We start from the raw sequence: 57,671 nt of genomic DNA, 5'->3' as shown, positions 1-57,671 counted from the left end.
TTGCTATTTCCGGTGCCTCTCCCTTTGAATCTAATGGGTTCAACCTCAAGTTGCTCGTCGCTGCCCTACTCGTAATAACCGCATGCAGATGGCTAGTTATTCGTGCTACGGTTGGGTAGGAGAACAGATCCGAGATCGTGGTTAGACTTGGAAACACTTCATCGATAGACTGATGCACTCTTGTAATGAGTATCGAATCTCCTCCAATTTCGAAGAAATTCGCGTGTACATCCAGCTCCTCGTATCCAAGCACCCGCTTCCAAGCCCGTATTACGACTCCCTCAATTTCACTGTATGTGCTGGGTACTTCATTCCGTCTGTCTGTATCTGCTGCTATATTCCGATTGCCTGAGGCAAGTCTTGAAGATTTCTTCCCACCGTCTGAAAAGCTCGCCAGCAGTCGTTCTTGTTGAACCTGCTCAGATTGACGGAAGGGCAGCCGATCGCCTAATGCGAACAATCCACTTTGGTGATTCCAATAGCCTACAATTGCTTGCCGGATCGATACGTGTGCAGACATAGAGTCGAGCACATTTTCGGTTTCTCTCTCCCCATTTACGACCGATGACTGAAGCAGCTCTTGAAAAGCTCGCACTCCTTGCTCCGCTGACATGAGACAGAACATTTCCTTGGATTCATCTGCATCTGCATCGTCATCCTCAGTCACGCCAATCTGCTTCCACGCAGGCCAGTTAATAGTCAACGTTCTCAAGCCCAGTCGATTGCGGAAAACTGAATATGCATCCAAATATGCATTCCCGGCCGTATACGGACCAGAGCCAATTCCTCCAACCAGCGTTATCGCTGATGAGAATAAGACGAAGAAGTCCGGCTTATCTGCCCTTGTTAAGTGGTCCAATAACCAGGTACCGGTTGTCTTAGCGGCAACAATCGCTCTCAGCTCCGTCGAATGTAATTGGCTAATAACGTTCCCCTCTGCTATACCAGCGGCATGCACCACCCCTGCGATTCTGCCATATCGCTGCCGCAGCTCTGTTATAGCCATACGTACTTGCACTTCATCTGCCGTATCCGCACGAATCAATTCAACCTGCGCACCCATTGCTTCCATTTCACGAATCGCTCGTATCGCTCGTATGCTCCATCGTTCTTTATCTTCACGCTCGATAGTAGACCACTGCTCCCGCGGAGGCAGCAGCGTCCTTCCCAGCAGAGCAAGATGAATGGTCCCCTTCGCTTCTGTGGCAAGATGTGCGGCAATAAGCAAGCCAATGCTGCCGAGCCCCCCCGTAATGACATATACGCCATCAGCATCGACATGCACAGGTTGACCGACAACATGCCGTTCATCCACATGAAGCACATCCACTCGTTCTACATAACGCTGTCCATTGCGATACGCTGTCCAGAATTCACTAGATTCCACCCCAAGCTCTGACCCTATAACATCCGTTGCATCTGTTCCCTCATCCAGATCGATCCAGCGCAGGCGGATATGAGGATTCTCCCAGCCAATCGCCTTGCTGAGCCCGATCATAGCCGATTGCTCTGGCTGTACCCGCGCTTGATCTGCTACAACTTCGTCGGCATATTGCGACACAACTATCATGTCTAGCGGCTCGTTGCTTGATCGACGTGTTAGAGCATGTGCTAGACGATAAAATCTATACATCGTCTGATCCAGCACTCGCTCATGCGCTTCCGCCTCTGCATGGTTTACTTGTGCGTGCTTGTCTATATAGCACAGGTCTACAATATGAGTAAGCGAGACATCTGCCAAATCTAGCAGAAGCTGCTCATAATCTTTCACCTCATCACGAATGACGTAACTGCGCGCATCCCTCCGCTCATACTGCTTGCCCATTACAACTTGGATGACGGATGCGTCCGCACCTTCCCAGCGACGGACTAACGATGCTGCTGTTTGATCATCATTGTGGAGCAATATGATGTTAGTCTGCTTCCCTATTGTTTGGCTGCTATTGCTTAAGGACTCAGGACGCCAAATACGATGATGATAGAAACTACTTGAATGCTCCTCATGCGTATTCTCATTTTCATACTGATGTCCATTCCTATGGCTCAGCTGCTCGTTCACAGCATCTGCTCTATCACCATTCACCTTACGAACTGGAGAAGTCTCGTCCAAGCTGCTAACGTCCAACTTAACCCAACAACGATAAGGATCAAATGGATACGTAGGGAAGCTAATCCGCTTTCTACGCTCTTTCCTGTACAACTGCTCCCAATTGTAGTTGGCCCCCTGCACATAAAGCTTGCCTAATTCACCGCAGAGCTCTCGATCATCTTTATCAGACTGGACAAATGTAGCTGCGATCGATGCGGTGTTGGAATGAATCGCTGTCCATTGCGAGCTATTACGATCTGCTCGTTCGATATAATCGGCATATAAGTAACCGCTAGGCTCAGCTTCCCGTTCATTCATAAGGGCTGCAAAGCCGAGCTTGTTAAACCGTATAAGCTCCTCCAACACTTCCGCAGCACTGTTTGCCGCAATAGCAAGCCGATAGCGGTAATGACCTCTTCCCGTACTTAGCGAGAAGCAAAGATCACCCAAGTTGACCGAAGGATTTTGCTCGATAAATTGGATACTTGACTCCACATAAGCTTTCAAGGCCGACTCCGACTGTGCAGACAGTAGAAACAAATGATAGTGAGGTTTATCTGGTTTCACCACATGCTTACCTTCTGGAGCCTCTTCCAAAATAACGTGGCAGTTCGTCCCGCTTATACCGAAGGAACTCACTCCGCATCTGCGCGGCGTAGGAGAACTCTCCCATTCCACCAACCTGTCATTCACATATACCGGAGAATTTGCAAAATCAATCACTCGGTTCGGCCTGTCAAAATGCAGCGTCGGATAGATTCGCTTGTGCTTAAGAGACATCACCGCCTTTAGCAAACCCGCAATACCGGCTGTATTATCTAAATGACCGATGTTGCTTTTGAGCGCTCCTATCGCACAGAACTGGCGTTTATGTGTAAATCGCCGGAACGCTCGCTCAAGCCCTTTATGTTCGATTGGATCTCCGAGCTTCGTTCCTGTTCCATGTGTCTCGATGTACCCAATCGTCTCTGGGTCAATACCTGCTCGTTTCCATGCATCAACGATGACAGCCTCTTGCGCTTCTGCATTCGGAGCGGTAATACCAGCAGAACCGCCGCCGTCTTGGCTCATCGCGCTCGACTTGATAACAGCGTAGATATGATCTCGAGCTTCCCTCGCTTGATCGAGCGGCTTTATCATTATCGCTACGACGCCTTCTCCTGTTCCGGTACCATCAGCATCATCATCGAATGTCCGCGCACGTGAGGTCGATGATTCGATTCCGACCTCATACTCCCGCACGGGTATCAAATGAAGTTGAATGCCGCCTACGATAGCTGCGTCGCACTCCCCGTTGCGAATCGCCTGACAAGCCAAGTGGACAGCGACTAGAGAGGAGGAGCATGTTGTATCCACAAGCAAGCTTGGGCCCCTTAAATCCATCAAATAAGATAATCGACTAGCGATGATCGGTCTTACATTTCCAGTCATGGACAGCGATACAGCTTCTGGCTCTACTTGGCGAATTAGCTTCAAATAGTCCGCATCAGATCCATAGCCAACGTATACACCTGTCCGGCTGCCCGCAAGCTTCCCACCACTATAGCCAGCATCTTCAATGGCTTTCCACGCCGTTTGTAGAAACAGCCGTTGATTCGGATCGAGCAAGCTTGCTTCCTTCGGAGACAACTTGAAAAACGGGTAATCAAACTTGTCGATATCCGCTAGGTAGGCAGCCTCGCCATAGGCGACTTCCTCTGGATTCATACCCATTCGCTTGAAATATAAGTCCGTGTCCTGCTTACGCGACTGAGGAATCGGCCTGACACAATCCCTTCCCATTTCTAAATTGCTTGCGAATTGATCCACGGTATCCGCAAGCGGCAGCTTCAATGCAATTCCGATAATGGCGATATCCTGATTGGCATTCGAAGTCTGATCAAAGGCAACGTCATCTTCAGGTACAGCAACAGACTTACGGTTCAACTTGATTGATTGAAAATCCACCTTGATCACCTCCATACATCATCAAGCATTCACCACAGTCAACAAGGCTCCAACGCATGCAAATGCTCCGAATCAGCAAGCATGCTGGAAAATAACGATGTTGTCCCCGTCTGCTTCAAAATATCAACCAATCGTTCTCGCTGCTCCTGTTCGGGTACTCTCTTGGTTATAAACATCTGCTTCAGCAGCTCTAACGCTTCTCTCATCTGAGCTTCAGTTGGCGGAGCACCTGTTTCATCTAATTGCTCTTGCAATCGCTGTACTTGTTTGTACGGTGCCACAAAGCCCTGTTCATACTCTTCCAAATCCCAATTGCGGTTTTTTGTGCATACCGCGGCTGCCAGACATCTGGTCACGACATTATTGGCCGCTAGTCGACGAGCTTGCTCCAACTGCTCTGGTGCCAGTTCCTGCCGAAGCAGATCAAGCTCCGCTGCTTTTTCGTAGGGATAGCACACAATCGACTTGGCATCTGATTTCATAAATTGTGTCAACACCCGCTTCGCCCCAAGTTCAACCGCTATGGACACCCCGCCATCGCACAATTCCTGCATCGTTTGATCCCAGCGCACAGGAGCCGTAAGCTGCTGCGTTAGTAAGCTTGTGATCTGCGCTGGCGATTCGTAGGGCTTGCCTGTAACGTTCGCGACAACGGGCCATTCGAACGAACCATATGTGCAAGCAGCAAGTTCCTCTCTAAACTTTGCAGCAGCCGAGTGCATCAACGGACTATGAAAGGGAGCACTCACTTTTAGAAACGAGATGCGGGCTCCATCAGATTCCAATGTACGAGCTGCTTCCTCAACGGCTAGACGATGCCCCGAAATGACCAACTGTTCCGACGAATTGTAATTAGAAACGACGACCATTCGTTCATCCGAATTTGACGCCTGCACACACACTGCTTCTATGCGCTCCCGACTGCTGCCAATAACGGCACACATCGCACCAGCCTCTTCAGCAGCAGCTTCCTGCATCAATTGCCCTCGGCGCCTGACCAGCCTCAACGCATCAGGATATGATATGACTCCTGCACAAGTTAGAGCCGAGAACTCGCCCAAGCTATGACCTGCTGCATAAGCAGGCACTACACCAATTTCCTCCATGTACACACGATACGCAGCGACACTTACCGTAAGCAGTGCAGGCTGCGCATACTCCGTTCGAGTTAACTCCTCGGCGCTTCCTGCCGCGATTATTTGCTGCAGATCGAACCCCAATACCTCATTCGCTTCTGCAAATACGGATCTTGCTGTTGCCGAGCGCTCAAGCAGTTCTTTGCCCATTCCGACATATTGCGAGCCTTGACCTGGAAATAGAAGCGCAAGCTTTCTCATTCACGTACTCCTTTCACGACATCACGCATCACGACATTACACGACTCGCCGCCAATTGGCGCAGCAGATCAACATAGCCGTTGGCCAGCATCTGAATGGCTTCTTTTTTCATCCGCTTGTCGTTAAATTTGATCGATATAGTCAGTTGCTCTTCATCCTGATCCTCTATCCCCCAAGCAACATCGTAAGACTCTAGCAAGATCGAATCGATCGCGATGTCCTGCTGACGGTAGATGAGCGGCAATATTTCGTCCTCCGCCTTCTTCAACTGCTCGGGTACAATTCGATGAATCGCATAATGACCTACCGCACCGCTAACTTGTGCTTGGTGTACATAGTGAAACAGTTCTTCAAACCCGCTAATTTCCCCCATGTCGATCGACAAGGAGATTACCTGCTCCCCACCATCTTGCAAGCATTGAATGGAGGCATGAGGCAGCTCATTCCACTCACTGAACAGGTACAGCACCATTCCCGAAAGTACATCAAACGGTGACACCTGCGCACCCTCGGCTATCGCAATGACTTGCTCGCGGAGATTGGATTGAAGGTGGAAGCGAACGATTCCTATCCCAGTGCCATGCCATTGTCGATGGAAAAAATCTGCTGGCAGCTGTTGATAGTCGATGCGTAATGCATCATCGTCACGCTCACTCCCCGATTGCCTTTCGTCTATCCATTTCGCTAATCTAGCAACCGTCGAATATGTGAACAAGTCTACGATCGCGATCCCCCATGCGTACTCTTTCTCCAGCTTGGCATGCAGTTGCATAAGCAAGATGGAGTTGCCGCCTAGGTCAAAGAAATGATCATGCAGCCCGACATGCTCCAGCTTCAGTACTTCTTGCCATACGCGACGAATGTTCTGTTCTGTCTCACTAGCATCATGATCCGTCATCGAATCACCTTCATGCTCATTAGGCAATCGAATGGAAACTTGCAATAGAGCCTTTCGATCTAGCTTGTTGTTCGATGTCGTTGGGATGTTCTCAATATGATAGAAAGAAGCAGGAATCATATAGGCTGGCAAACTTAGTGCCAATGCCTCTCGCAGCTCATTAGCAGTAATCGTCTCATTCGTCTTCACATAAGCAGCCAGTGACATCATGCCATGTTCATCTTGATGTGCAAGTACAACTGCCCCGTCAACCGCTGTATGGGTCAGCAGACGGTGCTCGATATCACCTAGCTCCACACGATAACCACGAATTTTCACTTGATGATCATTTCTGCCTACATACTGCAAGCTTCCATCTGACAGCCACATCCCCACATCACCGGTTCGATACATACGCTCATCCGCGTAGAATGGATCTACAGCATAGTAGCGAGCGGTCAGTTCAGCTCTGTTCAAGTAGCCGCGAGCGACACCCGCTCCAGCAATACATATTTCCCCGGGCACACCAATCGGCACAGGGTGCCCGTAACGATCAAGCACATACACACGGTAATTGAGTATCGGTTTGCCTATCGGAATGCTGCCACGGGCTGAATCAGCAGCCGAACACTGATGATATGCCGCGCATACCGTTGCTTCTGTAGGACCATACGTATTGTACACATTCGCTCTACCTAATAAAGACGAAATATATTCGGGCTTCAAGACGTCTCCACCACTAATAAAGATTCTGACGCTATCCATGCCTTCCCGCGTATTTAGCTCATTCAGCATTAATGGAGACACCGAAACGATCGTAATCTGATAAATATCGATCAGTTGAATCAGCTTAGGAATGTCGATAACATCCATCTTGTTAGCTAACACAACATGACCGCCTGCGAGCAATACCGGATACGCTTCCTCGACAAATTGATCAAAGGAAAACGAAGCTTGCAGCAAACATATGTCGTTCTCGGTCAATTGAAACTCGTGTTGAAAGGCATCCACATAAGCGAGCAAATTGCGGTGCTCGACAACGACCCCTTTCGGTGTACCAGTCGTACCCGATGTGTAGAGAATGTAAGCCGCATCATCCGACTTGTTTCTAGGAGGGAGATTGCTCTCTTCATTTCTCTGCCGCATCGATTGCTGAGCACGATCATCGCTATGTCCATGTACATTCACAATCGTTCCAGCAAATGAAATTGATTCCGGCAGCCGATCTTCTATAGCGATTAGCTTCGTTGCTTGGCAATCCTCCAACATCTGATTGATCCGACCTGGTGCGTATTCATAGTCGATAGGGACATAGGCAGCCCCCGTCTTTAGCACAGCCAATACGGCAACAATGAGCTGCTCTGAACGTTCAAGCCAGATGGCAATAGGTTCATCGACACGTACACCAAGATCGCTCAGTCGGTGTGCAAGGCGGTTCGCGGCCACATTTATTTCGGCAAATGTATAGCCGCGTTCCCCGCATCTAATGGCGATGCGATCAGGGAATTGTTCCACTGTACGCTCAAACCGAACCTGCAAAGTGTCAGCCTCTTCATGCTCAGTGTTACTTGCAGGCGCTGGCTTGCGATTGAACGTATACAGCTGCTGTTCTCGCTCTTGTCCATTCAAGAGTCCAATCTCGCTTATAAGCAGCTCACTATTCTCACAAATCTGCTCTACGATTCGCTTATAGTGACCAGCTAGCCGCTCTACCATAGCCGCTGAGAAGGAGCTCGCATCATAAGCAAACTCCAACTCTATGTCCCCAGTACCAAGCAGTTGCACACCAATTGTCATCCCGTAGTGCGTCGACTCTTCCATGGCGTAATGCTCGATTTGCAAAGCGCCCGTTTGCCCGATACTCGTATCTAGCGGATAATTTTCAATAACCATAATCGTGTTAAACAATGGCTCGAAATGATCCGCACCACTATAGGCATGAATATCGACTAGCGGTGTTAGCTCCACATCTACTCTTCGTCTTACTTGTTCATCGACCGCTTTAACGACTTGGCAGGCCAGCTCATCGGACTGCCAGCGCATCCGAAGTGGAATCGTATTTATAAACAGCCCAATCATCTCTTCCACACCAGCCAGTTCCGGGGGTCTGCCCGACACCGTTGTACCAAACAGCACATCTTCCGTCTGACAGTATCGTCCGAGCAGTACGCCCCAAGTCGTGTACAAAAGAGCGGCTAATGTCACTTTATGCTGCTGTGTATATCGATTCATTTGTTGTACGGTGTTTACAGAGACACCTAACTTATAGCGGGAACCGCTATCGCCAGTCCCGTCCCTATCATCTCGATCGAATAGCAGTTCTGACGGTTCTACTAATCGAGTCCGCTCTTGCCAATCAGCCAACTCTTGCTCCCAATATTGCCGTTGTACCCCTTTGTCTTGACGCTGTTGCAGCTGTACATAGTGCTTAAACGGGGTTTTGATAGATTCGCTGTTGAGCGGTATATCCGTTCCGTCACAGAGCGCTTGATAAGCTTGCATAAACGCTTTGAGCAATATTCCGTTGCTCCAGCCATCGAATAAAATATGATGCCATGTGAGTATCGTTTCGCTTGTTTCACTATCCAGCAAGCATAGTCCGATCCGAAGCGGTGAAGCTCCAATGTCTAGCTCCTGATGACGATCTTTTGCTTTCAGTTCAGCAACAAGGGTCTCCGCATATGCTCTCGGATGAGAGGAGAAGTCATGCACCTCAATCGGTATTTCCTTCTCTTTCAATACGATTTGAACGGGCTTTTCTAGCTTCTCCCATCGATAGACCGTCCGCAGCACATCGTTGGCGCGAGCAACTGCTTGCCATGCCTTCTTGTATCGCTCAACCGAACAATTGCCTAATAGGCGCATCGAAAATTGCTGCGTGTAATGCCCCTTGTCTTTGTCGCTCCGATAATGGAACAGCAGACCTTCCTGCATCGGCGTCAACGCAATGATATCCTCAACATTTTCCCTGTCCAATAGATTGGACTTCGTCTCTCCCATACAGCCACATCCTCTCATGCTGGCCTATTTACTCGTTCATCCTTTTTCAGAATAAACAAGTTCTTTATTCTCTTCGTTCTGCACGATTTGTACGACTTGCCCAAGCTCCATCTTGATTACTTGATCCGCCATATGGAAATATCGATCATCATGTGTAATCGCAATGATGCATTTACCTCGCTGCTTCAACTCAGGCAATAACGTGTGATAGAAGAACGCTCGGTACTCCGGATCTTGATCCGCTGCCCACTCGTCAAACAAGCAGATCGGTCGATCCTCCAAATAACTAATGAGCAGCGCCAGACGCTTGCGTTGACCCGTTGACAATTTGGTCGTATTTAACGCGCCGTCACGGATTTCCACCTTATCCTGTAGATGAAGGACATTCAGGTAATAAGCGATTTCCGACTGCTTCGTGGAGTACGGAACACCATACAGCTTATCGAATAAATAAAAGTCGCTGAATATCGCTGAAAACTGTTGGCTAAGATCTCTTGGTGCGATAGACTGGCCATTGATCGTTATGCCACCCTGTACAGGCTCATAAAGCCCCGTAATTAATTTTGCCAAGGTCGATTTGCCACTGCCATTGCCCCCAGTAATGAAGGTAATCTCGCCCGTGCGGAATGAGCAATCAATCGGACCTACCGCAAATCGCTCTCCTTCGCTATTGCCATAGTGATACTCGACTGCTTGCAGCTTAATCTCTACAGGCTCGTTAGCTTCCAAACTCGATGCTACTTGCTTCTCAGCCTCCTGAATGGAATCAAGCTCCTTCGACAGCTCGTTAATGCGATTCCAACTGATCCGCACGCGGAACAAGTTAGGGATCGTGCCGAGAATCCCATGTACCGGCCCTGTCATATAGAGCAGGACGAATACGTAATTGCGCAGTGTACTGACCTTTAAGTCACTGAACAACAGCGGGAACAAGAAGACGACCGCACCAATGACGAATGTAAATAGCAGCTCTCCAATGACGTTTACATTTGCGAACTTGAGATCCCCGCCAATCCTCTTCTCACGATAGGTATGGCAGTTTTCCTGCATATCTTGTTGGAAATCTGTGCGCTTGTCTTTGCTAATGCTTAACTCCTTAACCCCACCTGTCAGATCGTTAATAAAACGGAAAAATACGTTCTGAATGTCACGTGTCTGCTCCCATAACTGGTTGGCTTTTAATCCTATAAAATAATGCAAGCCCGCAGCCACGACGATAAATCCTATCGCCATGAGCACACCCATCGGGCTAATCATGCCCATGTACACAAAGCAACTGATCAAGGTTACTAAGCTAGTAGCTCCCGTGATCACAATATTGGAGAATCCGGATATCGTCTCTGTATCGTTATTGAGTGAAGCAGGAATTTTACCTTCCTCTACCCCTTCGATTTTCTGATACGACGTATTTAATATTTTTCCAAGCAGTTCCATTCGTTTCTCATATACCATGTCATTTGCGATTCGAACCAATCGAGTACGGACCAACTTCTGCCCGAAGACGTAGATCGCGATACCGAGTACAAAATAGACAAACATCCCGCTCTGAAACTTATCAATATCCCGATTCAATGTTTCATTGACGATAAAAATGATTAGGGCATTACCAAAGCCGCTTGCGACACTAAGCAGCGTAATCGCAAAAAATGAGCGGTCATCGGATTTCGGAAATACGGTCGTAAACAGGAAGTAGATTCCGAACAGGAACATCGTTGTATACATGGAAACAACAGCGTATAGAAGCGTATTAGGTGCCCAAACTTCGACAAATGCCCAGTCCACGCCCCAAAATAAAGTGCTCGGAATTTGATAGAAACAGTATGCAAGCCCTACCATAAATGCAGCGAATATTGAGAATCCTACTATTGTAGTCGCGTGGTGACCGACATAGCGGCGAGTGCCTCGAACGGCCTGCCAGATGGCTTTACTCGTCAGCCATAGAACCAACAAGACAACTGGTGTCGTTAATAGCAGCACGACGGAGGAAATCATATCAATACTTTTGTACATATCACTTCCAGGCTCCGGTACTTCCTTGCCAAGCATCATGTTCATAATGCCTTGTGCCGTTGTGATGGAGTAGGGAGAATTCATGTTGGTAAGTACGGCTACACCATAGCCATCATCCGGACGAACTGCAAAGTAGGACGAGTAATTGGGGTTAGCGCCAGCATGCGCCAGCATCCCCGTTCCATTCTGGTACACACTCCAACCGCCAGCGTAGGAAGAACCATCTCCAGCAGGCGATACAGAACGATCCGGTTCATGAGCGCGAATGAGCCATTTCTCAAAGCTTTTCGCTTCAGGCACAGCACCCATTTGAATTTTGAGCCATGTTGCCACATCTAGCGAATTGGAAATAATATAACCTGCTGGTGTGTTGCCTCTATACATAGGCGCATCATAAGCTGCTGCACGCAGCATGTTGTACTTGTAGCCTTGAGCCAATTCTCCATTTGTTGCTGCTTCCTCACGGAACAAGTACGTGTCACTCAGGTTCAGCGGAGCTAGTACATGCTGCTGGATATACGCCTCATAGGTCATACCTGATTGCTGTTGAATAATTAGACCTAGCACATCGTAGTTAATCGTTGCATACGAATACGTTTCACCAGGTTCATCGTCGAGCTTCTGGCCGATCTGAGTACGCACTGTGGCTTCAAGTGCCTGATCATCCATAGCGATAGGAATATCACTGATACTTTTAAACGGAATGCCGCTTGTATGATACAGCAAATGCTTCAATAGGATAGGAGCAGGCTTACCTTCGTACGTAGTCTCCAGCCAAGGGAGATACTTCGTGACTGGATCTTCTCGATTCACTAGTCCTTGCTCTTCCATCTGAATGAATGCTAATGCTGTATAAGCCTTGCTCGTAGAGCCAAGCTCAAATAACGTCTCTGGTCGAACAGGCAGCTCTTTGTCGACATCCGCGTAGCCGAACCCTTTTTGATAAACCGTTTCCCCACCTTTAACGATGACAACTGACATCCCAGGTATTTTCGATTTATCCATCATTTCTTCCACGTAAGCATCAATATTACTGATCGATGCAGCACCGACTGTTGAAGCTGCTGTCGCAGCCGCTACACCTGAACCCACTGTGCCTACACTTAACATAAGAATCAAACTTATCGATAATAGCAGCCGTTTTACATTACACATGGCACACCTTCTGCTTCGCAAATTGGATGATTTCATTAACAGCACGATCTAAGCCACCGGTGGCCTCAAAGGACTGCTTGACACGCTTACAATTGTCTCGATAACTTGTATTTGATAAGATCTGCTCTACTGCGTCTCGCAGCTCGTCTGTACTCGGTTCATGATTGCGCATGTAGATGCCCGCACCTGACCGCTCAACCATTAACGCTCCCATAAATTCATCGAAAACTTGAGGCAGAACAACCATCGGTACATGATGGCAAATCGATTCATAAATGCTGTTCGCTCCACCGTGTGTAACAAACGCATCGGCCCGACGCAAGAGCTCCAACTGTGGCACATAAGATCTAACAATAAAATTATCGGGAACAGCTCTGAATGCTGTTGGATCGGTATGCATGCCAATCGACATCACCACTTGATACGAGCTATCGTGAAATGCTTGGAAGCAAGTGTCATACAGTTCGGACAAATGATTCAAGATTGTCCCAAAAGCAATGTAGACAAGTGGTCTATCATCCAAGCGCTCGAAAGGGAAATCTACCGGCTCCGATCTAGCATAGATGTCATAGCCTGCGAATAGATGGGTATTGTCGAACACTTCCTCATGGATCTGAAATTGGCGAGATGTGAATAATAGATTTAACTTTTCTTTGCTGCAAAAAATATCATTCATCACATTAAGCGACGGCTTCCCGTATTTGAGTGATATAACACGTGCCAACTTGTCCAGCAGTTTGCGATACACATCATGCTTCCCTTTATGCTTGAGATAGAGTGGATCGTCCGTTGCGAGAAGCACGTACTCCATAAAGAACGATGGGTCCTTCTGAGCCATCTCATCGATAAATGGAAAGTTGGCGAATACAGCAATTCCCGGAATTTGCAACTTAGCTGCGAGCTCCTTGCCCCACAAGCAGAAGCTGTCATGAATAATATAATCCGGCTGCAACTGAGTAACTTCTTCCTGAAGCTCCTCGACTAATGTCCGGCATTTATCCATAAGAAAGTCCGCAAATATAAGAAACGTCTCAATGCCGGTACCATTATGCCTTCCAAAGCTAAGCAAACCTCGATAACTTCGGAATGAAGCTCCTGTCTGTTCAATTTTTTCACGAAATGGATCATTACAGTAATAAATGACCTCTTCGCCACTCTCAATCAACTTGTTGATCAATCCGAGCGTTGGATTCACATGCCCGTGCAGATCGACTCCAAAAAATACGACTCTAGACATATAAGATTGTACGACCTCCTTTGAGATCTTAAAAAACGAACATATGAGTTGGAATAACAAGCTTAATCAGAAATAGCGACCGTATAAGAAGCAAAAAATGGCGTAATCGAGCCGCATTCATCCATGATTACAGAAACAAGCTGTCCAGTTCGTCCTGAGAAATAGCAACCGTCTCGAAGTCAGACGGTGTATATTCCTTCACCTGCTTGCCGCAACAATGGTTCGTGATCAAGGTCAGTGCTTCCCCATATGACTGCATAAATCTAGAAATGGTCTCACCTGTAAACTGATTCTGACTGTAGGTAATACTCACACGCAGCGATTGATTTACGATCATGGCTTGCACATCCAGCAATGAAGTGAGTGTATTGTATTTACTTGTATCTGGACCACTGCTTTCCTCTGCTAATGTGAACCACGGGTTGTTCCAGATACTGTCAAAGTCTCCAAGAAAGTTAAACCGTATTAACTTTTTAGCATCATAATTCGATACTAATTTCTTTTGAGCTTGGAGTACCCCGAAACCAATGCCTTGGTCTGGTATTGTACGCAGTCGCTCCTTCGTTGTCTTCACTAGAGAAGCTAGTGAAGATTCATCAGACCCGCAAGTGGGTAGCGTTAGTTTCACCGGATACATACTTGTAAACCAACCAACCGTTCTGGAAAGGTCAATCTCATCATGGAGCTGCTCTCGTCCGTGTGACTCCAATTCAACCACTGCTTCTTCCATTTCAAAGCAGCTATATATCGTATGTGATAAGGCTGCTACTAACAGCTCCAGCGGCTTGGTACCATAGGCTCGGTGACTCTCATACAATAAGCTCCTCGTCTGCTCCACCGTAAGCCATTGCTCGATCGTATTGGCGCTGCTCATCAATGCTTCACCATGCTGTATTTCAGTTGGAATGAAGCTAATTTGTTCAATCGTAGATTGCCAGTCGTGAAGCTCCTGCTCTGCTATTCGATGATTCCATACATATTGGGACCACATTTGTAACGATGCCGTTTTGGACGGAAGCTGATACGATTCTCCACTAGAGTGACTATGAAGTGCTTCTGCCAGATCTTCCAGTAAAATACGCCATGATACACCATCCACAACGAGATGATGTGCAGTAATAAGTAATCTCTTTCCGTTGCCGCCAAGATCGAATAAGCACATCCCAATCAGCAGCGTATCAAGTAAACGGAACTGGGATTTAAACGTTTCACATTGCTCAAGCATCCGTAACTGTTGGGTTGGAATATCGGAATCGAGCTCCGCTAATGAAACGGAATGAACAAGTCTTGTACGATCAGTCTGACTCGAATATGTTAATGTTCCGGTTTGCATATCTACTTGTAGACGCAAGGCATCATGATGCTCTATAAGTTGCACGAGAATGGCCTCCAACACATGAAGGTCAATTTCTTGCTGCAATTCAAGTAATACGGATTGATGGTAATAGTCAGGTTCGCGCAATTGCAGTTGGAAGAACCAGTGAGCAATCGGCAGCGGTTCAAGCACCCCTTCACAACGTTCTTGTGAATAAACGTGTGAACTATGCAACGGTTGAATACGCAGCGCCATTTGCTCCAAAATTGGATATTCCAATATATCTCTAACTTTGAGCACGTATCCCGCTTTGTTCAATCTTGACGATAATTGAATCGCTTTTATGGAATCCCCGCCTAGATCATAGAAATGATCCGTAATTCCAATTCGATTATGCTGTAACACACCGCCAACGATTTCAATCAATAGTGCTTCATCACTACTCCGTGCTGCTACATGCTCGTATTCCTGTATTAAAGTAAAATCCGGTTCTGGTAGCAATGCGCGATTTACTTTACCGTTAATCGTTAATGGAATCTCATCCAGTTCCACGAATATCGAAGGCACCATATACGAGGGCACTTGCGCGGACAAGTATGACTTCAATTCCGAACTCGCAATCGAGCATTTCTTCACTATATATGCGCATAAGTATTTTCCAAGCGTCTCATTCTCACGGTCTATAACAACTGCATCTTGGATGGCTTCATGCTGCATCATAACCTTTTCGATTTCGCCTGTTTCAATGCGATACCCACGGATTTTCACTTGGTGGTCCACACGACCAACGTATTCGATCTTGCCGTCTTCAAGCCGCTTGACCAAATCACCCGTACGATACATTCGCGTTCCTTCGACAAATGGATTGTTCAAAAAACGCTCCTTGGTCAGCTCTTCCCGATGAAGATATCCTCTAGCAACTCCGTCTCCAGCGATATATAATTCCCCGATTGCTCCTGCACCTACGGGATTCTGGTCAGGATCAAGGATGTAGAGCATGACATTGTGTGCAGGCACGCCAATAGGTACAGATACTTGCCGATCCTCACTGCTGTTGAATAGATGAATCATGCAACCCACTACCGTTTCAGTAGGACCATACTCATTGTAAATTTCTATCGATTGTCCAAATAAAGCGGTTATGTCCCTAGCTAGATCTGTCTTAAGATCTTCGCCCCCAACGATAAAACGTCTAACTGTCGAATGCTGATAATCTCGTTCTTTGAGTAATGCAAGATGTGCGGGTGTCAGCTTCACTATCGTTGAAGCATTGTCATTTATAATTCGATATAAAATAAATTCATCGCCATCGTCCCGGTATACACCAATTCGGCCACCGCATATAAGCGGTGTGAAAATAGAAGTTACAGTGAGATCGAATGCTAGTGAGGAATAGAGCGGAAATATCGGTATCTCGTCACGAACATATACGTTCTTCGCCCACCAGATGTAATTCGTTAATCCCCTATGCTCGATCATCGCTCCTTTGGGACGCCCCGTTGATCCAGATGTATAGATTACATAAGCGAGATCAGTAGGTTCATGTGTATGACCAAGATTTGTTGCATCCAACTTATCCAGCTCAAGACTGTGATAGCCTTGTATTTCACCTGCAAACTCGGCTATAGCCCCATCTGTCATGTTCGTAAAAACGAGCTGTGTGCGAGAATCTTCCAGCATGTAACGAATCCGCTCTTCGGGATAGGCCGGATCAATGGGCAAGTATGCTCCGCCTGCCTTCATCACTGCCAATATCGTTACGACGGATTCGATTGAATGCTGCATCCATAGTCCCACGATAGATTCCCTTGTTACTCCCTTGGCGCTTAAATAGCGTGCCAGTCTATTAGCTTGCTCGTTCAATTGCTGGTACGTCCACCGTTCTTGTTCATACGTGATTACGATATCATTAGGTGTCCGTGTGACCTGCTCCTCAAATAGCTGAATGACCGATTGATCGGAAGGGTACGGTACAACCGTTGCGTTGTAATCGTAGAGCTCTCTTGCTCGCTCCTGCTCTGTTAGTATGGATAATTCTTTGATGGTAGCCTGTGGATTGTCTAACATTTGTTCGAAAATAAGATGCATTCGTCTGGACATTTCTTCGATCTGATTGGCGTGATACGCATCGAGGCGGTAATCAAAATCAAGTGTCAAACCCTCGGATGCTGACCAGTCTTTAATGACGAGCTGAAGTTCATAGACTTGATGGCCGTTGTAAAATTCAACATTTTCGATAGACATGCCATTCATCGTTGTAAGCAGCTTCGTATTGTAGTAGTTAACGCTCGTCTGGAACAGCTGATCATATCCTTGTTTCTTCAGTTCCAGATCCTGTACCAGCACATCGTACGGATAACGCTGATGGAAGTAACATTCCATCAATCCCTTCTGAGCCAGCTTAAGCGTCTCATCAATACTCATCTCGACATCCAACTGCCATCGGAATGGCATCGTACTCGTGAACATCCCGTACATCGACTTTTCCTTTTTTCCAGATCGATTCAGCACCGGCGTGCCAATTACGAGATCACATTGTTGGGTCGTTTTGTACGCATAGATCAGGTAGGCGAGTACAAAAAATGTATTCACTGATACTTTCGCTTCGCTTGTCATAGAATGAATGCGCTGCGAGAGTCCTGCATGAAGTTGTACGGAATAGCGTTTCCCCTCTGTGCTTGCAACAGATGATTGCGTTAAACTTTCCGGAAGCCATTGAAACTTGTCATGCCAGAATTGCTTGCTTTTACTACATCTCGGTGAGGTAAAATAATGCTCTGCATCTTGCACGTAGTTGACGTACGATGGCGGTTGTTGCTCATCTTCAAGGCTCTCGCCCTTCAACAGCCTCGTGTAGTTCTCGGCAATTTGTGACGTTGTCAACTGATTCGACCAGCCATCGGAAATGATGTGATGACATTTTACCAAGTAGCCATTATCCTCGTCCGATATACGAAATAACGCAAAATAGAAAAGCTTCGAGTTCAGTAACTGAAAGGGTCTCCCTGCCTCACGATGTACCCATGACCAAAAAGCTGATTCCGCATCCGCCTCTTCGGAAAAATCTAAGAAATCCAACGGTTGCGATTCGTACTCTGTAACGACCTGTGCGATCTGCGTTGCATCCCCATCCTGCTCCACAAGTTCAATTCTCAAGCCATCATGCTGTCGAATAAGGGTGTGGATTGCTTGCTCCAACAAGCTAAAGTCAATCGCTCCCTTTATTCGAACGGGACCGCCTATGTTGGCGAATGATGTGCCAGGAAAGATCTGTTCCATGTACCAAATACGCTTTTGCGGATGAGTCAAAGAATACGTCGTATTGCTCGGAGCCTGAACCGATGTCGGTACGGTCATAACAATCCTCCCGTTTCGTTCCATTTCATATCGCCTCGACCGATTGCGTGTTCCCACGCTCCTGTCCTGTATCGACGAACAATGAAAGACGTGAATCTGAATCATTCCTGAATCATTAAGTTGGTAAACAAGCTTATGTGAGATGTTGTGGGTTAGTTGAAGATTGGATCTTAGGTTCGTTCTTACGTTCTTCTAGTAGGTTAGGTTGATCTCATAAGTAGGATTAAAAAAGTATGTCTGATAAGTTGGGGATTGCAGGATGGAATATCGAATCATGATAGAATTAGAAATACTTTATCAAAGCTCGTCAAATAAAGTCAACAAGACGAAAGTTGTGTTCGAAAAACGTTCATTTTGGTCGAAAGTAGCATTCATTCATTAATATTTGTATTTTTTATGTCATTCTCGCTGCATGCATTAATAATTGCCCGATGCCGAGAAAACCCTTACGGTATCAGACTTTTTCTATTTTTTCGAGCGTATATTTACGATCTACCGCTAACTATCGGCATGTCTTATCGCCTTCTATTTTGTCGAAATAGCGATAAGTTATTTCTTCAATTTAACTGAAATCATTCGAATCTTCTATCTTAAGTTTTGATAAAGTTTATGAATGTAACTGCCTTAGACATCATTATCCCAAATTTATATAGTTAGCTAATGACGTTAAGCAACTCGATCTCACGTTCCCTGCATGCTTGTACCATTTCCTGCGGCCATACAGACATCTGCACCTGACCAATATGGAACTTGCGCAGCAGAAGCATAACAACACGAGATTGGCCAATCCCCCCACCCATTGTATAAGGGAGAGTACCATTCAAAAGCATTTGATGAAAAGGAAGCTGTGTACGGTCCTCACATCCACTATCTCGAAGTTGACGTTCAAGTGCGGCCTCATCTACACGAATACCCATAGAGGAAATTTCAACGGACGTTTCCATAACTGGATACCAGACGATAATATCTCCATTTAGCTGCCAATCGTCATAGTCTGGAGATCTGCCGTCATGCGGCTCGCCAGAAGCCAAGTTATCGCCAATTTGCATAATAAAGACCGCGCCCTTCTCTTTTGCGATCCTATGCTCACGCTCTTTAGGTGTCGTATCTACACCATACAGATCTTCAAGCTCTTGCGATGTGATAAAAGTTATTTCTTGTGGTAGGAAAGGTTCTAATGACGAATCCAGTTCTGCTACTTCCTCTTCTGTCATTTTTAGTGCCTCGTAGATGAGGAGGACCTTTTCCTTCAACGTTTCCACCGTTCGTTCTTGTCTATCGATAACCAGTTCCCAATCCCATTGGTCAACGTACAGCGAATGCAGTGGACTGAGCACTTCGTCACGCCGGATCGCCCGCATATCCGCGTACAATCCCTCACCCGGCTGCAAATCATAATAGTGAGTAGCCATCCGCTTCCACTTAGCCAACGACTGGACAACCTCCAGCATCATTGGCTGGTAACCAGCTGTATCGAACGTGACACATCGTTCCCAGCCATTCAAGTTATCATTGACGCCCGTGTCCCCCTCTACAAATAGAGGAGCTGACACCTTCATCAAGTTCAACTTCTCGCTCAGCTTATGCTCGAACAAGCTTTTTACTTTGTGAATCAGCTTCTCAGTCGCCTTTTTCGATACTTTACTCTCCAGTACGGTCCGTGCTTGAATAACCACTATGAATGCCCCCAAGCTTTCAACATATTTTTAATAGACGAAAGAACCTTCTAGCTTCTAACAAAAGTAAGATCAATGAAATAAACAGAGAAGATAAATAGAGGAAAATGTAACCTGTGTGCAAATGTGCTTTGGAAGTGTTGTGTACTGTGTGTTGTTGAATCGTTGTAGAGAGAATTTTAAAAGTTATACCGCTTTAAGTCAAATGTATGTAGCTGAGTAGGTATAATCTTAGAGGTTTGAGAGGATATAGATTTGTTTGACTTAGTGTTCTAGGTGCATCGTACACGCCTTCAAACGGAAAATCAAGATATGATAACAACCTTTCAATAATTATTCGCTAACCGTTGATAGATTTACTGGGGATATGATCATGCTGCCTGCATTAAGCTACTGTAATTTTTTAATCTTGAATGACATCGTCATCGGGCGAGTTAATTACTTAAAGTGAACTTAAGGTTAAAGAAAGAGGAATTACCGATCATAGGTAGAAATTGTATTTGGACGTAGAAGGACAGTGTATATTGGGTTGAACATATATCCTAGTTAACAGATTAGAGAAGGAGGAGTGTAATGTCTAAGCTGATATATTTCGGGATCGATCTACACGGACATATCAATGTTTCACTGGGGTTGATACGAGCGCTTGTTGAGAAGGGTGAGGAAGTACTCTACTACTCCAGTAACGAGTTCCGTGAAAAAATTGAGGCAACCGGCGCTCAGTTTAGAAACTACGAGGATATGGGTGGATTCGAAATGCGAGAGGGGGATCGCGTCGATACGTTCCTGCTATTCTCTCATTATATTTTAGATAAAAGCCGATCACTCGTAGAAAGATTCAAAGATGAGGTTACGGCATGGAAACCTGATTACATCATTCATGATGCATTTGCGTATTGGGGGAAAGAATTTGCCCAACTGCTTGGTGTTCCTGGCATATCGGCATTCGCCACATTCGCGTATATCGACGAAATGGCAGATTTTGATCCTACTTTCTTTATTACTAATTTTATTCGGATTGAAGATCATTCGGTCTATAAAAAATATAAGGAAGCTGATCTTTACCGAAGATTAGTTGATATGTCCTCCAAAACCATTGCATCCAAATACAGGCTAAATAACGTGAATGTCATTAATGATATATTGGGTAGCAAAGAGAAACTAAATATTATATATAGTTCCAAGTCCGTTTATTTATTCCCGGATTCGTTCGACGATAGCTATTTATTTGCTGGTTACTCTATCACTCCGCGCAAAGAGACGGTGGAATTCCCTTTCGATCAACTTGATGGCAGGCCGTTAATTTACATTTCATTCGGTACTATCTTGAATGAATTAGGAGAGTTATTCCTGAACTGTTTCGAAGCCTTTGAACAATCGGATGTACAGGTAGTAATGTCAGTGGGCAATCATTTGCGATTGGATGACCTTAAAGGCATTCCCGACAATTTTATCGTCCGCAACTACGTGCCGCAGCTTGATATACTAAAGCAAGCAAGTGTGTTTATTAATCATGCAGGAACGAATAGCGTGTACGAAAGCATTTGCTTCGAGGTACCACAGGTTGTCATACCGCAAGCGTTCGATGAATTTATGGGAGCTGTAATGGTAGAGCAGGCTGGAATCGGGATTTACATAAGAAATATGGCTCCAACTGCCGACGAACTGCGAGAAGCGGTGCAGCAGGTGCTGTCGGATTCGACTTATAGAGACCGCAGTACAACCATAAAAGCTAGTTTCAGGCCCTTGGAATATGCAATCAATGAGATTGCCGCATATGTGGAACGAGAGCGCGCCGCATCAATAACAACCTCACGCTCCTCTTAGATACCACTTACACGAAAAATGGCGTCCTTTGCGCATCTTATATGTGTAAAGGACGCCTGTTTAACTTTATAACACTCTTTCAACGGTCTTTCTTATCGAATAAGATGCTCTACTGCAATTATCCCGCATTATAATGCGGTTTCAGTACAGACTCTTGTTTCTTGTTCGACTCATTACGTTGGCCAGGTGCTGTGATAAAAATAGCAATCAAGAAGGATATCATGCACAAGACCGCGATTACATTAAAGGTAACTTGGAAACCTCCAAACAATACACTTAGGAACGAACCAGCCAAAGCACCTAAACCGAAACCTTGATAAATGATACCGTAGTTTTTGCTTTGATTTTTCAAACCGAAATAGTCAGCAACTATCGCTGGAAATACGGTGATGTTACCGCCAAAGCAGAATGCAATCACCCCGACACATATGAAAAAGAGCCCCACGTTCAAAGGTACGAAACTTAACGTTACGACTGACAAAGCCGTTGCGAGCAGCGCACCCGCTACAACTTTCATACGTCCTACTTTATCCGACAATGCACCGAGTATGATCCGGCCAGCTGTATTGAATATCGCCACCATCGCTACAGCATTAGCTGCTGTACTGACATCAAGACCAGCAAGCTGTACACCGATGTCTTTGACGATACCAATTAGATACAACCCGCTCATACAAGCTGTGAATAGAATAACGAATAGCATATATGCTTCTTTCGTACGCAGCATTTCTTTGACCGTATAGTTCCGTTGACTCTGTGATTGAGTATTGGCGTTCGAAGAAGTTTCTGTCATTACAGCTTCTTTAATTAAGAATGAACCGACAATTACCATCACCATTACGATCAATCCCCAGACTAGAAAAGCTTGGGAAACCCCTAATGTATTAATAAAATGTCCATTTATATATTTAAAGAGCAAGCTGCCTGTCCCAAAAGCTCCTACGGATACCCCCGCTATTAGCCCTTTACGCTCAGGAAACCATTTCATTAAATTCGATAGCGATGTAATATATGCTGTACCATCTGCAAAGCCAACAACTACACCAGCAAGCAAATATAACATCCACAACGATGAAACTTGCGAGCTAGCGATCAGTCCTGCACCGAGGACAGCACCTGAGATCATCGTCAGATTTCGGATACCGATACGATCCTGTATTTTACCAGCAAACAGTGTTGCAAATGCCAATGCGAAGCTGGTAATGGAAAACGTAATTGATACGGAACTGAGCTCCCAGCCAAACTTGTCAGCTAACGGCTGATTAAATAAACTCCACGTATATATTGTGCCCAATCCCATTTGTATAATGATCGTTCCAAGTACGATCATCCACCGATTTACCTGTCGTTGAGTTGCTTGATGCATACTCATGATAAATCCCCTCTTTCCATTCTGCTATCACCAAGATGTGTGCGTTATCTGTAGTATCTGTAGGGAAGTGAAAGCCTCATACGCCTTGCTTCCACGCCTTTATCTTACAAGAGAGAACGCTTTCTTGATCCAAGCACGACATGAGATGACGGGATTACGGAATGAACTGCCTTTATATATGCATCAACTGCCTAAATTCTTTAACTTTACTTCGACTGACAGGAACTTTCGCATCCATATCACGCAGACGAAGCAGATAAGTATTGTTGAACCATGGAACGATTTCATGAATTTGAGACAAATTGACGGTGTAGGAACGATGACAACGATAGAAACGATCTTGAGGCAGCAGCGCATGAAAATCCGAAATACTCATCGGCATCGTATACATACCGCTCTTCGCGAACACGTTCGTTACCTTCTCTTGTGCTTCCGCATAGTAGATGTCATCGCTGCTCGTCACGATATACTTGTCATTTTTCAGCAAATTAATGCGCTTTTCCTCTGACCTTTGCCTACTGTCCACAGCATTTGAACTTTCTCCTTGCTCATGTTGTTCCCGATTAAAAGTAGTCTCCAACTTGCGTAACATGGCAGCAATCCGCTTCTCGTCATAGGGCTTCAAAATATAATCAAAGGCTTCTAATTCAAATGCTTGGGCAGCATGTTCCTTATAAGCAGTCGTAAAAATAACGTAGGGCTTGCGCGCAAACTTACTTATATTAGTCGCAAGCAGCATGCCATCTAACGATGGAATGTTAATATCGAGAAAAATAGCATCGACTTCCTTCTCTTGTAGAAATTTAAGCACATCAAGACCATCCTCAAATCGATCCACGATTTCAATGCGACTATGTTTGGTAATCAAATACTCCAGCTCTTCACGGGCTAATATTTCATCTTCCACGATTATTGCTCTCATCTTGTCTCCTTCTGTACGTCAAAAAAGATATTCGTTCCTTGATCCAATCGCTCCACCGTAACACCATGCCCGAAAATAAGCTTCACACGCTTATGCACATTGAAAAGACCAATATGGTTCGATGGAACTCGCTCTTCTCTCACCTGTTCAATAATATCTTCACGGATACCCACACCTGTATCCTGTACACCAATCCGAATATAATCTTCTGTATCTTTGACATAGATAGTAACCGTTCCGGGGCCCTTCTCCTTCAATATACCGTGGACAATCGCATTTTCCACTAACGGTTGAATAATAAGACTGGGAATCTTTACAGCAACTTCATCCACATCATAAACAATGTGTAAGCGATCTCCAAAGCGTGCTTTTTCAATTTCTATATAATTTCTAACTTGCTCCAGTTCTTTATGAATATCGATCAAATCGTCCGTAAGCTCCAAATTATAACGCAAATATCCCGATAAGTTGACGAGTAACTCCCTCGCTTGGTCCGGTCTTGTCCGGATCGACGAGCCAATCGCATTCAACGCATTGAACAAAAAGTGTGGCTGAATCGTCGTCTGCAACGCTTTAAGCTCAGCTTTATTCGCCATCGCCTTAATTTCTTCCACACGAGAGACTTCCATTAGCGTCGAAATGATCTGGGACAAACCGACGGCCATCGTCTGCAGCGGATACGTAATTTTATGTGCTTTCCGATAATAAATCTTCAAGGTTCCAGTAACTTCTTCCCGCTCTTTCAGCGGAATAATTAAGACGGATTGAACGCCCGGCAGCGCATCATCCAACGCATGGTTGCTTATCATAAACTCCCCGCTCCGTATCGTCTCTTTGGTCATTTCACTAATGATCTCATGCCGGAATTGATAGCGACCTTCCCCATAACCTACATAAGCGAGCACATTCGAGGCATCCGTGATGGCTACCGCATCAGCTTGAATATCATTTTTAATAATGGAACAAATTTTATGTAACGATTTGGCATTTACCGAGCGAAAATAAGGTAATGTCTTATTCGCGATATCCAGAGCTAGCTTCGCTTGCTGTGCAGCGATTCCCTCCCGTTCACTTTCCACATTTTGAATTAACAAAATGATCAATCCCACATTCAATTGACCTAGAATCATCGGTATGGCAATTTTGGATACAATGTCTACTCCTAATGCTGTAGGCTGCGCCATGAATATGATCAACAGCATCGTTAATGCCTCACAGGCCATTCCGGCGAAGATACCGACAAACCATCGCTTCGCTTTAGGCGTTAGAAGATAAATATAGCCAGATACGAGCCCCGCAATGATACTCGTGATGAGACAGGGAATCGAAGTTACCCCGCCAATATCGATGAGGTAGCGATGGATACCAGATACCACTCCCACAACCATACCGACCCAAGGACCGAATAAAATACCTCCTGCCATAATTACGATGATCCGTACGTTGACCAATGAGCCTTCCACATCAATTCCTACATAGGTACTGAAAAGTGCAAAGGTACAGAATAGAATCGTAACGACCGCGAACTCCCTAGGTGTCTGCGATTCTTTTTGTAGTATCTGCTTAAAACTCGAAATACGAGTTAATAAAAACAAAATAATTAGCAATAATGCCGCCCGCTCAAAGAGCTGAAGCAGCATTGTGAACTCATAGCCTATGGAACTTACCTCCCGTTATGACTAGCTGTTGTTTGCTTAGTTTATCAAAGTTTGCTTTGTTTTTATGCTTCAAACCACACAATTAAATGGAGCAATGCAACTGTATAAAAATACAGCGGATTTATCATTCTCCACATCTACAATTCAAAAATCAATCAGTAGACATACTTGAGATTTATTTTCATTATTATAACAAACGTTTTTGGTTTATGTTCGTCATTATATAAACAAATTATTGTTTTGTTTAGTTTTTTTTGTTGACTAAAGTTTGAATCATATATAAACTAATGCAGTAACTTCGTACATGAATCACTTATCACGTTAAGAAAGGATATGGGGTATAAATGATGTTTGCCAATCGATATGTTCGAACGATTCTACTCTCTCGTGTGCTACTGCAACTGGGAATATGGATCCGCAACTTTGCCATACTTCTCTATGTAACGGAACTAACAAATAATAATCCAGTTTATGTCTCACTCATTTCAGTTGCTGAATTTGCTCCCATCTTTCTATTCGGTCTCATTGGGGGTACCTTTGCCGATAGATGGATGCCTAAGCGAACTATGGTATGGAGCGACCTACTTTCCGCCCTATCGATAGTCGCTGTATGGTTTGCTGTCATAAACGACGGTTGGATTGCGCTTCTTATCGGATCTTTTATTTCTGCGAGCCTGTCACAATTTTCTCAGCCTTCAGCCATGAAGCTATTTAAGAGGCATGTTCCCGCGGAACAACTACAAGGTGTGATGGCGATGTTTCAAACACTCGTAGCTATCTTTACCGTATTAGGTCCGGTCATTGGGACGTTTATATTCATACAGTTTAAAATAAACGTTTCTCTCATTTTGACAGCATTCCTGTTTCTCGGTTCTTCGTTCATATTATCAAGACTCCCACGTGACGAAGAGCAACCTAAGCAAATAGATACTGGTAGCTTTACAAAAGAATTAATGGCTGGGCTGCGTTATATCGGTACTAATCCATCCTTGCGCACACTCTGTTTGACTTTCTCTGCAGTCGGATTGGCGTCAGGTCTGACCCAGCCCCTTCAAATCTTCCTTGTCATCGAACAATTGGGACTAAATAAACAGGCCCTTCAGTGGTTTGTCATGGCCAACGGCGCTGCCATGCTCGTAGGTGGAATTGCTATAATGGGGATAGCTAAAAAAGTAAAGCCACAACTGCTTCTCATGATAGGCTTACTTGTCGCTGCCTTCTGTACGATGGGGATAGGAGCCTCTTCAGTAATTTGGATGACAATCCTTCTATTAGTCATTAGCGGCTTATTTTATCCCTGTATTCACGGCGGTATCCAAACGCTTATTGTACGTAACACGGAAGGAGCCTTTATAGGCCGTGTATCTGGGATTATTACGCCTGTCTTTATGGGGACAATGGTCATTGGTATGTCCATGTCTGGTTATTTGAAAGAAGTCTTTTCCTTACTAGTCGTATACGTGACAAGCGGAGTTCTCATTATTGTCGGTGCATTTATGCTAATTCCGCTTATTGTAGAAAAAAGAAAGACAGAGGAGCAGTCTAGAGCCGTTCAGCATCACGACGGATAAATGAGGAAATAGGAGGAAGACAACGAATTTTATACATTCTCGATCATCTTTTCTTACGCAAGAGGAAAATACTCATCGCTTATTCCTTCTATCACATACAAATGGGCTGAACCTAATAATTATTAGATCAGCCCATTTTCTTATAAATATATTTTATTTATTAATTCTCATTCATATCTTCCCCGGTTCGTTGAAAAACTCCTAAGATCATTTCACCAAACACCGCAGTGGCCTCATACGTTCAATTGTCTGCTCGCTGCAGCAATTCACGTGCTTTCGTTACGAACGGGATGAACATTTCGGTAACGTGCTTGACTGTAGCTTCATCGGCTTCGCATGGCGTGCCTGACCGATATGGGGGCTCGGGCGAATACTCGGCGATCAATTGAATCAGCTTGGCATATTCGTCGCCGCGAATACGACCCGCTATCGCAAGTCCGAAATCAATCCCGGCAGTAACCCCGCCGCCAGTTATCCGGTTCCGATCAAAGACGACCCTTCCTTCCTCCAGCTCCGCCCCAGCCTCTTCCAGAAGATCCCTCGTCGCCCAATGGGAGGTCGCTTTGTAGTCTTTCAGCAATCCGGCAGCGGCCAAAATCAAGGAGCCCGTGCATACACTAGTTACATAATCCGCCTGTGCTCCTCTCGATCTTATAAATGATAGCGTAGCTTCATCCTCCATCGCCGCAAGCGTTCCTTCGGAGCCTCCCGGAACAAATAAAATCGTCACTTTTTCCGGGCAATCCTCGAATGTCATCGTCGGGACAATCGCCAAACCCGTGTCTGTTAAGACTGGCTCCTTTGTATTGGCTATGAGATAAACGGACATCCTCATCACAGAGAACACGTATTGCGGACCCACTAGATCGAGTGCCGTCATCCCCGGATACAGCAGCATCGCCACCGTCCCTACTCTTTCGTTCTTCGCCGTCAAATCCCCCCACTTCGTTTGCAATTGATTTTGTGTCATCACCATAATCCTCCTTTATTTATATTTTATGTTACATTTTCATTTTACCAATAGGGTTGTGTGTCGACAATGGCCCAAAAGAGTCAGGAGCATCTCCCAAAAAGCGATCTACGTCCATCGACAAAAGCACCATCACTCCATGTGATGGTGCCTCAAGCTAGATTATATCGAAGAATCGAGGAGCGCCATTTGATTAGCTTGCAGCTAAATTATAGCGAGCAATACATTTATTGTTTTTATCATAAACTTTTACATCTGCAAATCCAGATTCGTGTGCAAGCACATCACGACCAATAATTTCAATATTGTATGCCGAAGCAATCGAATAGCTTACGCCTTTCGCAGGTATTCTCCATTTTACTCCTACATAAATAGGTTGCGGTGCGCCAGCATCAGGACATGCTCTCATAGTGCTAATGTTACCTTGACTGCTTACAGATGGAGCAGCCAATGCAGAACTTGCTACCGAAAATAAAAGTACGACACTTAATAAGCCCAGAGTTACTTTTTTCATTTTAATAGTCTCCTTTTGTTTGATAGTTGCTCCCCTGCTTTTATTTTAGGATGAACTAAAAGAATGAAATAGTAGACAATGATTACTTTTTATAGTAATTCTATGACTTTAAATAATTAAGATGTCCAAGAAAGGAGGCTATGAGTAAGAAATAACTACAAATAAAAAAAAGACCATCGTTACGCAACGATGGTCTCATGAATAAACTGCTAGGGATTTCCCGCGGTGCTTTGAATACTTATCTAAGCACCCTTCTGATAAGCAACTAACTGAAACAGAAGGAGTAAAAACATTGGGGCTGTCCCAAAAGTCATTTTACGATTTTTCAAGCCCCATTAAGAGTTGAATTTCCCCCTATAAAAAGGACCTCATCCTCCACTTGACGGTGGAGTTTGAGGTCTCACTATTTAGTTACAATCAATATTTAACGTATTCACAACATCTGTTCGAAGAAAATAAAGTATTAGACTGGAGTTGTTGCTGTAGCGCGGTTTTCAGGTTTGAAAATCGGCAGCTTTTGAGAAATAAGTTGTAGACTGAACATCAAACAAAATCATATGGACTTCCAAACTGAGAAAATAAAGTGTTAGACTCTGAGTATGCATTTTATATTGATAGATTTATTTCCAAAAACCTTGAGTGTACGCTCAAGGTTTTAAAAACTCCATTGTTCCATAATTTAATCTACCTCTACCAGTGTAATAACCCCCTTCAAGTTTTTTTTGGTCTCTGGAGAGCGTTAACCGAGTAAATCCACGATGTATTTGCATTGTAGGTACAGAGTTGTAATTAGGTTCATTTTGGTATTCGTAACTTAAAACATAGCCTTCTGCATTAGTAGTCATAATTGATGAAGTGATGCTTTTTGACCGTGATGTACCATTATTAAATACAACGCACATTCTAGTCCAAGTTTGTATTATTTCAATGGTTCCTGGTTTTTGGTTTGTGTGTCCATCATAAGAACTTAAAAAATGTCCATCCCAAGTTCCATTAAAATTAGGCGTTTGAATTAGATTTATTTTAGCAAACCACTTCCACTTCCAAAAGAAGTTATCAAATAACTTGTAGTAAATAAAGTAAAACCCCATAACAGCAGGTGCATCAACATACCAAGGAATAGACAGGCCCATCATTTCTATTAACTTGGGTAATAACCAAGCAGATAAAATGCTGATAATAGCTAAATAAAATGGAATGTTAATTCTTTCGTTGGAATCAGTTGAGTATGAGTGCACTTTTATTTCCCCCAGTCATTCCATAGCTTAATCATTGAAGTTAAAAACTTCTGTGCATTTTCAGGATTCCATTGCTCTGGAGAGGGTCCAAATAGCATTGTTTGCTCATTCTGACAAACGAAAGCATCAAAATCAGCCTTGTGTAACCAGTTTAAAATTTCAAACATCGATTGGTTGTACGTATTTTTAAAATTGTTATTCGTAACATTATAAAGAAGACCTTCTATGAAATAACCCGGTGCAAGGGACTTATCAAACAAATCTCTATTATCCATATAAGTACGAGCATTTTTAAATATACGGATCATATGCTTATACATTTGGTCAGTAATCTGGTTCTTAGAGACACCATTGTCATAATGGACTTTGGGATAGTTAACTACAAAACGGTTTTCTGTTGATGTCCAAAAACATATTCCTTCTACATAGTCAGACTTATTTGAAACTCCAGTATATCGTTTATAGCGGCGGTATTGCGCACATGGAACTACATCAGCCGGCAATCTTCCGTTACTAGGTAAGATTTTGATTGATTTATTGCCGACCTTTACATACGATTTACCGAAATAATTCTCTAAAACAGTGATAAGGTCTGATTTAAAATCTTTCCATTCGTACGTAGCAGAAGAATGTTGTGATGTGTATGTCTGTTTTTCATTTTCGCTTAAATTGCTCAAATCTCTATAAAACGTACTATTAAGCTGAACTACGATATCCACATCTGAATCCCCACGGATATTAGTAGAATTTTTATACGACCCTTGCAGATATATTTCAAACGACTTTCCTTTTAAAACTGTGCTTTCACTAATGACATCTCTTATTTTTTCGTGTGTCAACTTAGACGTCACAATCGCTCCTTGGTGAGCCCAAGTTTCAAGTTGACTTTCAGGAATTGGCACTTACATACCTCCGTTATAGGTAAAATACTACTATCGATAATATTTACATCATATAATTTGTCGCAAACAAGATAATAGCCGCTTAACCTAAAGAGTGAGTAGCTTTTCTTCATCTCTAAATAAGTTAATATCTCCATCTTCAGAAACCTTAATTGAAAGTCCATATTCGGAAGCCGCCCTACTAGCTCGTGTTCCAGTCCCGAAAGTATCTGAGTAATCTTTATTGTTAACCTGAATTGTCTCCCCGAAGCTTAAAATATTAAAATTTGTATCTAGGATAACCGCACCATCCACTGTAGAAAGTGAGTCAAGCAAATAAGGATCAATGTCCGTTATATTCAGATGATTACTTTTTCGTTTTATAGCGTTTATAAAATTCTTATTTATATTTACTTTACGTAGAAGTGCTGTTTTTTTAAGTAAGTTTTTAACTTGCGAGGTAGAAAGACTGTAACTAATTTCAGGATTATCAAGAATCACAAAGATTGAGCTACAACTGCTAATTGATAAATTTTTCATGCAGTGTAGAAGCTTAGACACATTAGATGATAAACGTTTTATGAAATTTTCAAATTCGTCTTGTTCCAACCACAAAAAATGTGATAATTGTGTCACTAAGGACCTGTATAAGATATGTGCAAAAAGTGAATTGTAATGTTTTAATTTCCAAGTTCCGTTGTAATAAGAAATTACAAACTTATTCCCAGTATGGAAGCTTATTTTTTTATTTTGTACATCAATATATTTGAACTTAGGTACTTGAGCATTATTATTGTTTTCGAAAAATGTAATATTTCTCTTGATTTTTTCCAATAAGAAGTTCTGAAATTCTTTCTCTGATGAGGATAGATGCTGTCTTTCTTCAAGCGGCTGGAGGAAACTGGCAATAACTTTCTTTGTTACATGATTAGAACCGTATTCATTAAATGAGTTTTCAAATATTGAATAGAGACTTTTACTTCCTTCTTTTTTTCTAAGTATGGCAAACACATTAAAGTTATGATCTACTGCAATAGCTAGCGATTTTTTATCAATTAACTTCAAGAACGGTTTTTCATTTAAGAAAAACTCTTTTATTGTAATTGCACTGCTTAGTTTTATATACTCTATATCTTTAATTTTTTTCAAATCTTTAAGTGCTTCATTGTTAGGACAATATACAATACCTACATCTACACTACTAGACTCGTAGGTATGTGAGCTAATCTCCCTCAAATCATTAAGGAAATTTATTTTATTAAATTTTCCGATTGCATTATTATTAACATAGTCTTCAAAAATTAATGAGAGCGAGACCTCAGCGGTTAAATTATGAAAAAGATCATAATCCAAAGTCTCCGTCTTATTAATTGCATTTTGCATTACGTAAATCAATTTTGATATTACATCCGTAATCACTTCATCCATTAACCCAGAAATATTAATAATATCATTTACATGTAGACCCAAGCTTATTTCCTTTTCATCCACCGACTCGCTGATATTAGATTTTTCTAAAGAAAACTGTATAGAAAAACCTATGTATTCGGATACTAATATTCCCAATCGTTTTATATATTCTTGAAGCTCTTCCTCTGGAGTCATTTCTACCTCTTGAATTTCTTGTAACAGCAAACAAAAACCTCCCAGCTACCTATTTCTAAATTAGCTCAATTTGTTATCCTTTTCTCAACTCCGAATTTGAATTCTGTTTTGTGGTCGAAGAGGAATCAAAATATTCGAATAAGTCCTAAGGACTCGGTCATACAGATCAACAACCTTATTAGCCTTAATACTTACGACCAAAGCATATTGTATTGGTGCTGGTTCCTTCAATTTCATCCCTTCTCCTCGATGATGATAATAGATATCAAAACAAGGAGCATTAAGCGAAGCAGATTTAAATTGTTGAGTTACTTTTAAGCAAGGTTCCCATTTATGTCCCTCGTCACGTAATTCGTATTCATACGCCCCTGATCCAAATAAATTCTTTACATTGAAAAATGATTTGGAATTTGCATGGAGAGGAACTTTCCCTTCTTTACTAATTTTTCTTTTTGTAGAATCCGGGCGGAAAGTAACCTCTAACCCCCCTCGAGTATATGTGTTAGGATAACTCGGATCCACCTCTGGAGCTATAACTAACGTCGCTGTAATCCCAATCATACCTTCTAAATCTCCACTAGGTAATGGCACTGGTGCTCTTAAATGACTGCCAACAGGTAATTCACCCTGAAAGACTATCAATGCCTCATCGTCATCACATGTAATCAGTTTATTATAATCTGTTTCCAATCGTCCCCATCCTACTTCAGTAAGAGAATGATCCTCTGATTCCGCCCTGTGGGTGAGCAACGCACGAATGGCTAATGGAGAAAACCTATTTCCTAATTGGACTCGTACCGCAGCAGCTGATCTTAAACCATAAGGAGCTGCAAAACTAGTTCCCATGGTTCCCTTTATCGTATAAGGATCCGTAGATTCTAATACATAAAACGGACTGTGCTGACTGCCTCCAAATACAAGACCGTCTGGCTTAACCAGTCCAGGACTACGTCCAGGGCCAACTGAACTGTAATCTACCCTTTTCCAGAAAAGTGAACTGACACTATCACATGCTCCTATAGCCATAACATTTACTGCATCTGAAGGGGGCTGAATCCTGTTCAAGCCACTCACCGAGCATAAATTCCCAGAGTTACCTGCTGCCACAGTTGTAAGTGAACTACCACCGCAAAGTCTCTCATCCAGGCTTGCAGTCCAACCAGTAACCTCATCATCTTCAATGGGAATATCGGGACCAACACTAAAATTCAAAAAATGATATGGTTCACTGTTATTATCTAAAACATGTAAGATTCTATCTAGTACGTCGTAACATTCAAAATCTCCATTACTTCCTGTTTTATCATCTAAAACTCTTATGTGATCAACATGACATAAAGGTCGTTCTGCACCTTTATTAGGCTCTAATGGCCCAAATAAAAAAGCTGAAGTTACTGCTAACCCATGTTCCTGATACTCTGGAACTGCTGCTCCTATCCCAGGCGGCTCAATTAAATTTACCCAAGGTGATAGATTAATACTTGAAGGAATCCCACCATCGAATATAGCTACTCTTAAAGCTTGATCTACACTAGGCTCAATATTCATTTTTATAGGAAAAGATTGGACCTTTCGTAATACTTCAGGTTGCAACGGTCTAAGTGTTGGCATCGATCTCACAACACGAATATACGAAAAGTCAGCAAGTTTATGAACATTCTCTTTAGAAGCATATACAGGAAGAAAAATGAGTCCTTTAGATTCACGCTTACGATCAAAAATTGGATAAGCATCACATTCTTTTGCATAGTATTCAAACATATCAAGCGTACTTGCTGAAGTTTCATGAAAGACAACTTCCAGACAGTACTCATCACGATTTTCAGGTAGTGCTTGTACTTTATCTACTCCGATGTGAGCAGATAAATCCTCAATATGACTTAAATGCTTTGCCCCGGTTACAGCTTCAGTCCAGTTATTTATCTCTCTATACCATGTTGTAAAATCACTTCTTTTTCCCATTACGAAAATTTGATCAGTTACTGCTTCCTCAGGATGTTTTTCTATGCCCCATTGCATTGGCTTTATTCTTTTGGAACGTCCGCCAACAGCACGCAAACCAACAGTATCTAAAAGTTCTATTGGAAAGTCACTTTTAGATATATACCGTGGGTGCATAGTGACTAAGGCAGTAACTTCATCATTAGGACAAGCTGAACTGCTCATTTTGTTAAATTTTTCATTTGCATCACCAAGCCATTGAGAAAAATGCTTTTGAGCTGTTGGAAAAGAGTAAGGCGGTATTTTTTTACCGCCTCTACGAGGAACATTCACTGTATTTGTTAAGTGCTCACCATTACCTAAAAGAAAATTATTTTCTCTAGCCATAATTAATGCTCAACCCCCTCAGATTTATGTCCCACAGTTTTCATATGCTTTCGAATTGTATCACGTGAAATACCTGTTATTTCAGAAGCTCTTCTCTGTGATTGCCCATTATGCACTAACTTAACAGCAAACTCTATTCTCTTGTTACGATCGATATCTAGACTAATTTTGTTAATAAGCTCTTCAAAAGACTGTTGCAAACTAATTTGTTTAATTACGCTATCTCTACGAGCTATATTTAACTGACGAACAACCTCCGAAAACGAGACCCCTTCAAGTGCAATTGACAAAATTTCAATTAAGTTTTTTGGCATGACTTCATCTTCAGTGGATATTAATGAATTAATTGTATAAGCGATATCCGCTGAAGAAGGAACTGGAAAATGAATAACCCTTTCAAAACGTCTCCATACCGCAGGATCCAGTAATTCAGGATGGTTAGTAGCTGCAATGAGCAGTCCATCGGCTGGCCATTCATCAACAGCCTGCAATAGAACTGTTACCAATCTTTTTAACTCACCTACTTCAGAATCATCATTTCTTCGTTTGGCTATAGCATCGAGTTCATCAAGAAGAAGAATGGAAGACTCTCGTTGTGCATAGTTAATTACAGCCCTTATATTGTTACCTGTTTTCCCCAAGTAGCTACTCATTACAGCAGCTAAGTCTAAAGTAAGAAGTGGACGCTTTAATTGATATGCTAACCATCTGGCAGCTAATGTTTTTCCAACACCTGGTGGCCCAACAAAAAGAACCGTCCTTGTTGGTGCCAGTCCTCGTGATGTTAATTCACTCAAGCGCTCTCTCTCTTTAATAATAGCTTCCAATTCTGAGTATACAGCCTCTGGCCAAACCGGATCGCTTTCAAAATCAATATAATCTCTCTTAAGGAGCTCTAATCGACTATCCATATCTACAGGTAGTGGAGACAACATATCATCATTAAACGCTCTTGTGCTGTTAGCAGTATTATTTAGTACTTTTTCAAGTACTTCTGCAATATCTGGACGTGTTTTCATAAATAAACGCATATTTTTTCGAGCCAGCATTTTCACATCTTTTTGTTTGCCTTCCAGAGCTAAACGAGTCAAATGGACGTATTGTTCATAAATATCAACCACTTATACCACCAACTTTTCCTTGCTTTTTAAGGTTATTATATAACCTTGGACTAAATTATACTCTCACTATAAAAAATAGTCCACCATTGACTCGTTACTCCTTTTACTTTATAAGTTAACTTTTCACTCATTTATAAAATCTTACTCATCAAACGAGAAGCCCATTCTATAGCTGTATCATTCTGATAATGCTTCAGCTTCTCAACACTCACACCATTGCACCGCTCAAGTACTTTTCGATCCCAATGACCGCCCTTATGAACTAATCCTTCTAGGAGTTGCTTAATATTATCCTCAATCACCTTAAACGAAGCTTGCTGTGATGGACGAAGAATCAGAGTCGATATCGACCAATTGTCAGGTCTAGCAACTTCTAGTATGTATGCTGTACTCACTGCACTCGTAATCTGCACAACAGCGCAAGTCCTACGAGCTCCGTTCGGGCATACGGAAAAACGTCTACCTGCTGGAATACGCAGTATAGACATACTGACCTTAACAGGAAACGTTTGTTTTAATAACTGAATCATCTCGAAAAAAGACTCCAAACCAATTCCCTCAGAAGCCGAAATCGTCTCGAGTGTTTGAAAGTCTATCGGAGGTGTGTCACCACCGACTACAGACTCCTGTGTACTTACTTCTTCTAAAGCCCCTGAAGTCTTACCACCTCTACCTGAGTTAACAATAACATCTTGCCCCGTATTGGATTGCCTTACATTTTGCCTACGAGTTGTTACAAATGGAGCATTTAAAAAATGCATAAAGGTAGGTGGCGCTTCCAATACATCCTGATGAATATCCTCTTTCGCATGATCACTTTCATCGTTCAGTATGTAATCATCATTGTCAGCTCTTGAAGTTAGTCGAACTTGTTTATCACCATAAGTCGATTCTCGTCTCTTCTTAGACGGGTGCCAGAATGAGATTTTCTCATGTGGATGTTCGAATCCACTGAAGCCAATGATCTCTTTGACTAAAATATAATCAATGAACTGTTCTCCACGAACATGTATTTGTAAAGGACCTATTTCCGTTAAATCAATACCCAGTGGAATACCCTTCTTAAGAGCGGCTTGAGGATTCTGCGGTGAATTCTTAATGGCCTGACTGAACAAATGTTGATATACAGAGTCCCACATCGCTCGTATCCTTCTATCCATGTAGATCCATGATAGGTGTCGTGCATTACTATCGGTCGCTAATTTGACAGGAACACGTGCACTCATATCGAAATGAAGTACGTCTCCATACACCTCACTTCGATCAACAAGCAGCTCTAATCCATGAGGTTGAAGCAAATGCAATGCCATGTTTCTTGAGTTAACAAACATGGCTCGAATGAACTCTATGACAGGAATACAATAGGTGAGTGAATCTACTTTAAATTGAATAATGTTCTGCAATCCGAGTTCAGGATTTTTATTTAGATCGATTAAACGTTTGGGTAATTTGAAGCTGTTTACGACAATACATTGACTTAGGTTATTTATAGATAGCTTAAATGTAGAGCCACTTAAAGGCTTTATAGGATCGTACGTGCCGTTTGTATAGAGCTGTCCAATACGTAAGTAAGGAAGTGTTCCCCATGGATAGGAGACTATTTTAATGTTCGTAGAAGATGTACGGAATGCTACTCGTATTCGCCAGTTCTCTTTGTAGTCCATATAAGGCGATCCAAACCAATATAACTCAGCTTCCTGGTCCTCTGGAAATGGCCAGGATCTCAACGTTAATGCAGCCATTGTGTCACCTCAGTTGATGTAAGTGGGGATATAAGCGTGTTATAACTGATACAACGACTAATCTCATCCTCCACCTCTGGAGAATATCCTGGTCGAAGTCCAGCTTTCTTTACAAGCTTCCATTTTTTCAAAGGCCATTCACCATTCATTTGTTCAGCAGCCCAGCGTACTCTTCGAATTTGAAACTGTGATACAGATTCCAAATAATTCGATAGAATGTTCATCGTAATAGGAAGCCTATCTTTATGCTTTTCAAGAATGCTCAACTTACCAATTCGTTTCCCTATAGTTGCTACACGTACTCTAACTGGTCTAAATTGATCATTCATAAGCTCCTTACATGTCTCCTCAACCTGCCAGCTCAGCTCTAAATCACGGAGTTCCCAGTCCACGCGAACAGGCTTGCATCCGTTTAATTTAGACGGTTTCTTTACCTTGTTCTTCTTTCCTGTTACTTTCAAACTGCATGTATGTCTAGTGGTGTTTCCATCGGCATATTTAATGACGGTATTCGTATCGACACCAAGGTTAAGAGCCGTTGAACGATAGGACAGGCCTGCTTGCAGATATTCCTTTAGTTTAGATTCCCATACGGAACCAAACGACTTAATCCGACCTCTGCGAAATCTGTCTTCCTCCGACTGATCCGGTCCTCTCCTTGAATACGAGAAGCCGCATGCACAATGAAATGTTCCAACAGGTTGTCCAGTATCCGAGCAGCGAGTAACTTTGCATTCCTTTATAATAGCTTCCCTATAGTGATCCGCCGCTTTGTTCAAGCATGGCCAGGGACCTTTACCAAAAGGCGCTAGTTCTTGATCAGACTGCTTTAAGAACTCCGAAAAAGAACCATACAAATACCGTAATAAAAGCATTAGGCGTAAAGGATGTACCACATTTCGCATTGATCTTGTAGCACTAGCAAGCCAGCTGTGATCGTTTTGCTGTGGCGCACATTCCAGCATGTTTAACAGTTCTCTCCCGTAGAAAGTAACGAATTGTTCTTGTAGTTTACGCTGCCTAACACGCGCTCCCGGTGTCACCAATCCCATATCAGACAAACGATGCATCAATAAGCGTCTAGAGTTATAGAAAACTTGAGTATCTTGCATCTGTATAAGTATTTGGATGTCCGAAGCTATTCCTAGTAATTGTCCCTCTGCACGCTCATTCAATTCCTCGATTATCGGTATGGATTCAAACATATCTCTGGATATAGGGAGAGCAGTTAGCCCATGTCGATCGGACAAAGGACTCGTAAGTCGTTGCAGAGGGTAGCCATGTGTAGGACAAACCTTCACACCTGGAAGCTGATGCACACGGTGCCAATAAGGTTCACCATATCTCTGAACGTCTTCTTCATAACAAGCCGTACAAAAGTGTAAATCACTGTTTCTAGCAACGGTGCTAGCTATAATACCAACCAGAGCATGTATACCCGATCCATCTGAACCCTTCATCAATTGACGTAATAGAAGGGCACGATCTCTTGGCATGAAAGAAGCATAGTACGGATAGAAAGTATGATTATCAATCCACTGATCCACAGAGACAGGTTGTATAGCATTCAATGAATCCAAATGACTCGGTAGATCCGTGGTTGGAATGACATTCTCTGTGCCATACACTTCCCTAAGCGTACACTTGGCACTGCTATTGCCTGCTCTTAAGTGATACCGTGCGACAACACTATACAGGAGCTCATCTGGGTATGGAAGGGGAAGCTCACACTGTTCATTCATCTGAACACAACCTTATCCAATAAACTCTAACGGATCCTTGATGTAACCAGCCGTCTGTAATGAATCGTATGCAGATAACTTCTTCTTTTTCCCTTGGGTTACAATTAAGCGTAAATCATTAGGCTCTGTCGGTATCACCTTCGACTTCCTCTTTCCCTGTTGGGAAGACAATTTATTCGTAGCTGTATTCCGCTGTTGAAGTGCATACTTCAAAGCCTCTTTATGCAGGTCTATCGTGTCCAATTCATGCAAATGCGTCTTTACTACTTCATTTGCTGACTGAAGAGCAGCCGCTAGCTCAATACCTGCATCAACGAGCCATGCACTTATTTCATTAGTAGTTTGCTCCGTTACGTCATAGCCAAGCTCTGTTCGTATTACTTCCAAACGATCAACTTGCCTTTGCTCAGCTTCAATTCTGTCTAAATAATCATCAATGGAAACACTATCGTATATGTCTGCAAACTTCTGAATTTGCTTCTTCTTACCGGAACGCAAAGCCTCCAGGGCAGGTCGAATTAATGTGAACCGGTCCCTCGCAACAGAGCGAATTAACTCAGGAGTAATATGAGATATTTCTTTATCTAGAGCTCGCCACTGGGTCAGCATAAACAATTTGATCGCAATATCTGAAATTCCTTGAGACTCGTCGTACATCACATCAATAAATTGTTGATCTAGTGTTACTTTTTGGTCTGTCCATTGATACTTCCATAGACCTTGCAGCAACCAAGTCCATTCCTCATCCTTTTTAAAGTGATGCCACGTAGCATCACCCTGACCACTATTACGCCGAGCATTTCGAAACTCTCCATTAAGTGCAGGCAGAGCTTTATAGGTACCCACGAGAACTACTGGTAATCCTATCGTATTCACTAATTGAACGAAGAAATTAAGCATTTGCGCTGCTCGATCATCTTTGGCCTCTTGAAGATTTTGAATTTCATCAATGATGAGAACACCTAGGCAATGAACAGCTGCAGCTTGCGCCATTAATGGAAGCAGCTCATCAGGGTTCTTTGTTGCATTTTTCTTGTAGTATCTAGTTCCAACCAGACTATCGACGGCGAGAAGAAAATTAAGACATAGACCTCTAATAGATCCGTCATGCGGACAATCCATCTTCAGCCATACAATTTGATAAGGAGCCGGCAGATCTTGGCCTTTATATTTACGATGTAAAATAACTTGCGGGTACATCTGTAAAATGCGTAATAAGCTACTGGATTTACCGATTCCGGATATACCGACTAACGCAAATCCAGCTGAAGTTGGTGTGTTCACGGGATATCCGCTTGTATTGCCCTTCATAATGAGATCATAGGCGTCTCTTCGCGCCCTAAATGCATAGTTTGGGGTAAGAGGATTACGACCTACATATCCATCTCGAATGAGCCGTGAAATACTTTGTTGTAATTCTAAATGCCTTGATAATGGCCGAAAGAAATCACGAGAAATACGTTGTACGCAATGTAAACGCAAGTGAACAGGCAGATCACGCTCTGAAGCATGAAAGATTGGCTTAGCTGCTAATTTATTGACAACCGTCTTATCGTCCCATATTGGTGGAAGAGCTTCTAATAACGGATTATTTCGATAGTCTTCCAGTAAAGGATCTTGATAATCTGCCTCTACAAATTCACCTCGGCTGAAATGAAATAACGGAACATCGAACTCACTCATTCGTCATCACCATCTTCAAGTAAATATGCTTTAATTTTAGAGAGCTTGTCCGCAGGAGGTATGTATACCGGTTTATCCGCGTCCTCGTCACGCTTCAATGGAATCACATTGTTCTGTGAATTCTTTGGAGTTGCACCCCGATTGGATAAGTGAAAAACTTCTTGTTCTCGATTTAACAGTTTCTCATTGGAACGGCGCTGCCTAGTGCCTTTAACACGCTTATGATTACTTTCCTCGCTATGTTGAATTGCCTCGTTTGTCTTCTTAGCTGCAGAATCTACAATGGCTTTCATTTGAGCATCAAGTTCAATTTTGGACAGCATATTATTTACTTCCTGATGCCGTCCCTGGTATCTTTCAATTTCTAGCAGATCCTCTACTTCCTCAATTCTTTTATCAAGATAACGTTCTTCCCGTTCTAGCAGCGTGCATGTTTCAAAGCTGCGTCCTTCATCTAGCCACAAGTAAATCTCGTTTGTAGAACGGGGATCGTAACAGACTTTAACGCGCCATGTTTTTCCGGCTCGTGCTTTCACGAACCACTGCTCTCGCAACGCCATGTCACAGCTATAATGCATGCCTTTGAACTGAATTCCAGCCGCAGTTACAGTTGCCTCTCCTTGAACCATTAAATTCAGCTTCACGATATGATCCGGTTGCTTCTTAAGACGGCCATTACGATTAATAACTCCCCAATGCCACAACTCGCTAGGGACGGGGGTGACCTCATCCGCAACCATAAATTCATTTCTGTCATACCACAACATATGATGGTTATTATTATGATAGAGAACATTATGTATCATAATTTGTGTGAACTCTCGTAGAGTCAGCTTGGCATCCAAACGATAGTCACGCTCTCCACGTTCCCTGTAACGCTCTTTTATAGCTCCTGGAATAAAGCGGATGCTTCTCGAATTCGTTAATCGAAATTGTTGCTCCACGATACCTTTCCAATCAGCTCGATAGGGAGGTGCATTCTCCACATCCACACCTAATATGTCGATGAGATGACTTGGTTTTGTACCTTCAAGTTCACCACGGTCCGCTGTAAGCTTCTGGGGCAAATGACTGCTTGCCCATTCTTCTGGACTAATATCGATGTCATATTGAGCACAAAATTGGACTTTATCCGTTGTTGTATTTGCTAGTGCCATCATGGCACCGATCCAACTCGGACCCTCAAGCCCAATATAAATACCGCAAATATAGCGACTGAACACATCAATTACGATGTAAATGATAGGTCTCCCAATAATCCATTCACGTCGATATTCACTAACCAAGTACACGTCTGCGATCGTAGCATCTATTTGAAACCTAGAACCCGGACCAAAGCTTTCAAACGTAGAACTACCCAGTATTGGTCGGTAATCCAAGGCAAATCGTTTCTTCCCATGTCGGCTTGTTAATGTGTTCTCCAAATCCATTTCTTTTTTAAACCAATACTTATATTGTCCGAAGGTTGGCAGCTTGTCAGTGGGAGGCAGTACAGGAACAAGCGCGCGACCATCTTGACGGAATCCAGTAGCAAAGAACTTTTCCAAGGTCTTCTGGTAAGCGTGCTTAAGTGGTGCCTTATCTTTACTGTTATAGAACAAGCGAATACCTGAGCGAAGTAATTGCTTCGTTTCCTCATCGATATTGATACCTGTCGGTTCGTCTTGAAACTTCCTTGGCCGTCCTCGCTTTACCTCAGTCGGTGTTCTGTCTGCTCCATAATTACCGCAATTCGTATAGTGGGGTAATAGTGCATTTTTCAGCTTCCCGCCTTGCCAGTATCTCCGTAGATAACGATAGATAGTACTCTTATGAAGGCCTGTTCGTTCTTGTGCTTCTCTTACACAAGATCCCCTATAACGTTTATCGAAGCAGCCTGGCTCATCACTTACAATATCTTTGATTGCATCCCATGATTTATCACGTAAACTCAAATGTTCGGGCTCTATAGCAGAATCTAATAAAGGGACACTTGTGTTAATCCACTCGATTTGTTTACAAAGGTTGGACTCTATACCAGCCGTATACTCAGAGTAGGTTTTCATAATCGGAAATGCTTTATCGTCGTTCACTGCAATACTAATGACAGTATCTCTAGCAGGAGAAATCCATAGAATACGTTCGATGTAATGATCCTCCTCATCTGCCACATGCCACTCAAGAACCATATTTTCATAGAGCGATTTCATTTCATTCACCCACCTTTCGCCAATCTTTCTATTGTTGTATGTACTTCAAAATCAATGGCTGCTTGCGTTGGAATAATTCTTTCATACATATTAACTGACCAAATCTTACGTGCTATAAAATGGCGGAACATCGCAAGGGATGTGCCTACTTCCAATCCAAGTTGTTCATCAGCAGACAAGCAGGCTCTTGCAATCGTATCTCCTTCATATAGGCGATTTGATAGAATTCTTTGCATGTTTTGTACAACAAATATCCCTAATTCCGTTACATCCTCGTTGTAAAATTCTTTATGAATCCATTCAATATTTCGAATCAATATGTTAGGTAAATCACGCTCCGTAAAGATTCCCCAATCAATATGATGGGTCTCCCAATAAACACGCTCAATTTCAAACTTTGCAATCGTTCTATCATTTTCTAACTCAGCTGCAGGTTTAACCGTTCTTGCATATTCTTTATCCTTATAAGTAATCAAAAAGTCTGTTGTCATTACAATAGGAGTGCCCGTCTTAGGATCCTCCGGATGTTTGACGCCTAATTTCTCTGCGATCATCAATGTTTCTTCAAGTGGAAGAAGTGGAAACTGCTCTCGAATATCCGTTACCCCTTCTGAATAATCCAGAAGGTAGCAATAATCACGTTCGATGTCGGAAAAAAGCTCATGTCGTCGGCCAGTAGTCCAACCTATGCCGCGCGTCGCTCTCCCTTGTGAGGGAACATCTTGAACACTAAGCCATGGAAGATAGTCCTTTCCATTACCTTGACCTCTTCCTTCTTTAAGAAATCGTTCTATTTTAGCCTGTGTAATCTCACGTTTCCGCTTAGCCATTCATTCCACTCCCAATCTATAAAAAAATGGGGCTACCTAAAGGTAGCCCCAAAAAGAGGAGTCGTGTTGTAATTCTGGATGTCGAATCTAAGACTGTAGAAGAGCTACTAGTAGCAGTATGTCCGTATCTGTGAGTCTAATACTTTATTTTCTCAGTCTACAACTTTATTTTCCTAGTCTAATACTTTATTTTTCAGTCTAACACTTTATTTTCTTCTGACAACATCAAGTCACAGCTAAATTAATCCTACTCAACCGTTACACTTTTCGCCAAGTTACGCGGCTTATCAACATCATTGCCACGTGCAAGAGATGCATAATAAGCAATCAATTGAAGTGGAACAACCGACAATGCTGGGCTCAAATGAGGAAGTGTAGTCGGTATGACGAACACGCCATCTGTTTCTTTTCCTACAAGCTCTGCATGTGCCTCGTCCGTAATCGCGTACACGACACCGCCACGAGCTTTTACTTCCTTAATGTTGCTTACCATTTTCTCAATAAGAGCTGGTTGAGTCAACAAAGCAATAACTGGAACATCATCTTCGATCAATGCTAACGTACCATGCTTCAACTCACCCGCTGCATACGCTTCGGAGTGAATGTAGGAGATCTCCTTCAGCTTCAAGGAGCCTTCCTGTACAACCGCATGGTCAACACCGCGACCGATGAAGAACAAGTTGTCATGCTTAGCCATGTCTTCAGCAACACGCTTCATTTCTGTTGCTTGCTCAAGCAGCTTTTCTACTTGCTCAGGCAATGCTTCCATTGCCGCAAGCTCATGACGAAGCTGAGCAGTATCAGCACGACCTGTAACTTGTGCCCAGTATAGGCTGAACAGCATGAATGCAATAAGCTGAGACGTATATGCTTTTGTCGAAGCAACTGCAATCTCAGGGCCTGCCCAAGTAACAATTGTGTCGTCTGCTTCACGTGCAACCGAACTGCCGACAACGTTTGTAATTGCCAACACAGGCGCTCCACATCTCTTCGCTTCACGAAGCGCAGCCAAGGTATCTGCTGTCTCACCAGATTGGCTGACAACGATAACAAGCGTCTCTGGTGTAATGATCGGATCACGATAGCGATACTCAGACGCAACATCATTTTCAACAGGGATCTTCACTGCACGCTCAATTAACGTCCGGCCAACTAATCCTGCATGATAAGCTGTACCACAAGCGATAATATGAACGTTGCGAATTTCCTTCAAGCGCTCAGGTGTTAGAACTTTCAATTCAGGAAGTTTGACACCTTCCAACCCATCCAGCATACGACCGCGCATTGTGTCGCGATATGCCTTCGGCTGTTCATAAATTTCTTTCAGCATGAAATGGTCGAATCCGTCCTTTTCTGCAGTCAATGCATCCCAATCGACAACAATCATTTCCCGAGAAATAGTATTGCCTTCGATCGTCATCAATTCGACAGCGTCCTTTGTCAGGACTGCCATTTCATTATCATTCAAAATATATACGCGTCGCGTATATTGTAAAATAGCTGGTATATCAGAACCGATAAAATTCTCGCCTTCGCCAACACCGATAACAAGCGGGCTTGCGCAGCGTACAGCAACCAGCCGATCTGGCTCATACTCTGTCAACACACCAAGTGCAAATGCACCGCGCATATGACGAATCGCACGCTGTACAGCTTTCACAATGTCCCCGTCGTATTCACGAGCAATCAAGTGAGAGATAACTTCTGTATCCGTCTCAGACAAGAACTGGACGCCATCAGCGATCAATCCTTCTTTGAGCTCCAAATAGTTCTCGATAATACCATTATGCACGACAGAAAATTTCATCGTCGCATCTGTATGTGGATGGGAGTTCTCATCCGATGGCTTACCATGTGTCGCCCAGCGCGTATGACCAATACCAGCTTCTCCATGTAGTGGACTTTCTTCCAACTGAGAAGCTAATACTGCCAAGCGGCCTTTCGACTTACGAACTTGCAAACCTTGCTCTGTAGTTACAGCAATACCTGCAGAGTCATAACCACGGTACTCCAACTTGCTTAGTCCATCCAACAATACTTCCTGCGAATTACGAGCTCCAATATATCCAACAATACCACACATAAATAGGTAACCTCCGTTATTGGGGCTGCCTCATTCGACAACACGCCGCGCACGTAAGTTCCTTCATACTCGTTGGACTATCAGCTATATAGATATACACCTTTTTTTCCGTCCAAAGGCGTAATGTCACACATTGACTTTACCTATTCCAAGAAGCTGTGGTCTACCTATTCCGACAACTGCATCCAGAAGGTAGTTCCCTCCGCAGCATGTCGATTAGGGAGACCCTATTCTTGCACCAACGAGCAGAAGCTGAATCACTGTCCAGTCTACGGTTGTGCGATGCTGTAAGGAGGCAGACCACCTCATATATTTTATAAGATCAATAGTAATGTAAAAGTTCAAGTTCCACCTTACCGATACGCATTGTCCAACAAGTTGCCTCATTGTTTTCTGCTATACCGTGTCGATGCAGATGGTACACCGGGAGGTCCCCGCCGAACAGGTTCGAACACCTCCACCTCGTCCACTTGCTGCTGCTGCCGTCCATAGCTGCAAGTGCTGGCGCTTGTATAACCTTATTTACTTACTACCCTACCTTTCTAATTTTGAATGCGTGTTCAATCTACAGATTACATACCAAGGATAAGATAAACACGGCAATGTTTAATGTTATCCATAACCTTTGTAGATAGAACATGTTTTTAATTATATGCATTGCGGCACCCATTTGCAATATACGCCATTATATTTGTATTTAATTACTATTTTATATGATTATATGTACATATAGAAGGAACGTAGCAGCAACATCATTCAAAATAAAAATAAGACCGCCATTCCCCGCTTTTGATGTATACCGGGAACGAACGGTCTTACTTTATGCCCAACCTAAGGCTGTAAGCTTTTACAGAGCTAATACCCCTTTGCTTAGCTTATTCAGCAACAGTTACTGTACTTCAGCTCTAGCCTGCTATTGCAACTCACGCTCAACAACATCTGCAATACGCTTTACATAAGCCTCTACCAAGCCCTCTTCTGGACCCTCCGCCATAACACGGATAAGAGATTCTGTACCAGACGGACGCACCAATACACGACCATTATCGCCAAGCTCAGCTTCAACAGCTGCTACTGCTTCTAGAATAGCTGTATTGCCTTCGTACTTGCTCTTATCCTGTACGCGTACATTGACGAGCACCTGCGGATATTTGCGCATTAGAGACTTCGCTTCTGATAGTTTCTTCTCGTCACCTACAAGCGTATCCACAAGCTGAATAGCTGTCAGCATACCGTCACCTGTCGTGATGTAATCAAGGAAGATAACATGACCGGATTGCTCGCCACCAAGATTAAACGAGCCACGACGCATTTCTTCCATTACGTAGCGGTCGCCTACACCCGTCTTCGCTGTTTGCAAACCAAGCTTCTCTGCTGCCTTGTAGAAGCCGATGTTACTCATAACCGTGGATACGATCGTACCGTTGTTCAAACGACCATCACGGTTCATAGCCTCGCCGCAAATAAGCAAAATAAAGTCGCCGTCAACTTCCTCACCTGTCTCATCGACAGCAATAAGACGATCCGCATCGCCATCAAATGCCAAGCCTAGATCCGCTTTCTGACGCAATACTTCCTCACGCAGCTTCTCTGGATGCGTGGATCCACAATCGGCGTTAATGTTCAAACCATTTGGCTCACAAGCAATCGCAACTACTTCTGCACCAAGATCACGGAAAATCTTCGGTGCAAGCTCAAACGCTGCACCATTCGCGCCGTCCAATACAATGCGCTTACCAGCAAAAGAGTTCTTAACTGTCGTCTTCAAGAACTCGACATACTTCCACTTCAATTCTGTATCTACAGAAATCGTACCTAAGTCTGCACCAATCGGACGAGGAAGCTCGTCTACAGCCGCATCCATAAGCGCTTCGATCTCGTTCTCTGTCTCATCAAGCAGCTTGAAGCCGTCACGGCCAAAGAACTTAATCCCGTTATCTTCTACTGGATTGTGAGAAGCAGAGATCATAACACCTGCGTCAAATCCTAGCACCTTTGTCAAATAAGCGACTGCTGGTGTCGATACAACACCTACCTGTACAACATCTGCGCCAATTGAAAGCATACCCGCAGTTAGAGATGCTTCAAGCATACGTCCCGATACACGTGTATCCATCCCGATAAGTACACGTGGCTTCGATACTTCTTTCGTCAATACATATCCGCCGCAGCGTCCAATTTTATATGCCAATTCTGCTGTTAATTGTTGATTTGCTACTCCGCGGACACCGTCCGTACCAAAATATTTCCCCATTCGTCTCGTTCCCTTCGATTATATCCCATTGATAATTTTAGTTATTTTCTGTATACGCAAATCTGTTGTATTGTGCTATCTGCAATCTGTTCTCTCTATCTATGTTGTAAATGAATACAGGTAAGCACAAGTAGCTCCCATTGAATAACCATTAACACTATTCATAAAAAATAGGTGATTATTCAGCTTGTCCCATCGGTAGCTGGAGCCTCTGATGAATCCGTTCCCGCATTTGGATTTTCCGACGAACCATCCGTCCCCTCCTGCGGAGCTGTTGTCGAATTCTCATTTGGCGTCGGATCAGGATTTGACTGATCCACACCCGCATCCGTTTCAACTTCTGGTCCTGGGTTAGGTACAGGATTAGGTTTGGAATTCGTGCCTGTAGGCGATCCCTTTTCCTGTATCGTAACCTTAGCTGTAAACTGCTCGGATTTTGCCAGCTTAACGAACCGCGGCAAATTCACTTGAAGGGTAACGACATGATTACCCTGTGGCAGATCATTCACATTCGCTATTAATTGGATATCACTTGCTTGCATCGCATCGATAACTGCTGGCGAGCCTACAACCGTAATATCAAATGACCTTGAAGCTGGCTCTGTTATTGTCGTTACTAAACGATCATTAACACCTGTTAGCGTGATTGGGATGTTTTTCAATGTCCTAACTTTCTCTTCCGATATTACGACATTTACCTGAATCTCGCTAGGTTCCATTTTCTCAATGTTTGGTAGCGCAGTCAACTTCACACCTACGGTGTACTGCCCACTGGCCTTTATATCACCTAAATCGATGACAGCCTCATCATAAAACTCAATCTTATCTAATTCGGCTTGCGGCCCGTATAAAGTTACTTGATTCACACTAGGTGTCACTTGAGCAACGGACAAGCCTTCAGGCAATTGACCTTTAAAGTTTACTTGCAGCGGTACCGTTTTAAAAGGTTTTGTAATCGGCACTTCTACCTCTACAACAGAAGGAGTAATAACCGCATCTTTAATTTCATTTCCTGCCCCATCGTAAGCGGTCAGCTTCACTTGCTGCTGCTTGACGGACTCACTAGCTTGATTAATATTTACCATACCAATGACAGACTTCACCTCTGTCATACGTGATGTAGGAAGTGACACATGTACACGATTAGAAGGAGTTACAATTGGCGCTCCTGCTTTGTATCCTTCTTTAGGCGTTCCTTCTGTTTTGATAACGACATCAACTTGTTTCGTTTGCACTTCTTCAAGTACAACCGTAACCATCGAAGGCTGTAAGCTATCCACTCTCACTCCATCTGGAAAATCATATCGCAGCGGAATAATATGCTTGCCCGCTCCATAGCCCGTAACATCGACAACGATTTTATATTCTTCAGCAAGAGCTGCCGCTACTGCTGCTGGTTTGCCGCTTACTTTGACACTGACCGTATTTGGCGTAATTCCTTTAAGTACAAGATTGCTAGCCAAACCTTTCTCTTGCAGCTTTACCCCATCAATAACACGCGTTTCCAAAAGGGGGTGTGTAACTTCATTTGCACTATCTTCATTATGGTGTACCACAGCAAACAACAGTACGCCCAAGACGAGAGCAATAATTTTGGCTGAATTATTGTTCATTAACCATTTATCCACGCTGATCACCTCTCCGCTTCCAGAACAAACGACGTTCCTTTTTCGTTTCGGGCTTCAGCTCTTCAAATAGCTTCGAAATGAGCGATTCCTCTTTAATATCACGCACAACTTGACCGTTAATAGCCAATGATACCTGCCCTGTTTCCTCTGAAACGACGACAGATATTGCATCGCACACTTCACTAATTCCAATAGCAGCACGATGCCTTGTACCTAATTCCTTACTAATAAACGGATTTTCCGACAATGGCAAATAACATGCCGCAGCCGCGATATTACTGTTCTGAATAATAACAGCTCCATCATGAAGCGGCGTATTCGGACTAAAAATATTGATAAGCAGTTCAGAGCTAATCCGCGAATCCATCGGAATACCTGACTCTACATACTCATTCAGTCCTGTGCTCCGCTCAAACACAATTAATGCCCCTATTTTTCGACGAGACATATAGTTAATGGCTTTAATCAGTTCTCCAATGACACGACCCGTCTCATCTTCTTCCGAATTCGAGCGCCCACCAAAAATCTTTCCTCGACCGAGCTGCTCCAATGCACGACGCAGTTCAGGCTGAAAAATGATCACCAGTGCCAGTACCCCGAATGTGAACATCTGATTCATCAACCATTTTAATGTGTACAAATTGAGCCATGTACTAGCGGCCCATGTAACAACCAGCACAAAAATCCCTTTAAGCAGTTGTACTGCTCGTGTGCCCCGAATGAGCACCAGTAACTTATATATGATGTAACTCACGATTAAAATATCGAGTACATTTTTAATCGTATTCGTCCATTCAAATTCAGCGAAAAAATCCATGAAGGTACCCCCGAGACCCTAATAAGATAATCCTTCTCTATTTAGCTTAACTATATCCTTTTCGGCAACAGATTACAAAGTTCCTTCAAGAATATGTACATTTTTACTTCAAAATATAAAAAAACTCCCCCGTAGACATATGCACGGGAGAGCTAGTTTATCGATCGAGATGTCGTCCGACTACGGCGATATGGCCGAACTGCCGAACAGGCTATTTATCTGGTACCAAATCCAATCAAATGCCTCATCAATCTTTTTAACCGATCCTGAGATATGCGCCGTTGACGCTTGATATACCTGTCCGTCAACAACCGTTAGGTTACCTTTAACTTCGCCATGAACTTCCGCCTTGCCATTATGAATCGTCAAATCTCCATGAACAACTTGACCACTAGGCACAATGACTTTGTCATCTTGAATAATAATATTCATTTGATCGCCTTTGACTACTAACTGCTTGTCGGCATTCCACATGCTCAACCAGCTCGTCGTCATAACGAGGAAGAAAACAGCTGCTACTGTGATGGCAGGATGACGTTTCACCCAAGCAATCATTGGACTCTGCTTACGCTGCGGCCGTGGAATGACACCCATAATTCGCTCAGTCAAATCTTCCGACGGCGGCTGCAAACGATGATTGAAGCCGTAAAGCAGCCTTTCCGCTTCTTCTAACTGACGGAAACGCTCACGGCAAGCCGGACATGCAAGCATATGCGCTTTTAGGTCCAAGGCACACTGTCGCTCCAGGTCTTCATCCAGTAAATCATGCATCAATGAGACGGCTTGTTTGCAATCCATCTGAGCCAATCCTTTCTTAGGGTTCTTGAGAGAGTAAGCAGCTCTTGTCCGATAAAACGGATTAAACCCATTATTTAATGTTTTCGTAACAATATACGATACGTTACGTTCCGAGAATCGTTTCAAACTTTCTTACGCTTGCTATTAAATCTTCTTCTCCAATTTCTTCCGCAAAAATTCACGTCCACGATGCACACGGGTTTTGATCGTTGTAACCGGCATATCCATTACATCGCTAATCTCTTGCAGAGACATGTCCTGCAAGTACCGTAGAATCATAACTGACTTGTATTTGGCCGGAAGCGTCTCTATCGCTTCATGTATCATTCTCTGTGTCTCACTGACAAGCAAATACGTCTCTGGTGTACGATCATCACTTGGGATCATAGCATAGCCATCTACACCGTCTTGATCCGTCATTTCCGCATCAAGCGAATAACTCGGCTTACGTTTACGCAGGCGGTCAATGCAAAGATTCGTCCCTATACGGTATATCCAAGTCGAGAATTTCTGATTCTCGTCATATCGTTCTAAGTTACGGTATACGCGCAGGAAAGTATCCTGCACAATATCCTCTGCTTCGTGTCGGTTACTCAACATACGGTATGCGAGGTGAAAGATTTTGTCTTTATACAGTTCGACAATTTCGGCAAACGCTCGTGTGTCTCCCGCCCGGGCTAACTTCGCGAGTCGTCTTTCTAACGTATCCAACAGTGTCCCTCCGTCCTCACTACTCGTGTTGCTATATCGGTTAAAATCCTTACTAGGAATAAGACGGAGCTTAAGGCATAAATCCCTGCAAAGTAACACAGGAAAGGCCGAGCCTCGCTGTAACAAGACTCGACCACCGTACCATTCCTTATCCATGGCTACATTTTTTCCTGCATGCATGCTTTCATGGAAAGGCGAACCGAATTAGCTAATTATATATTAACCTGTATTGCGAAGACCTGATGCGATTCCGTTAATCGTGAGCAATACTTCGCGCAGCAATAGCGGATCATCCTCACCAGATTCACGCAATTCGCGTAATTCCTTTAATAATTCAACTTGCATATAGCTGAGAGGATCAACATAAGGGTTACGTAAGCGAATGGACTCCTGAATGACAGGCACATTGTCCAATATTTCGCGTTGCCCTGTAATCTCTAGCAGCATTTTCGATGTTAACTTATATTCCTCTTCCACCAATGTAAAAATACGCTCGCGAATACTATTATCTTGAATCATGCTCGCATATCCCTTCGCGATAAGCAAATCAGCTTTAGCTAATGCCATCTGAAGGTTGTCGATCATTGATGCAAAGAATGGATAGTTCTCGTACATATTACGCATTGTAGCCATATTTTCAGGATTATTGTTGTAGAACTTATCCAATGCCGTGCCAGCTGCATACCATGCAGGCAGCAAATAACGACTTTGTGTCCAAGCAAATACCCAAGGTATTGCACGCAAATCCTCAAAACGATCGCTATTTTTACGCTTCGATGGTCGTGAACCGATATTCAGCTCACCGATCTCAGGAAGCGGAGTAGACTCTTTGAAATAGGTTAAAAATCCTGGATCACGGAAAATCAGATCCTGATACTTCTTCTGCGCCGTTTCTGAAATGCTCGGCATAAGCAGTTCCCATTTCTCTTCCTCAACATTAACTTGCGGATAACGAGCCAACATAGCCCCTTGCAGCAAAGCAGACGTTGCCTGCTCTAATGATCGGTAGGCAATTCCCTGCATAGAATAACGTGAGGATAGTACCTCACCTTGTTCTGTTATTTTAATACCGCCGCCAATCGTATGAGGCGGTTGGTTCAATATGCTACGGTTTAGCGGCATACCACCGCGTCCAAGTGCACCTCCACGTCCATGGAAGAACTTCAGTTTCACTTGGTGTTCTTTCGCAGTTTCCGTAAGCTTATTCAACGCAACACGAAGCTCCCAGTTTGCAGTCAACATACCGCCATCCTTATTACTGTCGGAGTAGCCAAGCATAATTTCCTGCAAATCGTTCATAGCGCTTACTGCTTTGCGGTAAATAGGAAGCTCAAACAACTGGCTCATAATTTGAGGAGCCGCATGTAAATCATCGATCGTTTCGAAAAGAGGTACCGCTTGCAATGTACAGCGTACATCGCCATTTGCCTCTTCACGGAACAATCCAACTTCCTTCGCAAGTAACATAACTTCAAGTACATCACTAGCGCCCTGCGCCATACTAATCAGGTAACTTGTTATACAGGAATGACCGAACTCAAGCTGAGCTTCATAGACAATCCGGTAAACATCCAAGCATTCCTTAGTCGACTCACTGTAGCTAATATATGGAGATGTTAACGGCCTAGGATCATTCAGCAAACGATTCAGCAATTCAATTTTGTCTTGCTCAGATAAAGCGCTGTAATCCTCAACAATGTTCATGTTCGCCAATATCTCTGTCATAGCATTTTCATGCTCTTTACTATGCTGACGAATATCAAGGGTAGCCATATGGAAACCAAATAGCTCAACTTGACGAATAAGCTTCTTAATATGTGTATCTGCAGCGTAATCAGCAAAGTGATGACGAAGACTGTTATCAATCAGCTTCAAATCCTGAATAAACTCTGATGCCATCTGATAACGCTCACTGGTACCCTTTGTTGTTTCCTCCATAACGTTATGGAGCTTCTGAAGCATGTAGATGATCTTAACCCGATAAGGTTCTTTCGGATTGTTCCATTCAGGCACGTTCTTCAGGACAACATTAGCGCGGTCCCATTCGATAGAATCGAGCAACTCTTTACTAACTTCTACGATACTCGTACTGAAGCTCATCGTGCGCATTAAGTCACGCAGGCGCTGATCATATTGGCGTATTGCCAACCCACGATGCATTTTCATCGTTTCCCATGTGACAGTAGACGTTACGGAAGGGTTTCCATCTCTGTCGCCGCCGATCCATGAGCCAAAGCGTAAATAAGTAGGTACATGCCAAGACTGCGTAGGATAGTATTTATCTAGGCAACGTTCTAATTCCGCGTATACTTCAGGTAGAACATCAAAGAGTGTTTCATTGAAGTAATACATACCGTTACGTACTTCATCAATTACAGTAGGTTTGCGATCGCGCAATTCGTCTGTTTGCCACAGTGTAATAATCTCATTCAATAATTTCTCTCTAAGTTGTTCACGCTCACGATGTGTTAATGTCGGATTATCTAGCTGCATGACATCTTTCGCAATTCGCTTATGAATATCAAGGATGGCACGACGCATTGCTTCTGTTGGGTGTGCCGTCATAACCAACTCCAACGACATGCCTGACAGCATTGTTTGCAGCTCATCTTCTGATATTTGATTTTCCTTCATTTCTAAAATAACGCTCTCAATCGAGCCAGGCTGTACAGTTTCACCTGCTGAACGTTCGTAATCACGCTTGCGACGAATGCGGTGATTCTGCTCAGCGATGTTCACCAATTGGAAGTATATCGCGAAAGCTCTAATAACCTGATGACGATTATCCGGGTTTAACGTGTTGATTAACTGTTTGAATTCATCGTATAATTCTGGCAAGTATACAGCACGAAGAGATTTACTTAGTTCTCGAATCTTCTCAACTACATCAAGAAGTTCTTGTCCACCTTGGTGAACGAGTACTTCTCCAAGAATATTCCCCAAAAAACGTACGTCCCGCCGCAAGAGATTGTTTGAATTTGTTTTATTTGCGGTCAACGTTAAATCAGTCATCCGTCTCCCCCTATCCACTCCAACCATTTTCTAACTTTCTAAATGTTCTTACCATCATACTACAAGTTGTGCGTAAAATCTTTATCTAAATTCTGCTTTACCACATTACTAGCCTAAAATTTTTTCTTAATATCTATTTGCAAAATGGTATATATACAAAAAAAGACCTCATCTGAAGGTCTGCGGTCTCTGTGTCTTATAATATTAATGGAGCGGGTGATGGGAATCGAACCCACGCTATTAGCTTGGAAGGCTAAAGTTCTACCATTGAACTACACCCGCATAACTGGTCGGGATGACACGATTTGAACATGCGACCCCTTGGTCCCAAACCAAGTGCTCTACCAAGCTGAGCTACATCCCGTTATAATATGAAAATGGCGCGCCCTAAGAGATTCGAACTCCTGACCTTTTGATTCGTAGTCAAACGCTCTATCCAGCTGAGCTAAGGGCGCAAATATTCTGGAGCGGACAACGGGATTCGAACCCGCGACCCTCGCCTTGGCAAGGCGATACTCTACCACTGAGCTATGTCCGCAAATTATACTTTTTAAAATGAAGATGAATGGAGCGGGTGATGGGAATCGAACCCACGCTATTAGCTTGGAAGGCTAAAGTTCTACCATTGAACTACACCCGCATAACTGGTCGGGATGACACGATTTGAACATGCGACCCCTTGGTCCCAAACCAAGTGCTCTACCAAGCTGAGCTACATCCCGTTATAATATGAAAATGGCGCGCCCTAAGAGATTCGAACTCCTGACCTTTTGATTCGTAGTCAAACGCTCTATCCAGCTGAGCTAAGGGCGCAAATTCTGGAGCGGACAACGGGATTCGAACCCGCGACCCTCGCCTTGGCAAGGCGATACTCTACCACTGAGCTATGTCCGCCCATTATTTTCAATAATCTACTTATATCAATTCGAGCTGTGTAAATAATCACAATCGAAAAAATAGATGGTGCGCGTAGAGGGACTTGAACCCCCACGGTTGCCCGCCAGATCCTAAGTCTGGTGCGTCTGCCAATTCCGCCATACGCGCATGAGATAAGTTATTCAGATACTCAGTATACATGATATTCAATCATTTGTGAAGCTGTATACTGTATTTAATAAATGGTGCGCGTGGAGGGACTTGAACCCCCACGCCAAAGGCGCCAGATCCTAAGTCTGGTGCGTCTGCCAATTCCGCCACACGCGCACATCATTATAATACTGGTGAGCCATGTAGGACTCGAACCTACGACACCCTGATTAAAAGTCAGGTGCTCTACCAACTGAGCTAATGGCTCTTACAAAATGGCTGGGGATATAGGATTTGAACCTATGCATGACGGAGTCAAAGTCCGTTGCCTTACCGCTTGGCTAATCCCCAATGGTTAAATGGTGCCGGCGATAGGAGTCGAACCCACGACCTACTGATTACAAGTCAGCCGCTCTACCAACTGAGCTACACCGGCATATTATGGTGGACGCTGACGGGATCGAACCGCCGACCCTCTGCTTGTAAGGCAGATGCTCTCCCAGCTGAGCTAAGCGTCCATAAGTTGGTGACCCGTAGGGGATTCGAACCCCTGTTACCTCCGTGAAAGGGAGGTGTCTTAACCCCTTGACCAACGGGCCTTATTCATGATGTTACAATGTGAAATGCTTCTTTGGAGCTCTCAACCGGGATCGAACCGGTGACCTCATCCTTACCATGGATGCACTCTACCTACTGAGCTATGAGAGCAAGATGGCTCCCCGAACAGGACTCGAACCTGTGACAACTCGATTAACAGTCGAGTGCTCTACCAACTGAGCTATCAGGGAATATTAATCACTACTCATAGGACCCATATCGAGAGTCCGATTTCACCTGAATCTGAGATTCAGAGAGCTTGGCAACGTCCTACTCTTCCGGGACCCTGCGGTCCAAGTACCATCGGCGCTGGAGGACTTAACGTTCGTGTTCGGGATGGGTACGCGTGGAACCCCTCCGCCATCGTTACCAAACTCATTCAAGGTTATACCTTGAAAACTGATCGCAAAGTGATTAAAACGCTTCTTCATATTCATTAGGATAAGCCCTCGACCTATTAGTATTCGTCAGCTCCACACATTACTGTGCTTCCACCCCGAACCTATCAACCTCGTCGTCTTCAAGGGGTCTTACTAATTGGGAAATCTCATC

31 protein-coding genes, 17 tRNA genes and 2 rRNA genes (1 of these 50 running past the window's edge) are annotated in these 57,671 nt (G+C 43.5%); 2 read left to right on the top strand and 48 right to left on the bottom strand.

Annotated elements, in window-relative coordinates:
• The 7 genes from FPZ44_RS00255 to asnA form a co-directional block, all read right to left on the bottom strand.
• Positions 1-4,036, bottom strand: partial view of a type I polyketide synthase gene (locus FPZ44_RS00255; RefSeq protein ID WP_186785853.1) — the 5' portion only. The gene continues 137 nt to the left of window position 1, outside the view; 4,036 of the gene's 4,173 nt are visible here — the first part of the coding sequence; its start codon is at positions 4,034-4,036; its stop codon lies off the left edge, out of view.
• A gap of 38 nt (positions 4,037-4,074) precedes the next feature.
• The gene (fabD, locus tag FPZ44_RS00250; protein WP_144986299.1) at positions 4,075-5,373 is read right to left on the bottom strand and encodes an ACP S-malonyltransferase; all 1,299 of its coding nucleotides are present in this window, start codon (positions 5,371-5,373) and stop codon (positions 4,075-4,077) included.
• 28 nt (positions 5,374-5,401) lie between these two features.
• Positions 5,402-9,250 (bottom strand): non-ribosomal peptide synthetase, encoded by a 3,849-nt coding sequence (locus FPZ44_RS00245; protein WP_186785852.1) that lies wholly within the window; start codon positions 9,248-9,250, stop codon positions 5,402-5,404.
• A 36-nt stretch (positions 9,251-9,286) separates the two neighbouring features.
• On the bottom strand, positions 9,287-12,415 hold the full coding sequence (locus tag FPZ44_RS00240; RefSeq protein WP_186785851.1) for a cyclic peptide export ABC transporter: 3,129 nt from the start codon (positions 12,413-12,415) through the stop codon (positions 9,287-9,289).
• Positions 12,408-13,652: a macrolide family glycosyltransferase gene (locus FPZ44_RS00235; RefSeq protein WP_144986293.1), complete on the bottom strand. Its 1,245-nt coding sequence runs from the start codon at positions 13,650-13,652 to the stop codon at positions 12,408-12,410. The genes FPZ44_RS00240 and FPZ44_RS00235 overlap by 8 nt, the downstream gene beginning before the upstream one ends.
• Positions 13,653-13,779: 127 nt before the next feature.
• Complete coding sequence (locus FPZ44_RS00230) at positions 13,780-18,324, bottom strand: non-ribosomal peptide synthetase (RefSeq protein ID WP_186785850.1); 4,545 nt, start codon at positions 18,322-18,324, stop codon at positions 13,780-13,782.
• Between the two features lie 653 nt (positions 18,325-18,977).
• Entirely contained in the window at positions 18,978-19,976 is a 999-nt protein-coding gene (asnA, locus tag FPZ44_RS00225) for an aspartate--ammonia ligase (protein ID WP_418789156.1), read from the bottom strand.
• A gap of 597 nt (positions 19,977-20,573) precedes the next feature.
• Between asnA and FPZ44_RS00215 the strand changes: the two genes are divergently transcribed.
• Positions 20,574-21,827, top strand: coding sequence for a macrolide family glycosyltransferase (locus FPZ44_RS00215; protein WP_144986289.1), 1,254 nt, complete (start codon positions 20,574-20,576; stop codon positions 21,825-21,827).
• A gap of 118 nt (positions 21,828-21,945) precedes the next feature.
• On the opposite strand, the gene FPZ44_RS00210 is transcribed toward FPZ44_RS00215, so the two are convergent.
• The 3 genes from FPZ44_RS00210 to FPZ44_RS00200 all read right to left on the bottom strand — a co-directional run bounded on the left by FPZ44_RS00210 (position 21,946) and on the right by FPZ44_RS00200 (position 25,761).
• On the bottom strand, positions 21,946-23,199 hold the full coding sequence (locus FPZ44_RS00210; RefSeq protein WP_144986287.1) for an L-lactate MFS transporter: 1,254 nt from the start codon (positions 23,197-23,199) through the stop codon (positions 21,946-21,948).
• A 172-nt stretch (positions 23,200-23,371) separates the two neighbouring features.
• Positions 23,372-24,121, bottom strand: coding sequence for a LytR/AlgR family response regulator transcription factor (locus FPZ44_RS00205; protein ID WP_144986285.1), 750 nt, complete (start codon positions 24,119-24,121; stop codon positions 23,372-23,374).
• On the bottom strand, positions 24,118-25,761 hold the full coding sequence (locus FPZ44_RS00200; protein WP_144986282.1) for a sensor histidine kinase: 1,644 nt from the start codon (positions 25,759-25,761) through the stop codon (positions 24,118-24,120). The genes FPZ44_RS00205 and FPZ44_RS00200 overlap by 4 nt, the downstream gene beginning before the upstream one ends.
• Before the next feature lie 365 nt (positions 25,762-26,126).
• Between FPZ44_RS00200 and FPZ44_RS00195 the strand changes: the two genes are divergently transcribed.
• Positions 26,127-27,350 (top strand): MFS transporter, encoded by a 1,224-nt coding sequence (locus tag FPZ44_RS00195; RefSeq protein ID WP_144991603.1) that lies wholly within the window; start codon positions 26,127-26,129, stop codon positions 27,348-27,350.
• 241 nt (positions 27,351-27,591) lie between these two features.
• Here FPZ44_RS00195 and FPZ44_RS00190 read toward each other — a convergent pair whose 3' ends face one another.
• The 38 genes from FPZ44_RS00190 to FPZ44_RS00005 form a co-directional block, all read right to left on the bottom strand.
• Positions 27,592-28,320, bottom strand: coding sequence for a DJ-1/PfpI family protein (locus FPZ44_RS00190; protein ID WP_222429783.1), 729 nt, complete (start codon positions 28,318-28,320; stop codon positions 27,592-27,594).
• 193 nt (positions 28,321-28,513) lie between these two features.
• Positions 28,514-28,834, bottom strand: coding sequence for a BLB8/JUQZ-1 family protein (locus FPZ44_RS00185; protein WP_144986278.1), 321 nt, complete (start codon positions 28,832-28,834; stop codon positions 28,514-28,516).
• Positions 28,835-29,481: 647 nt separating this feature from the next.
• On the bottom strand, positions 29,482-30,072 hold the full coding sequence (locus tag FPZ44_RS00180) for a Cap15 family cyclic dinucleotide receptor domain-containing protein (protein ID WP_028593454.1): 591 nt from the start codon (positions 30,070-30,072) through the stop codon (positions 29,482-29,484).
• Between the two features lie 2 nt (positions 30,073-30,074).
• Positions 30,075-30,974, bottom strand: a complete 900-nt coding sequence (locus FPZ44_RS00175) for a nucleotidyltransferase domain-containing protein (protein WP_144986276.1) — start codon at positions 30,972-30,974, stop codon at positions 30,075-30,077.
• A gap of 87 nt (positions 30,975-31,061) precedes the next feature.
• Entirely contained in the window at positions 31,062-32,588 is a 1,527-nt protein-coding gene (locus FPZ44_RS00170; RefSeq protein WP_028595355.1) for a hypothetical protein, read from the bottom strand.
• Between the two features lie 54 nt (positions 32,589-32,642).
• Complete coding sequence (locus tag FPZ44_RS00165; RefSeq protein ID WP_028595356.1) at positions 32,643-34,886, bottom strand: S8 family peptidase; 2,244 nt, start codon at positions 34,884-34,886, stop codon at positions 32,643-32,645.
• Positions 34,887-34,888: 2 nt separating this feature from the next.
• Positions 34,889-36,007, bottom strand: a complete 1,119-nt coding sequence (locus tag FPZ44_RS00160) for an AAA family ATPase (RefSeq protein ID WP_028595357.1) — start codon at positions 36,005-36,007, stop codon at positions 34,889-34,891.
• Between the two features lie 131 nt (positions 36,008-36,138).
• Positions 36,139-37,749 carry a Tn7-like element transposition protein TnsE gene (locus tag FPZ44_RS00155; RefSeq protein WP_144986274.1) on the bottom strand — a complete coding sequence of 537 codons (1,611 nt, stop codon included), beginning with the start codon at positions 37,747-37,749 and terminating at the stop codon, positions 36,139-36,141.
• Positions 37,737-39,491: a TnsD family Tn7-like transposition protein gene (locus FPZ44_RS00150; RefSeq protein ID WP_144986272.1), complete on the bottom strand. Its 1,755-nt coding sequence runs from the start codon at positions 39,489-39,491 to the stop codon at positions 37,737-37,739. Before FPZ44_RS00150 ends, FPZ44_RS00155 begins: the two co-directional genes overlap by 13 nt.
• Before the next feature lie 12 nt (positions 39,492-39,503).
• Positions 39,504-41,174 carry an ATP-binding protein gene (locus FPZ44_RS00145; RefSeq protein ID WP_261378153.1) on the bottom strand — a complete coding sequence of 557 codons (1,671 nt, stop codon included), beginning with the start codon at positions 41,172-41,174 and terminating at the stop codon, positions 39,504-39,506.
• Positions 41,171-43,363, bottom strand: coding sequence for a Mu transposase C-terminal domain-containing protein (locus FPZ44_RS00140; RefSeq protein WP_144986270.1), 2,193 nt, complete (start codon positions 43,361-43,363; stop codon positions 41,171-41,173). Before FPZ44_RS00140 ends, FPZ44_RS00145 begins: the two co-directional genes overlap by 4 nt.
• A gap of 5 nt (positions 43,364-43,368) precedes the next feature.
• Entirely contained in the window at positions 43,369-44,193 is an 825-nt protein-coding gene (locus FPZ44_RS00135) for a TnsA endonuclease N-terminal domain-containing protein (RefSeq protein WP_144986268.1), read from the bottom strand.
• Positions 44,194-44,440: 247 nt separating this feature from the next.
• Entirely contained in the window at positions 44,441-46,276 is a 1,836-nt protein-coding gene (gene glmS / locus FPZ44_RS00130; protein WP_144986266.1) for a glutamine--fructose-6-phosphate transaminase (isomerizing), read from the bottom strand.
• A 913-nt stretch (positions 46,277-47,189) separates the two neighbouring features.
• On the bottom strand, positions 47,190-48,530 hold the full coding sequence (gene glmM, locus FPZ44_RS00125) for a phosphoglucosamine mutase (protein WP_144986264.1): 1,341 nt from the start codon (positions 48,528-48,530) through the stop codon (positions 47,190-47,192).
• Positions 48,531-48,712: 182 nt separating this feature from the next.
• Positions 48,713-50,158 carry a CdaR family protein gene (locus tag FPZ44_RS00120; RefSeq protein ID WP_144986262.1) on the bottom strand — a complete coding sequence of 482 codons (1,446 nt, stop codon included), beginning with the start codon at positions 50,156-50,158 and terminating at the stop codon, positions 48,713-48,715.
• Complete coding sequence (gene cdaA, locus FPZ44_RS00115) at positions 50,151-50,975, bottom strand: diadenylate cyclase CdaA (RefSeq protein ID WP_144986260.1); 825 nt, start codon at positions 50,973-50,975, stop codon at positions 50,151-50,153. The genes FPZ44_RS00120 and cdaA overlap by 8 nt, the downstream gene beginning before the upstream one ends.
• A 180-nt stretch (positions 50,976-51,155) precedes the next feature.
• Positions 51,156-51,773, bottom strand: a complete 618-nt coding sequence (locus FPZ44_RS00110) for an anti-sigma factor (RefSeq protein WP_144986258.1) — start codon at positions 51,771-51,773, stop codon at positions 51,156-51,158.
• Positions 51,774-51,917: 144 nt separating this feature from the next.
• Positions 51,918-52,484, bottom strand: a complete 567-nt coding sequence (sigW, locus tag FPZ44_RS00105) for an RNA polymerase sigma factor SigW (protein ID WP_144986256.1) — start codon at positions 52,482-52,484, stop codon at positions 51,918-51,920.
• A gap of 219 nt (positions 52,485-52,703) precedes the next feature.
• On the bottom strand, positions 52,704-55,496 hold the full coding sequence (gene ppc, locus FPZ44_RS00100) for a phosphoenolpyruvate carboxylase (protein WP_144986254.1): 2,793 nt from the start codon (positions 55,494-55,496) through the stop codon (positions 52,704-52,706).
• Between the two features lie 208 nt (positions 55,497-55,704).
• Positions 55,705-55,778, bottom strand: a tRNA-Gly gene (locus FPZ44_RS00095).
• A 5-nt stretch (positions 55,779-55,783) separates the two neighbouring features.
• Positions 55,784-55,860, bottom strand: a tRNA-Pro gene (locus tag FPZ44_RS00090).
• A 14-nt stretch (positions 55,861-55,874) separates the two neighbouring features.
• Positions 55,875-55,951, bottom strand: a tRNA-Arg gene (locus tag FPZ44_RS00085).
• A gap of 8 nt (positions 55,952-55,959) precedes the next feature.
• Positions 55,960-56,034: transfer RNA gene (locus FPZ44_RS00080), tRNA-Gly, on the bottom strand.
• 28 nt (positions 56,035-56,062) lie between these two features.
• Positions 56,063-56,136, bottom strand: a tRNA-Gly gene (locus FPZ44_RS00075).
• Positions 56,137-56,141: 5 nt separating this feature from the next.
• Positions 56,142-56,218: transfer RNA gene (locus FPZ44_RS00070), tRNA-Pro, on the bottom strand.
• Positions 56,219-56,232: 14 nt separating this feature from the next.
• A tRNA-Arg gene (locus FPZ44_RS00065) sits at positions 56,233-56,309 on the bottom strand.
• 6 nt (positions 56,310-56,315) lie between these two features.
• Positions 56,316-56,390, bottom strand: a tRNA-Gly gene (locus FPZ44_RS00060).
• Between the two features lie 67 nt (positions 56,391-56,457).
• Positions 56,458-56,540: transfer RNA gene (locus FPZ44_RS00055), tRNA-Leu, on the bottom strand.
• A 75-nt stretch (positions 56,541-56,615) separates the two neighbouring features.
• Positions 56,616-56,699, bottom strand: a tRNA-Leu gene (locus FPZ44_RS00050).
• Positions 56,700-56,714: 15 nt separating this feature from the next.
• Positions 56,715-56,790: transfer RNA gene (locus FPZ44_RS00045), tRNA-Lys, on the bottom strand.
• An 8-nt stretch (positions 56,791-56,798) separates the two neighbouring features.
• Positions 56,799-56,873: transfer RNA gene (locus FPZ44_RS00040), tRNA-Gln, on the bottom strand.
• Between the two features lie 9 nt (positions 56,874-56,882).
• Positions 56,883-56,958 (bottom strand) — tRNA-Thr (locus tag FPZ44_RS00035).
• Between the two features lie 6 nt (positions 56,959-56,964).
• Positions 56,965-57,040, bottom strand: a tRNA-Val gene (locus FPZ44_RS00030).
• 6 nt (positions 57,041-57,046) lie between these two features.
• Positions 57,047-57,121, bottom strand: a tRNA-Glu gene (locus FPZ44_RS00025).
• Between the two features lie 33 nt (positions 57,122-57,154).
• A tRNA-Thr gene (locus tag FPZ44_RS00020) sits at positions 57,155-57,230 on the bottom strand.
• 4 nt (positions 57,231-57,234) lie between these two features.
• A tRNA-Asn gene (locus FPZ44_RS00015) sits at positions 57,235-57,310 on the bottom strand.
• A gap of 66 nt (positions 57,311-57,376) precedes the next feature.
• Positions 57,377-57,493 (bottom strand): 5S ribosomal RNA (gene rrf / locus FPZ44_RS00010).
• A gap of 63 nt (positions 57,494-57,556) precedes the next feature.
• A 23S ribosomal RNA gene (locus FPZ44_RS00005) occupies positions 57,557-57,671 on the bottom strand; the annotation flags it as partial.

The sequence above is a fragment of the Paenibacillus agilis genome (assembly GCF_007786455.1).
Classification (GTDB): Bacteria; Bacillota; Bacilli; order Paenibacillales; family Paenibacillaceae; genus Paenibacillus_B; species Paenibacillus_B agilis.
The sequence above is the reverse complement of the archived record's forward strand: the minus strand, read 5'-3'. Positions and strand labels throughout refer to the sequence as shown.

Coding starts and splice junctions, on each gene's coding strand:
- FPZ44_RS00190 (WP_222429783.1), bottom strand. CDS start 28,320: ATGACACAAAATCAATTGCAAACGAAGTGGGGGGATTTGACGGCGAAG.
- FPZ44_RS00245 (WP_186785852.1), bottom strand. CDS start 9,250: ATGGGAGAGACGAAGTCCAATCTATTGGACAGGGAAAATGTTGAGGAT.
- FPZ44_RS00215 (WP_144986289.1), top strand. CDS start 20,574: ATGTCTAAGCTGATATATTTCGGGATCGATCTACACGGACATATCAAT.
- FPZ44_RS00145 (WP_261378153.1), bottom strand. CDS start 41,174: ATGAGTGAGTTCGATGTTCCGTTATTTCATTTCAGCCGAGGTGAATTT.
- FPZ44_RS00185 (WP_144986278.1), bottom strand. CDS start 28,834: ATGAAAAAAGTAACTCTGGGCTTATTAAGTGTCGTACTTTTATTTTCG.
- FPZ44_RS00155 (WP_144986274.1), bottom strand. CDS start 37,749: ATGGCTGCATTAACGTTGAGATCCTGGCCATTTCCAGAGGACCAGGAA.
- FPZ44_RS00230 (WP_186785850.1), bottom strand. CDS start 18,324: ATGACCGTACCGACATCGGTTCAGGCTCCGAGCAATACGACGTATTCT.
- FPZ44_RS00195 (WP_144991603.1), top strand. CDS start 26,127: ATGTTTGCCAATCGATATGTTCGAACGATTCTACTCTCTCGTGTGCTA.
- ppc (WP_144986254.1), bottom strand. CDS start 55,496: ATGACTGATTTAACGTTGACCGCAAATAAAACAAATTCAAACAATCTC.
- FPZ44_RS00165 (WP_028595356.1), bottom strand. CDS start 34,886: ATGGCTAGAGAAAATAATTTTCTTTTAGGTAATGGTGAGCACTTAACA.
- FPZ44_RS00140 (WP_144986270.1), bottom strand. CDS start 43,363: ATGAAATCGCTCTATGAAAATATGGTTCTTGAGTGGCATGTGGCAGAT.
- FPZ44_RS00205 (WP_144986285.1), bottom strand. CDS start 24,121: ATGAGAGCAATAATCGTGGAAGATGAAATATTAGCCCGTGAAGAGCTG.
- FPZ44_RS00135 (WP_144986268.1), bottom strand. CDS start 44,193: ATGGCTAAGCGGAAACGTGAGATTACACAGGCTAAAATAGAACGATTT.
- fabD (WP_144986299.1), bottom strand. CDS start 5,373: ATGAGAAAGCTTGCGCTTCTATTTCCAGGTCAAGGCTCGCAATATGTC.
- glmM (WP_144986264.1), bottom strand. CDS start 48,530: ATGGGGAAATATTTTGGTACGGACGGTGTCCGCGGAGTAGCAAATCAA.
- FPZ44_RS00110 (WP_144986258.1), bottom strand. CDS start 51,773: ATGGATTGCAAACAAGCCGTCTCATTGATGCATGATTTACTGGATGAA.
- cdaA (WP_144986260.1), bottom strand. CDS start 50,975: ATGGATTTTTTCGCTGAATTTGAATGGACGAATACGATTAAAAATGTA.
- glmS (WP_144986266.1), bottom strand. CDS start 46,276: ATGTGTGGTATTGTTGGATATATTGGAGCTCGTAATTCGCAGGAAGTA.
- FPZ44_RS00200 (WP_144986282.1), bottom strand. CDS start 25,761: ATGCTGCTTCAGCTCTTTGAGCGGGCGGCATTATTGCTAATTATTTTG.
- FPZ44_RS00240 (WP_186785851.1), bottom strand. CDS start 12,415: ATGTGTAATGTAAAACGGCTGCTATTATCGATAAGTTTGATTCTTATG.
- FPZ44_RS00150 (WP_144986272.1), bottom strand. CDS start 39,491: ATGAATGAACAGTGTGAGCTTCCCCTTCCATACCCAGATGAGCTCCTG.
- FPZ44_RS00210 (WP_144986287.1), bottom strand. CDS start 23,199: ATGAGTATGCATCAAGCAACTCAACGACAGGTAAATCGGTGGATGATC.
- FPZ44_RS00235 (WP_144986293.1), bottom strand. CDS start 13,652: ATGTCTAGAGTCGTATTTTTTGGAGTCGATCTGCACGGGCATGTGAAT.